The organism is Ralstonia soli, from assembly GCF_023955655.1.
Taxonomy (GTDB): Bacteria; Pseudomonadota; Gammaproteobacteria; order Burkholderiales; family Burkholderiaceae; genus Ralstonia; species Ralstonia soli.
On the sequence record NZ_JAMXHT010000006.1, the window covers coordinates 1 to 57,671 of the forward strand.

51 protein-coding genes and 3 pseudogenes (1 of these 54 running past the window's edge) are annotated in these 57,671 nt (G+C 59.7%); 12 read left to right on the top strand and 42 right to left on the bottom strand.

Going from position 1 to position 57,671, the window contains the following annotated elements; translation table 11 throughout:
* The first annotated feature begins 208 nt into the window (after positions 1-208).
* Positions 209-1,093 carry a hypothetical protein gene (locus NG900_RS15925; RefSeq protein WP_252682200.1) on the top strand — a complete coding sequence of 295 codons (885 nt, stop codon included), beginning with the start codon at positions 209-211 and terminating at the stop codon, positions 1,091-1,093.
* Here NG900_RS15925 and NG900_RS15930 read toward each other — a convergent pair.
* Positions 1,090-1,803: a hypothetical protein gene (locus NG900_RS15930; protein WP_252682202.1), complete on the bottom strand. Its 714-nt coding sequence runs from the start codon at positions 1,801-1,803 to the stop codon at positions 1,090-1,092. The two genes, NG900_RS15925 and NG900_RS15930, sit on opposite strands and share 4 nt — an antisense overlap.
* Positions 1,804-2,356: 553 nt before the next feature.
* Between NG900_RS15930 and NG900_RS15935 the strand changes: the two genes are divergently transcribed.
* On the top strand, positions 2,357-3,547 hold the full coding sequence (locus NG900_RS15935; protein ID WP_252682205.1) for a tyrosine-type recombinase/integrase: 1,191 nt from the start codon (positions 2,357-2,359) through the stop codon (positions 3,545-3,547).
* A gap of 99 nt (positions 3,548-3,646) precedes the next feature.
* On the opposite strand, the gene NG900_RS15940 is transcribed toward NG900_RS15935, so the two are convergent.
* The 8 genes from NG900_RS15940 to NG900_RS15975 form a co-directional block, all read right to left on the bottom strand.
* On the bottom strand, positions 3,647-4,636 hold the full coding sequence (locus NG900_RS15940) for an ABC transporter permease (protein WP_252682207.1): 990 nt from the start codon (positions 4,634-4,636) through the stop codon (positions 3,647-3,649).
* A 2-nt stretch (positions 4,637-4,638) separates the two neighbouring features.
* Complete coding sequence (locus NG900_RS15945; protein ID WP_252682209.1) at positions 4,639-5,556, bottom strand: ABC transporter permease; 918 nt, start codon at positions 5,554-5,556, stop codon at positions 4,639-4,641.
* Positions 5,540-7,117, bottom strand: coding sequence for a sugar ABC transporter ATP-binding protein (locus tag NG900_RS15950; protein ID WP_252682211.1), 1,578 nt, complete (start codon positions 7,115-7,117; stop codon positions 5,540-5,542). Before NG900_RS15950 ends, NG900_RS15945 begins: the two co-directional genes overlap by 17 nt.
* An 8-nt stretch (positions 7,118-7,125) precedes the next feature.
* Positions 7,126-8,199 carry an ABC transporter substrate-binding protein gene (locus NG900_RS15955; RefSeq protein WP_252682212.1) on the bottom strand — a complete coding sequence of 358 codons (1,074 nt, stop codon included), beginning with the start codon at positions 8,197-8,199 and terminating at the stop codon, positions 7,126-7,128.
* 59 nt (positions 8,200-8,258) lie between these two features.
* Positions 8,259-9,326: a porin gene (locus NG900_RS15960; RefSeq protein ID WP_252682214.1), complete on the bottom strand. Its 1,068-nt coding sequence runs from the start codon at positions 9,324-9,326 to the stop codon at positions 8,259-8,261.
* A 205-nt stretch (positions 9,327-9,531) separates the two neighbouring features.
* Positions 9,532-10,398, bottom strand: coding sequence for an alpha/beta fold hydrolase (locus NG900_RS15965; protein ID WP_252682216.1), 867 nt, complete (start codon positions 10,396-10,398; stop codon positions 9,532-9,534).
* Between the two features lie 66 nt (positions 10,399-10,464).
* Entirely contained in the window at positions 10,465-11,328 is an 864-nt protein-coding gene (locus NG900_RS15970) for an SDR family oxidoreductase (protein ID WP_252682218.1), read from the bottom strand.
* Positions 11,325-12,983: a long-chain-fatty-acid--CoA ligase gene (locus tag NG900_RS15975; RefSeq protein WP_252682220.1), complete on the bottom strand. Its 1,659-nt coding sequence runs from the start codon at positions 12,981-12,983 to the stop codon at positions 11,325-11,327. Before NG900_RS15975 ends, NG900_RS15970 begins: the two co-directional genes overlap by 4 nt.
* Before the next feature lie 269 nt (positions 12,984-13,252).
* On the opposite strand from NG900_RS15975, the gene NG900_RS15980 reads away from it, so the two are divergent.
* Entirely contained in the window at positions 13,253-13,909 is a 657-nt protein-coding gene (locus NG900_RS15980; protein WP_252682222.1) for a TetR/AcrR family transcriptional regulator, read from the top strand.
* 38 nt (positions 13,910-13,947) lie between these two features.
* Here the strand turns inward: NG900_RS15980 and NG900_RS15985 are convergent, their stop codons facing one another.
* The 7 genes from NG900_RS15985 to NG900_RS16015 form a co-directional block, all read right to left on the bottom strand.
* The gene (locus tag NG900_RS15985; RefSeq protein ID WP_252682224.1) at positions 13,948-14,883 is read right to left on the bottom strand and encodes a VOC family protein; all 936 of its coding nucleotides are present in this window, start codon (positions 14,881-14,883) and stop codon (positions 13,948-13,950) included.
* Positions 14,884-14,942: 59 nt separating this feature from the next.
* Positions 14,943-15,791: a fumarylacetoacetate hydrolase family protein gene (locus NG900_RS15990; protein ID WP_252682226.1), complete on the bottom strand. Its 849-nt coding sequence runs from the start codon at positions 15,789-15,791 to the stop codon at positions 14,943-14,945.
* A 50-nt stretch (positions 15,792-15,841) separates the two neighbouring features.
* Positions 15,842-16,831 (bottom strand): alpha/beta hydrolase, encoded by a 990-nt coding sequence (locus NG900_RS15995; protein WP_252682228.1) that lies wholly within the window; start codon positions 16,829-16,831, stop codon positions 15,842-15,844.
* A 5-nt stretch (positions 16,832-16,836) separates the two neighbouring features.
* Positions 16,837-18,174: an amidohydrolase family protein gene (locus NG900_RS16000; protein ID WP_289813851.1), complete on the bottom strand. Its 1,338-nt coding sequence runs from the start codon at positions 18,172-18,174 to the stop codon at positions 16,837-16,839.
* Positions 18,175-18,178: 4 nt separating this feature from the next.
* Entirely contained in the window at positions 18,179-19,678 is a 1,500-nt protein-coding gene (locus tag NG900_RS16005; protein WP_252682232.1) for an FAD-dependent monooxygenase, read from the bottom strand.
* Positions 19,679-19,735: 57 nt separating this feature from the next.
* Positions 19,736-20,806 (bottom strand): porin, encoded by a 1,071-nt coding sequence (locus tag NG900_RS16010; RefSeq protein ID WP_315862375.1) that lies wholly within the window; start codon positions 20,804-20,806, stop codon positions 19,736-19,738.
* Between the two features lie 64 nt (positions 20,807-20,870).
* Positions 20,871-22,220, bottom strand: coding sequence for an MFS transporter (locus tag NG900_RS16015; RefSeq protein WP_252682236.1), 1,350 nt, complete (start codon positions 22,218-22,220; stop codon positions 20,871-20,873).
* 136 nt (positions 22,221-22,356) lie between these two features.
* Between NG900_RS16015 and NG900_RS16020 the strand changes: the two genes are divergently transcribed.
* On the top strand, positions 22,357-23,349 hold the full coding sequence (locus tag NG900_RS16020; RefSeq protein WP_252682238.1) for a LysR family transcriptional regulator: 993 nt from the start codon (positions 22,357-22,359) through the stop codon (positions 23,347-23,349).
* Between the two features lie 163 nt (positions 23,350-23,512).
* On the opposite strand, the pseudogene NG900_RS16025 reads toward NG900_RS16020, so the two are convergent.
* A pseudogene (locus tag NG900_RS16025) lies at positions 23,513-23,959 on the bottom strand (integrase core domain-containing protein); the annotation flags it as partial.
* Between NG900_RS16025 and NG900_RS16030 the strand changes: the two are divergent.
* A pseudogene (locus NG900_RS16030) lies at positions 23,953-24,195 on the top strand (integrase core domain-containing protein); the annotation flags it as partial. The pseudogenes NG900_RS16025 and NG900_RS16030 sit on opposite strands and share 7 nt — an antisense overlap.
* A gap of 335 nt (positions 24,196-24,530) precedes the next feature.
* On the opposite strand, the gene NG900_RS16035 reads toward NG900_RS16030, so the two are convergent.
* The 3 genes from NG900_RS16035 to NG900_RS16045 are packed head-to-tail and all read right to left on the bottom strand — an operon-like array spanning position 24,531 to position 27,979.
* On the bottom strand, positions 24,531-25,688 hold the full coding sequence (locus tag NG900_RS16035) for an NAD(P)H-dependent flavin oxidoreductase (protein WP_252682240.1): 1,158 nt from the start codon (positions 25,686-25,688) through the stop codon (positions 24,531-24,533).
* Between the two features lie 16 nt (positions 25,689-25,704).
* Complete coding sequence (locus NG900_RS16040; protein ID WP_252682242.1) at positions 25,705-26,742, bottom strand: 2,5-dihydroxypyridine 5,6-dioxygenase NicX family protein; 1,038 nt, start codon at positions 26,740-26,742, stop codon at positions 25,705-25,707.
* Positions 26,743-26,788: 46 nt separating this feature from the next.
* Positions 26,789-27,979 (bottom strand): FAD-dependent monooxygenase, encoded by a 1,191-nt coding sequence (locus NG900_RS16045; protein ID WP_252682244.1) that lies wholly within the window; start codon positions 27,977-27,979, stop codon positions 26,789-26,791.
* Between the two features lie 283 nt (positions 27,980-28,262).
* Between NG900_RS16045 and NG900_RS16050 the strand changes: the two genes are divergently transcribed.
* From NG900_RS16050 to NG900_RS16060, 3 genes are all read left to right on the top strand, one after another.
* Positions 28,263-29,900, top strand: coding sequence for an AMP-binding protein (locus NG900_RS16050; protein WP_252682246.1), 1,638 nt, complete (start codon positions 28,263-28,265; stop codon positions 29,898-29,900).
* Between the two features lie 249 nt (positions 29,901-30,149).
* Positions 30,150-30,986: an MBL fold metallo-hydrolase gene (locus NG900_RS16055; RefSeq protein ID WP_252682267.1), complete on the top strand. Its 837-nt coding sequence runs from the start codon at positions 30,150-30,152 to the stop codon at positions 30,984-30,986.
* A 95-nt stretch (positions 30,987-31,081) separates the two neighbouring features.
* On the top strand, positions 31,082-32,131 hold the full coding sequence (locus NG900_RS16060) for a porin (RefSeq protein WP_315862376.1): 1,050 nt from the start codon (positions 31,082-31,084) through the stop codon (positions 32,129-32,131).
* Between the two features lie 74 nt (positions 32,132-32,205).
* Here the strand turns inward: NG900_RS16060 and NG900_RS16065 are convergent, their stop codons facing one another.
* From NG900_RS16065 to NG900_RS16085, 5 genes are all read right to left on the bottom strand, one after another.
* Positions 32,206-33,171 carry a LysR family transcriptional regulator gene (locus NG900_RS16065; protein WP_252682271.1) on the bottom strand — a complete coding sequence of 322 codons (966 nt, stop codon included), beginning with the start codon at positions 33,169-33,171 and terminating at the stop codon, positions 32,206-32,208.
* A gap of 131 nt (positions 33,172-33,302) precedes the next feature.
* The gene (locus NG900_RS16070; RefSeq protein ID WP_252682272.1) at positions 33,303-34,328 is read right to left on the bottom strand and encodes a Bug family tripartite tricarboxylate transporter substrate binding protein; all 1,026 of its coding nucleotides are present in this window, start codon (positions 34,326-34,328) and stop codon (positions 33,303-33,305) included.
* Positions 34,329-34,374: 46 nt separating this feature from the next.
* On the bottom strand, positions 34,375-36,450 hold the full coding sequence (locus NG900_RS16075; RefSeq protein WP_252682274.1) for a tripartite tricarboxylate transporter permease: 2,076 nt from the start codon (positions 36,448-36,450) through the stop codon (positions 34,375-34,377).
* A gap of 22 nt (positions 36,451-36,472) precedes the next feature.
* Entirely contained in the window at positions 36,473-37,357 is an 885-nt protein-coding gene (locus NG900_RS16080; protein WP_252682276.1) for an alpha/beta fold hydrolase, read from the bottom strand.
* Between the two features lie 92 nt (positions 37,358-37,449).
* A complete protein-coding gene (locus NG900_RS16085; protein WP_252682278.1) occupies positions 37,450-38,250 on the bottom strand; it encodes an alpha/beta fold hydrolase in 801 nt (266 codons plus the stop codon).
* Positions 38,251-39,461: 1,211 nt separating this feature from the next.
* Between NG900_RS16085 and NG900_RS16090 the strand changes: the two genes are divergently transcribed.
* Together NG900_RS16090 and NG900_RS16095 are read left to right on the top strand one after the other, a co-directional pair.
* Complete coding sequence (locus tag NG900_RS16090; protein ID WP_252682280.1) at positions 39,462-40,082, top strand: ROK family protein; 621 nt, start codon at positions 39,462-39,464, stop codon at positions 40,080-40,082.
* Between the two features lies 1 nt (position 40,083).
* Complete coding sequence (locus NG900_RS16095) at positions 40,084-40,464, top strand: hypothetical protein (RefSeq protein ID WP_252682281.1); 381 nt, start codon at positions 40,084-40,086, stop codon at positions 40,462-40,464.
* A 46-nt stretch (positions 40,465-40,510) separates the two neighbouring features.
* On the opposite strand, the gene NG900_RS16100 is transcribed toward NG900_RS16095, so the two are convergent.
* The 11 genes from NG900_RS16100 to NG900_RS16150 form a co-directional block, all read right to left on the bottom strand.
* Complete coding sequence (locus tag NG900_RS16100) at positions 40,511-42,325, bottom strand: methyl-accepting chemotaxis protein (RefSeq protein WP_252682283.1); 1,815 nt, start codon at positions 42,323-42,325, stop codon at positions 40,511-40,513.
* A 120-nt stretch (positions 42,326-42,445) separates the two neighbouring features.
* Complete coding sequence (locus tag NG900_RS16105) at positions 42,446-43,408, bottom strand: amidohydrolase family protein (RefSeq protein ID WP_252682284.1); 963 nt, start codon at positions 43,406-43,408, stop codon at positions 42,446-42,448.
* 79 nt (positions 43,409-43,487) lie between these two features.
* Positions 43,488-44,387 carry an alpha/beta fold hydrolase gene (locus NG900_RS16110; protein WP_252682286.1) on the bottom strand — a complete coding sequence of 300 codons (900 nt, stop codon included), beginning with the start codon at positions 44,385-44,387 and terminating at the stop codon, positions 43,488-43,490.
* Between the two features lie 70 nt (positions 44,388-44,457).
* Positions 44,458-45,339 carry an alpha/beta fold hydrolase gene (locus tag NG900_RS16115; protein WP_252682288.1) on the bottom strand — a complete coding sequence of 294 codons (882 nt, stop codon included), beginning with the start codon at positions 45,337-45,339 and terminating at the stop codon, positions 44,458-44,460.
* Positions 45,340-45,452: 113 nt separating this feature from the next.
* The gene (locus NG900_RS16120; RefSeq protein ID WP_252682290.1) at positions 45,453-46,250 is read right to left on the bottom strand and encodes a substrate-binding domain-containing protein; all 798 of its coding nucleotides are present in this window, start codon (positions 46,248-46,250) and stop codon (positions 45,453-45,455) included.
* Positions 46,251-46,300: 50 nt separating this feature from the next.
* Entirely contained in the window at positions 46,301-47,239 is a 939-nt protein-coding gene (locus tag NG900_RS16125; RefSeq protein WP_252682292.1) for an SMP-30/gluconolactonase/LRE family protein, read from the bottom strand.
* Positions 47,236-48,537, bottom strand: coding sequence for an MFS transporter (locus NG900_RS16130; protein ID WP_252682294.1), 1,302 nt, complete (start codon positions 48,535-48,537; stop codon positions 47,236-47,238). The genes NG900_RS16125 and NG900_RS16130 overlap by 4 nt, the downstream gene beginning before the upstream one ends.
* A 9-nt stretch (positions 48,538-48,546) precedes the next feature.
* Positions 48,547-49,368, bottom strand: coding sequence for an amidohydrolase family protein (locus tag NG900_RS16135; RefSeq protein WP_252682296.1), 822 nt, complete (start codon positions 49,366-49,368; stop codon positions 48,547-48,549).
* 2 nt (positions 49,369-49,370) lie between these two features.
* Entirely contained in the window at positions 49,371-50,204 is an 834-nt protein-coding gene (locus NG900_RS16140; protein WP_252682298.1) for an SDR family NAD(P)-dependent oxidoreductase, read from the bottom strand.
* An 18-nt stretch (positions 50,205-50,222) separates the two neighbouring features.
* The gene (locus tag NG900_RS16145) at positions 50,223-50,783 is read right to left on the bottom strand and encodes a carboxymuconolactone decarboxylase family protein (protein WP_252682300.1); all 561 of its coding nucleotides are present in this window, start codon (positions 50,781-50,783) and stop codon (positions 50,223-50,225) included.
* Between the two features lie 11 nt (positions 50,784-50,794).
* The gene (locus NG900_RS16150; RefSeq protein ID WP_252682302.1) at positions 50,795-52,111 is read right to left on the bottom strand and encodes a cation:dicarboxylate symporter family transporter; all 1,317 of its coding nucleotides are present in this window, start codon (positions 52,109-52,111) and stop codon (positions 50,795-50,797) included.
* Positions 52,112-52,373: 262 nt separating this feature from the next.
* Here NG900_RS16150 and NG900_RS16155 point away from each other — a divergent pair, with 262 nt between their 5' ends.
* Positions 52,374-53,315 (top strand): LysR family transcriptional regulator, encoded by a 942-nt coding sequence (locus NG900_RS16155; protein ID WP_252682304.1) that lies wholly within the window; start codon positions 52,374-52,376, stop codon positions 53,313-53,315.
* A 120-nt stretch (positions 53,316-53,435) separates the two neighbouring features.
* On the opposite strand, the pseudogene NG900_RS26755 reads toward NG900_RS16155, so the two are convergent.
* The 6 genes and pseudogenes from NG900_RS26755 to NG900_RS16185 all read right to left on the bottom strand — a co-directional run.
* A pseudogene (locus NG900_RS26755) lies at positions 53,436-53,834 on the bottom strand (EAL domain-containing protein); the annotation flags it as partial.
* A 20-nt stretch (positions 53,835-53,854) separates the two neighbouring features.
* Positions 53,855-54,235, bottom strand: coding sequence for a PHA-granule associated protein 4 (locus NG900_RS16165; RefSeq protein ID WP_252682828.1), 381 nt, complete (start codon positions 54,233-54,235; stop codon positions 53,855-53,857).
* An 81-nt stretch (positions 54,236-54,316) separates the two neighbouring features.
* Positions 54,317-54,931 carry a hypothetical protein gene (locus tag NG900_RS16170; protein WP_252682308.1) on the bottom strand — a complete coding sequence of 205 codons (615 nt, stop codon included), beginning with the start codon at positions 54,929-54,931 and terminating at the stop codon, positions 54,317-54,319.
* Positions 54,932-54,953: 22 nt separating this feature from the next.
* Positions 54,954-55,205: a hypothetical protein gene (locus tag NG900_RS16175; RefSeq protein ID WP_252682309.1), complete on the bottom strand. Its 252-nt coding sequence runs from the start codon at positions 55,203-55,205 to the stop codon at positions 54,954-54,956.
* Positions 55,206-55,354: 149 nt separating this feature from the next.
* The gene (locus NG900_RS16180; protein ID WP_252682310.1) at positions 55,355-56,992 is read right to left on the bottom strand and encodes a hypothetical protein; all 1,638 of its coding nucleotides are present in this window, start codon (positions 56,990-56,992) and stop codon (positions 55,355-55,357) included.
* A gap of 157 nt (positions 56,993-57,149) precedes the next feature.
* Positions 57,150-57,527 (bottom strand): hypothetical protein, encoded by a 378-nt coding sequence (locus tag NG900_RS16185; protein WP_252682312.1) that lies wholly within the window; start codon positions 57,525-57,527, stop codon positions 57,150-57,152.
* Between the two features lie 67 nt (positions 57,528-57,594).
* Between NG900_RS16185 and NG900_RS16190 the strand changes: the two genes are divergently transcribed.
* Positions 57,595-57,671: the start of a helix-turn-helix domain-containing protein gene (locus NG900_RS16190; protein ID WP_029240340.1), read on the top strand. It continues 181 nt past the right edge of the window; the window shows 77 of its 258 coding nt (coding positions 1-77); the start codon lies at positions 57,595-57,597; its stop codon lies beyond the right edge, outside the window.

The following is a 57,671-nucleotide window of genomic DNA, read 5'->3' on the forward strand; positions in this document are numbered from 1 at the left end:
CAGCACCACCCAGCCCAAGAAGGAGAAACGCACCGCCAAACAACCCGCACAAAGCGACACCTAACAGCCTTTGGGGTGGGTCAGTTTTCGATGCAAATCCTGGGTCAGAATTCGGTGCAAATCAACATACCTGGGCAAGATCCAGCACAAGGACCAAGTGCATGCAGGCCAGCATCCGGCACTCATCGAACGAGAGGTTTGGGAGGCGGTGCAAACCAAGCTCCTGGAGAACCGACAAGGTCATCGCCAACGGCAAACAAGTGCATCTACCAGTCTGCTTACCGGACGACTGGTCGATCATCAAGGTCGGAGACTGATTCCTTCGCACAGCCAGAAGAAGACCAAGCGCTATCGGTATTACGTGTCGGAGCCGCTGGTCACCCGGGATCGAAATCACGCGCCTGATGGCTTGCGCCTACCGGCACAGGAACTCGAAACCGTTGTGGTCGATGCGTTGCGCAATTGGCTCGTTGATGCTGATGCCGTACTGCAGGCGCTCGCTGGAATCGGTCCCGAGCAGGTACAAAACGTTCTGGCGCAGAGCCAGCAATTGGCCAAAGACCTTGATGAGGCAGCGAAGCAGTATTCGGCGATTCAAAGATTGGTGCAGCAAGTCAACGTGGAGCTGCAGTCGGTACAGATCATCGTCCAACCAATGGCCCTGCTCACCCACGACTCAACAGATCACGCATCTGCGCACCGACCGACCGTAACGCTGACCATGCCCATACAGATACGGCGTTGCGGACTGGCGATGCGACTGCTGGTTACCGGCGCGCAATTGCAGCGTCGGGAGCCCGATGCCCGCTTGATCGCGTTACAGGCAAAGGCGCAACGCTGGCTGGAGCAACTCACCTCGGGACGAACCAAGAGCATTGCCGACATTGCGGACGCGGAAGGCGTCACTTGCTCTTTCGCGACGCGAGTCATTTACAGGGCCTTCCTGGCGCCAGCAATTGTGCGAGCCATGTTGGATGGCGCCCAACCGCCAAGCCTGACCTCGGATAAGCTCAAACAATGCGTACCGTTGCCCATCGATTGGGCCACCCAGCACGCGCTGCTGGGGTTCACCCCTCAACCATCGTCACATTAGCAGTGCAGTTGGTTCATGCGAATACGGACGTCGTTCATCTGTTCGCGCCACGGGCTGCTTTGTTGATACGGTAGCGGCATGCGTTGAATGCTGTCGCGCTGTGCTCGCAGTTGATTGCATTGCGCATTGATCGCGTTGGCTTGGCTTTGCATCACCACCTGCTCAGTTGCGATGTCCCGGTCGCGTTGTGCCATGCGCGCGTCCCACTGCCGCGCGAGTTGTTCGTCAGCGCGTCGTGCGGCGGCAGCAGAATCTTCCACCTGTGGTTGCGTCATGTTAGACGGTGCTGCCGATTGCGGCGTCATTTGACCGACAATGGCATTAACGGTCTGCTGGCAAGGCTCTTCCGTATAGATCGTGTGGCCGCGTACATCACACTTGTAAATTGCGCGTGCCTGAGGAGTCGTTTTGGACTGCGATTGCACTGCTGCCTGTTGTTGCGGGGCATGTGTCGCGATGGGCGATGGAGCCGACGTCGGTGGTGTTGCTATAGGTGTGGTTCCGGCTGGCTTTAGCTGTCGCGCGCAGATGTAGACGACTAGGAATACTGCAGCCCAACACATCAGTCGCAACGTCCAGTGCATTCCGCGCTGACCAGGTGTCGGTGTGTTCGGGCGACCGTACCAGCGGTTGTATTCCTTCTGCCAGTTTGGGTTTTGTATCTTTGGCTCGCGTCGATTTTTGTACCAATCGCGATCTTGGACCCCCATACCCCTCTCCTGTTACGCTGCTTCTAGCAAGCTTGTGTTGTTCTTGTTAACGCTTACCCGTGCAGCGCTGACCTTAACTCTTCGATCGTGAGCCATTTTCGCCGCGAATGTCCCATGCAATGGGACAATGGGCAATCTTGCCTCATGCGGCTTGAACAGTCGATGCCGAAGCGTGGCACGCGCTGCTGGGGCTTGCCCGGGCTTGATGGCCTCGATTGGGCGCTCAAACGACCTAACGGTACCGTCGCACTGTCGCGCTGAGAATGTCGACCTCAAACCCCTAAAAACTTAGGCGAACGGTACCGCCAAGAACGCGTAAACGACAAAGCCCCGCCAATGGCGGGGCTTTGTTCGAACCAGGCTCCGTTTGACCGGGGCGCTGGACTTGCTGGCGGAGAGGGTGTCTGCCATCTCCATATCCAGTGGACACCAAGCGAATCCAAATATTGTCCAATAATTCAATAAGTTGCGTCATCCAAGCATCCAATCTACGCTAGCAACTTCCAACACCATCCAGCACCCGCTGATGGGCTGAATGATGGGCTAAAAATCGATGCTGACCGACAAACAAGCAAGAGCACTCAAGCCGGACGATAAGCCGGTCTTCGATGGAAAAGTCACCGGGCTGCTGCTGTCGCCGACCAAGTCCGGCTGCAAATGGACGCTGCGCTTCACCAGCCCAACGACAGGCAAGCGCCGAGACGCCGGCCTAGGTACATATCCCGAAACATCGATCGCAGAGGCGCGCGAGAAGGCGCTCGCCATGCGTAAGCTCATCGACAACGGTGAGGATCCTATTGATCAGCGCAACCGGGACCGGGAAGCCGCCGCCATCGCCGCGGCGGCCCTCACGTTCGAAAAAGCTGCCCGACAAGTCCACGAAGACCTCAAACCAGGTTGGAGGAATGAGAAGCACGCCGCCCAGTGGATCAGCACGCTCGAGACCTACGTCTTTCCAAAACTGGGGAACCGCAAGCTGGATGCCATCAGCCCTGCCGATTGCGCCGACGTCCTCCGCCCGATCTGGTTAACGAAGACCGAAACCGCAAGCCGCACGCGACAGCGAATGCATGCCGTCATGCAGTGGGCATGGGCTCATGGTCACATCACGGCGAATCCGGTGGGCGTTGTCGACCATATTCTTCCGAAGCAATCTGCCAAACCTGAGCACCAGCCTGCCATGCCATGGCAGCAAGTGCCGAAGTTCGTCGCTACACATCTTGTAAAACACGAACTAGGCGACAGCACACGTGCCGCCCTACTATTTCTGATCCTGACTGCGACGCGTAGCGGCGAGGTCCGCGGTGCAACGTGGGATGAGTTTGACCTGCAAGCTCACGTATGGAGCATCCCCGCTGCCCGCATGAAAGCCAACGAACCGCATCGAGTACCACTTTCAAACAAGGCTCTGGCGCTTATTGCAACCTTGCAGCAGAGTCAGTTGCACGACACCTTAGTGTTTCCGTCGCCACGGGAGAAGGTACTCAGTGACATGGCACTCACAGCTCTTCTTCGCCGAGTCGGTGCTGAAAGTGACTCACCCGGCCGAGTGGCAACTGCCCATGGTTTCCGTTCCAGCTTCCGCGATTGGGCAAGCGAGAATGGTTATGCGCGAGACCTTGCTGAACGCGCACTCGCGCACACCATTGCAAACAAGGTAGAGGCTGCCTACCACCGAACGGATCTGCTTGAACAACGACGGCCACTGATGGAAGCTTGGGCTGACCACGTGTATTTAGGCTGACGTCGCAGATCAAGCATCAAGGAAGACCGTTTTCCAAGCCATTTGCCGAGTAATAAGCAATGCCAGCCGACTGCTCGCCGAGCAGCCGTGGCTAACCACTCAAATCCGCTGCTCCGCACCGTTACGCAGCGAATAAGTGAGAGCTGCCCCCCCGAGAATCGCCCCTTGCAAAATCAGGTGACCCGCCTCGCCTAGCCCAAAGCTCGTCAGGAAGTTGAATAGGAACACCACCATGAACGAGGCAACGGCTGGCCCAGCCACTCCACCGCGACCGTTGCCGAAAGTCACGCCGCCCAGCACTGTGGCTGCGAGCGAATTCAGCGCCAGGTCATTTCCGAGCGTCACACTGCCCACGCCGACAAAGCTGAGCAGAAGCAAGGCCCCACACGCGGACGTGATACCAGAGACGACGTGAGCGATAAACAGCACGCGCAGGTGCGGCAGGCCGGAAAGCTCCGCTGCCTTTGGATTCGCACCGATGGCGTCCATTAGGCGCCCAAACACGCTCAACCTCAGAAACGCAGCAAATGGGATCAGTATCGCCAGCCAGACCATGGGCGCAAGCGGAACGCCCGCAAATCGCACACTTCCGAAAACCGTCAGCAGTGCTGGAGCGTCACCAGACGCGCGAAATTGGCTGAGTGCAATGACAGCACCGGTAAGGATCATCGACATCGCCAGCGTCACGATCACCGCTGACGCCCGTAAGCGCACGATCAGCATTCCGTTGATCGCCCCGACACCAGCACCAAAGAGCACGCTCAATAGCACTGCGATCGGCGCGGATACGGTCGCCAGCACACCGCTGGTCAGCAAATATGCGACGACAGCGACGACACCGCCCACGGATAGATCCAGCGAGCGACAACGGATCGTGAGTGATTGGCCCATCGTTACCACGCCCAGCGGGACGGCCTGGCGCAGAATGAGCAATAACAACATCGGCGCCACCAGATTGGTGCGAGCCAATGCTGCGCAGCCGAGCAGGAGGGCAGTCCCCGCATAGGCGGGTGGCAAGCCCAAACACCACGATGCGCCACGCTGAATATTGGTCACCATCCAACCATTGTGCAAAGCAAGTGTTTTCATCACTAGAGTCCTACGATGCTCCGCCGCTGCATGCAAACCGCCACGAGCAGCAGAACGCCGATCGCAACGCTGCCAAGGAACGGCGAGATGCCGAAGAGATTCAATCCGTTCGTGAGCAGGCCAAGCGTCAATGCGCCAATCAGCACGCCCATGACGCTGCCGATTCCGCCGGTCAGCTGTACCCCACCCAACGCGACGACGGCGACTGATTCGAGAGCGAATTCCGCTCCCAACCCAGGATCACCGGCAGACACCCGCGCGGCGAGATAGATGCCAGCCGTCGCAGCCATCAGACCACAGAGGATGTAGGCGCCGATCTGCGTCGCTTTGACCTTCACGCCGTTCAGATAGGCGCTCTGTGGGTTGCTGCCAGCTGCGAACAGATGCAAGCCAAAACGGCTTCGAGAAACAACAAACCACGTCAGACCGATCGAAGCGATACACCAGCCCAGGGACAGAGGCCAGCCAGCAAGATTGCCGGTCGCGAGCCAAGTCAAGATCGGCGCAACGCTGCCCCCGGGGATCGGAAGGACCACGTAGCACAAGCCTTGCAAGACAGTCGCCGTACTCAGTGTTGTCACAAACGGGTGCACATTGCCGATCGCCACACCCGCACCATTGACGAGCCCCACCGCCGCGCCGGCAGCCAAAGCAAGCACAATGCCGATAGCAGGATCTGGCTGCGTTGCGACGATACAGCTCGCGAGGCTCACGACAGAGCCGACCGACAAATCGATGCCAGCAATCAGGGCAACAAACATCTGCCCAAGCGAGACCATGAGGAGCGCCGCAATCTGCCCACTGAAGTTGACCACGTTCTCAACTCGGTGGAAGTCTGGCGTCGTTACCAGCAAGATCACGCCGAGTAGAAACGGCAACCCCACCGCATAGCGGGACAGCCCGTTACGAGCCAGTCTCATCACACCCTCCAGCAAGTTCGTGTTGACCGAGTTCTGCCGGATCCCGCAGCGCCAATCCAAGCAAACGCTCTTCTGTCGCTGTTTCAGCAGGCACATCTGCGACAAGCGCACCATTGCGGACCACCAGAATACGGTTGCACAAGCCCATCAGTTCGGGAAGATCTCCGGACACAACTAGCACAGCACCGCCTTGGTCCACAAACTGCTGCAGCAGCTTGTAAATTTCCGCCTTGGCGCCAACATCCACGCCACGCGTCGGCTGCTCAACCAGCAAAATTCGAACGCCTGATAGCAGCCACCGTCCAAGCATGACTTTCTGTTGGTTTCCGCCCGACAACGATCGAACCGGATCGGCAGGTCGACCACGCAGTCTAAGCTTCTCCGCCCATTGCCGAACGAGCGACGGATCCCGATCCGCGCGGTGCCACAACGCCGCGCCGCGCATAGTTCCGAGCCAGAGGTTGTCTTGCACAGGAAGATCGAGATAAAGCCCCTCGGACTTGCGATCCTCCGGCATCAATGCCACACCATGAGCGACAGCTACTTCAGCACCTAACGACGGATCAAACCGCCGCAGGACGCGGCCGGCATCGGCAACCCGCATATCGCTCTTCAAGGGTGGCTCTACGCCAGCGATAGCGCGCAAAATCTCTCGCTGCCCATGCCCCTCCAAGCCTGCGAGGCCAACGATCTCACCCTGCCTGAGGGAAAGCGACACCTGCGCGCGCGAGCCTCTTGGCGACAGCGCTGCAACGTCAAGCAGTGGCGCCGTATCGGCAGGCGCACCTCGGGTTGGAAACAAGGCTGCGATTTCCCGCCCGACCATCAACTGCACCAGGCGCCCCTCCGACAACGCCGCTGCAGGTTGAGTCGTGACGTGCTGGCCGTCCTTCAATACGGATACGGTGTCGCAGAAGCGAAAAATTTCCTCAAGACGATGGCTGATATAGAACACCAGCTTGCCCGTCCTTTTCAGCTCTGCGAGGACAGCCCCAAGCTTATCGATCTCCGCGCGATTCAGTGGCGCGGTTGGTTCATCGAAAATGAAGACGCGTGCATCGCCCATCAGCCCCTTTGCAATCTCAAGCATTTGCTGCTCTGCGATGGAGAGATCAGCGCACAGGCGCTGCGGCTGCAGCGTCATTCCCGTACGTTCCAGAACATCGATTGCAGCGCGCTCCATGCTGCGACGACTTAGGCAACCGCTCCTTGCGGGCTCACGCCCAAGACTCAGGTTCTCGGCCACGGTCAAGTTGGGCAGCACTGTTAGTTCTTGGAATACCGTGGATATGCCCGCACGCTTCGCCTCTGCCGGCGCAGAGAAACAAACGTGCTCGCCATCAAGACGTAACTCGCCAGCATCCGGCGCATGCACACCGGCCAATAACTTCATCAGCGTGGATTTGCCAGCGCCGTTCTCTCCAGTAATCGCATGAATGGAGCCAGCGCGACCCGTGAGCGTGACATCTCTTAGCGCCTGAGTACGACCAAACGCCTTTGATACTCCCGTCAAGATGACGCGCTCCGGCTCAAGAGTAGGTTCTCGAGTGGTGTTCATCATCCTGAGTCTCAACGATGAAACATCTTCATCAGCGTTGCCTCAGGCAGCGTTGTGGGGAACCAGTACGCGTCATTTAGATCCGGACGAAAATACTGATCGAGTGTCGCCCCCGTAATCGGCTCCGGCGCGGAGAAATACGATCGATGGACAGACTGCCCCCGCAGCAGTGCGACAGCGGCTCTCACTGTTGCCGCACCCAAGCCGGGCGTGAAGATGGGGGCAACGCTCTTGACACCCGAACTCTTCCACACCCGCAGGAAGCCATTGTTAGCTTCACCAGTCATCGGAACAAGCGCCTTGCCGGTCTCCTTGAACACATCAATGCAGGCACGCGTCATTTCTGCGCCGGAAAACCAGATACCGTCAACCGGCTGGCCCGACAAAACGAGGTTTTCGCAGAGCTGCTTGCCTTTCACATAGCTCCAGTCGCCAAACACCTCATTGGTGACTTTCAATCCGCAAGCGTCAACGGCTTTGCGAAACCCGTCGTAACGCAATTGCTCTTCATCAACGCCGGCCATACCGCGAAACGCCCAGATGCGACCCTTGCCTTTAAGCTCGCTGCACAGGAACTGCCCGCCCTGTCGGCCGAAAACCTTGCCCCCACCCATAATTTCCGTCGTCGACTGCGTGCCGTTGCCGTAAGCGCCAAACGTCACGACCGGAATGCCCCGTTTTGCCGCATCGGCAATCAAAGGCGCCCCAACCGCTTCGGAGATCGGCCCGATGATCAGCAGGTCAATCTTCTTGGTCAGCAGATCCTGGACATCCGACACCTGCTTGGCTGGCTTCCAGTTGGCCTCGGTAAACAGGAACTCACCGATCTCCTTATGGAGTGAGGCTTCGTAGCGCATTTCCTGGATCATCTGGACGATCCAACTGTTGCCGACGCCGGCAAACGACACACCGACACGCCACGGCGGTGCCTTCTTATACGCATCAGGGCGGGTCTCTTGGACCGATGTCGGCGACAGCAGGTTTCCCGGCAACAGTTGGCTTTCGGCTGCCCACGTACATGTCGCGGCACACACCAGCAGCACGCCCATCAGAGGGCGGGCCAGTTTCTTCAGCACGGCTTTCATATTCATCTCCTCGTCAGCAATGGTGGTCGTGGCGGGCACCCACCCGCGACGACACGGCGTTAGAACGTATGGCGAATCCCCACGGTGGCGCCCACGGTCGACCCTTCACTCGCGAACAGCGCACCATTCAAGGAGAGCCCCGTATTCATCTTCCCGTGGTTTTTCACATACGCGACCTGGCCATACAGCAGGGTCCGCTTCGAGAGGGAGTAGTCGACGCCTGCCGCGGTCATGATCGAATGATTGGCCGTGTCATTGCCATCGCTCGTGTACCAAGCGCCCGCATTGGCATTCAATGCGGGCGTCAAGGCGTAGTCGAAGCCACCACCGAACACGCGGTTGTCAAACGAGCCCGCCACCTTGTAGTTGACGAACACGGCCTTGGCCGTCAGATTGCCGATCGTGTAACCAGCACCGATCGTTCGCCCTGTAAACTCAACGGCGCTCGGCACGGGTGTCATTGCAGTCGTACCGCCGGCGTTTCCGCTGTAAACAGCCGCGTCCAACGTGAATCCGCCCATGTCATATTTCAGCCTGGCGCTGTACTGGCGCCCTGCCTGGAAGTCACCAGGCTTCCCGCCGAGCGCGAGCATTGCGCTTCCTTGCAAGCCGCCGATGACCGGGCTCGTATAAGAAATGGCGTTGGGATTGAACAAGCCGGTATCGAGAACGTTGCCGACATAGAGCGGTGCGCCGCTGCCGAAATAGGACACATTCCGCGGCTCGGTACCGATCAAGGACAACACGAACGGCGAATACTGCAAGCCGGTCAGTACCGTGCCAAATCCGCCGGTGAGGCCAACCCAGGCCTGGCGGCCAAAGAGATTGCCGTTGGAGTTTGCAAATCCTCCGTTGGCCATACTGATGCCGCTCTCGAGCGTCATGATTGCCTTGAGGCCGCCCCCCAGATCCTCAGCGCCTTTCAAGCCAAAATGGGATCCCGACATACCTCCATCGATCATGGACAGTTGATGTGCTCCGCCACCCGCTGTCCGGCTCGTGTAGAGCAACCCCGCGTCTGCCACGCCATACAGCGTGACACTGCTTTGCGCGTGCGCCAAGGCTGCAACAACGATCCCCGCGACACCAACCCCAAACTTGATCGTCAAATGGCTGCGATCGTTCATACCTTGTCTCCTAGATCTGTTCATTTTTTTATCGATTCAAACTTCACGGACAAACGGGGCCCCTCCCTCCAAACAGGGCTTTGAATAAAACGAAGAAGAAGTGCCACGCGCGAGCGTCACCACGCTCCGCTGTTGCGAAAGGCAACGCGGCCGAGCGGTAGTACGGCTTCGGTGGATGTGGTGGGGGAATTGCTCCCCCCGCAGATCAGCCTGTCACGCGCCGTATCCAGGCGGTCAGATTCGTGATGACCTCGTCTCGATTTGTCTCGTTCAACACCTCGTGGCGGGCGCCCCCGTACACGTGTGTAGACAAATCAAGGCAGCCGAATTGCCGCAGCCGGTGGACCAATGGATCGAACCAGGCTAGATAGCCGTTGACGGAATCCTGGTCACCCGTGAACAAGTAGAGTGGCAAATCTTTCCGGACGGAGACGAATTGCGCTGGATCTGCCGTGCGCAAGCCATGGTCAAAAATCGAGAACAGGGAGGCCTCGGTCAACGGAAAGCCGCAGAGAGGATCAGCGATGTACGCAGCCGGCACGACGGGGTCGCGGCTCAACCAGTCCACGACCGTATTCGGGTTCGCAATCGTGGCGTTGGCGGTTTCGAGTGTCCACCCAGAGTGGCGCGGGTCAAGCAACTCGAGTGCACTCGTCCCCGACAAGGCCAAGCCATCGAGCAGTGTCGCGTGATCAAGCATGTAAATCTGCGCCGCGAATGAACCCATGCTGTGCGCAAGCATCACGAGTGGCTGACCAGGATGGCGCTCCCGCAAATTGCGGCTAACGGTAGCCATGTCATCGACGAGCGCATTGAACCCTCGCGGCCCGAAATCGCCAAGTGTGCCAGCGTCGAGTGCAGATTGGCCGTGACCGCGATGTTCGGTGGCGTAGACAATATAGCCAGCCTGGACCAGCGCATGCGCAACATGACGATATCGGCGCGAGTGCTCAGCCATCCCGTGAACGATCTGGACCACCCCGCGGCCGCTATGTTCGCCGCGCCATTGGTACGCCTCGATACGATGCCCGTCTCGCCCGTCGATTCGAAATTCTGTTTCGGTGATTACCATGGTGTCTCCAATATGTTATTTGCGTGAACGCCGCGATGGCGCTCCCGCTTGTTATGTGTCGAGCCGTTAGCTCGATATCCGTGTCGCGCCCTCTTGTGAGGCCCTGCTCGATGTGGTCTGCAAGGATTCGATCAACATGTCGCCGAAAGGAAGGGACCCAAGATTGGATTGACCTCCGTCGATCGTGATCACCGTTCCATTGATATAGCTCGCCGCTCCACAGCACAGGAACAGCGCCAGATCCGCGATCTCATCTCGATCGGCCGCGCGGCCCATTGGAATGCCTGCCAGCAAGCGCGCCCAGCTTGCATCCCCGTCCGGAGCGAGTCGCTTCATTCCTTCGGTATCTGCGACGGGACCGGGCGCGATGGCATTGCATCGCACACCGCGGGTGGCCCATTCAATCGACAACGTTCTGACCAACATATCAATGCCCGCCTTTGCTGCGCAGACGTGCGCTTGCGCGGCCGTAGGCATAACGGACTGCACGGCGGAGATCGCCAGCAGGTTGGCCGCATCGGCCTGCAAGAACGGCAGGACCGTGCGGAACGTGTTGAAGGTACCGATCAAGTCAATGTCAATGACGGTGCGGAAACCTTTACTTGACATCGTCCCCGCCTCTGCAACGAAATTGCCTGCAGCACCTGCAATACAGATATCAACGGATCCAAACACACCCTGCGCGGTCTGCAGAACTGTGCGAAGACTGTCCTCGTCACGCACATCCGCTGAATAGCCCCGTGCCTCACCACCCAGGGCCTGAATGCCATCCGCCGCTGCGGCGGACTTTTCGGCATTACGCCCAATAATCGTGATGCGGGCGCCCTGCTTTGCAAAGCGCTCGGCAATACGCTTGTTGATACCGCTGCCTGCGCCCGTAATGACAGCATGCCTGCCGGCCAGCAGGTTGGGCGTGAATACGGAACTCACGAGCAATTCTCCTCGCGTCGTTGTTCGGCAGGGGCATAGTTCGCGTATTGTTCGCGCAGGCGGTTCTTGAGCAACTTTCCAGTTGCGCCATGCGGAAGCTCGTCAACAAACACGATTGCGTCGGGCAACCACCAGCGAGCCACTCGCTCGCCAAGCCAGCCGAGTAGCGCCGCGCTTGAGAGCGTTCTGCCTGGTCGTAGTACACAGACCATCAGCGGGCGCTCGATCCACTTTGCGTGCGGGACGGCGATCACTGCCACCTCTTGGAGTGCCGGGTGCCCCATGGCCGCGTTCTCCAGTTCGATGGAGCTGATCCATTCGCCTCCGGACTTGATGACGTCCTTGCTGCGATCGACAATGGCCATGTAACCCTCGTCATCGATCGTCGCAACGTCGCCGGTATCAAACCAGCCATCGGCGCGCGCGGCAGGCACACCCCCTTCATATGCACCAACCACCCACGGCCCTCTCACCAGCAAGCGGCCAAATGCAGCTCCGTCGCGAGGCACAGGTTCGCCGTTCTCAGCTTCGATACGCATCTCAATACCGAACGGCTCTCGCCCCTGCTTAGTCTGGAGCTTGTAGCGAGCATCAGCATCCAGCGTGTCGTGGATGGGCTTGAACTGATTGACGGCACCGATGGGGCTCACCTCCGTCATGCCCCATGCGTGAATAACACGAACGTTGTGAGTCTCTTCAAACTCACGGATCATGGCCTCGCTGGCTGCCGACCCACCGATCACAGTCCGATTCAGCGAACTGAACGATTGTCCAGTCGTCCGCAGGTGATCAAGCACACCAAGCCAGATCGTTGGAACGCCGGCAACGATCGTCACATGCTCCGCTTCACACAGGGAATACAGGCTCTTCCCGTCCAGGGCGGGCCCGGGGAGTACGAGCTTTGCGCCAACCATCGGCGCTGCATAGGGCAAGCCCCATGCGTTTACATGAAACATCGGCACAACAGGCAACACAACGTCTCGCACCGACAGGTTGAGCGAGTCAGGCAATGCAGCCGCATATGCGTGCAAGACGCTCGAGCGATTCGAATAGCAGACACCCTTGGGATCACCCGTCGTTCCCGACGTGTAACACAGACCGCAAGCCTGATTCTCATCGAAGCTTGGCCAATCGACTTCAGTGGCGATTTCGCCTGCGATCAGCGTCTCGTAGTAGAGCAGACCAGGTATCGTTTCAGCGGCGTCTGCACTCATCGAGCTGTCGGGCCCGCCCAGTAATACCACATGCTTCAGACGGGGCAAATGCGCCCGGATACTCGCAACGAGCGGCGCAAAGGTGGCATCGAAGAACAGGATCTCGTCGTTTGCATGCTGCGCGATCCAAGCAATTTGCTGCGGTGCCAAACGAGGATTCAAGGTGTGGCAGATGGCACCCAACCCCGCACATGCGTAGTACAGCTCGAGGTGCCGATAGCCATTCCATGCCAGCGTGCCGACCCGAGCATTCTGCGAGATGCCCAGGCGGTCCAGCGCACGCGCAAGCTGACAAACGCGCCGGTAGGCATCGGCATAGGTGTAGCGGTGCGTGTCGCCTTCAACCCGGCGGCTGACGATCTCCACGAGCGGATGGTTTCGGTTTGCGTGCCGCAACAGGTCGATCACTCGCAGCGGGACCCGCATCATTTGACTGGACATGTCTCCTCATCGATCAGTTTTTCGTTGTGAGTGATCTTAGATGCAGGGTTGCTCGTACCGCCATTCGGATTCGGAGCAGGGCCGCCAAGCGCGTGAAAGCACAGCATTAGGCCAAACCGCCCGCAACCGCTTTCGATCATTCGGATATGAAAAGAGCCCCACCGACGGGTGCCTGTTTACGCCCGGCACAACTACAATCTGATTCGTGTAGTAACAGCCATAAAACAAGGGCGCCGCAGGCACTGTCTTTCAGGGAGGAAACACGAACTGTGACTTTCACCAAGAAGGCGCGAGAGCCCGTGCAAATTGCAGTGCGACGTAAGCCTCGGCAAGCTCGGTCGTTCATGACCGTCGAGGCCATTCTTGAGGCTGCTCGCATCTTGTTCGCACGCGACGGATTCGAAGCAACCAGTACCACACGCATTGCCGAGGTTGCTGGCGTCAGCGTCGGCTCGCTGTATGAATATTTCACCAGTAAGGAAGCGCTGGTAGCCAAGCTGATCAAGTGTCATTGCGACTACTTGATGGCGCTTTACGGGAATGCCTTCAAGGCCGTTGAGGGCCAAGGGCTCGAGGCATTGGTCGATGCATGGATCGACACAACGGCTGATGCGTATGCGGAGAATGTTGCGCTGCAACGCGTATTACTTGAGCAGATGGGCCGAGTCAGCAAGCTCCGGCATCTGCAACGGGTATCGATGGCATTCACCGACCTACTCGAGCAGGCGCTGCGAGTTTGCGGAGAACCCATTGGCCGCCCCGACCTGCACCTCGCCGCCTTCGTAATGGAATCCGCTGGCGAAGCGCTGATACATCGGTCGATCATCTATACGGCCGATCTCTTTGGCTACGAATTGCGCCGCGAGTTGAAGGTCATGCTGATTCTGTATCTTCGCGCAGGCGTTTCGGGGGGAACCGATAATTGACGTAACTTGTGGCCAGCCCCTCCACAGCACACCACACGTCAAACCTCGGTGTTGTGAATGAAGTTCTCCGGCACCGATGGGCCCCACAAGTAGAGCGAATCCTCCGGCGGAAAATCCCCCGCTGGCCATGGGTGACCGGCCGAAACAAAATCGATATCGGCAGAGTATTCACAGAACGAGCCCCACGGATCTTCAACGTAGTGGAAGTAGTTCGAACCCAGAACGTGCCGGCCCGTGCCCCAGCCTTTTGTGTAACCCGCCGCAGCCATCTGGGACGCGCCCTCGCCCACCAGATTGACGTTGTCTACGTCCCACGCAGAGTGGTGCCAACCCCTTGCACTGCTTTTTGCGAAAGCGACCAAATGGTGGTCGCAGCCGTGCGGTGCATGGGTAAACGCAATGATGTCGAGCGAGCGATCGGACAGCCGCAAGCCCAACGCCCTGCCGTAGAAATCTACTGCGCGCGGCACATCGGGCGAGAAAAGCAGGACGTGCGAGAGACGACGTGGCCGCACGGCTTTGGATTCCGAACGGGTATGCGAGCCACGCTCGTCCGCCGCGCTGCCGCTTAGTACGCACCGAGTCTTGGCAGATGGACTGGTCTTGGGGCCCACTTTGACCTGGATCAGGTTGCCGTCAGGATCGCGAAACCAGAAACCAGTCGAGTCGAGAGCGCGACTCGCCTCGATCGCGACACCCGCCGCCTGCACCTGCGCTCGCAGTGCGCAGAGGTCAGCCTCGAAGCAATTGAAACTCAGCCACGCAAGACACTTGGACGACGCAGGGAGAATGCGGGCCCAGCGGTGGCCATCACCTGCCCGGAGCTCCAACTCCTGCCCATGCGCACCCGCCGTCGTAACTTCGAGCCCGAAGGCGCGAAAGAAACGAGCCGCGTCGTCGATTGAAGGAGCGTTGAGCGCGAAGTGGTCAATCGAATGCACACTCGCGCCTGCGGCAGTGACCAGGTCAGACATGGCCGTATCATCCTTGAGTTGATGTGCCGGCTCTCGGCCGGCTCGCGTGGGTGTACCGCTCAATCCGCAGCTTCGTCAGCAATGACGTTCCGCAGTGTGCCGATCCCCTCGACCGTCACCTCGCACACGTCGCCCGCCTTCATCAGCAGCTTAGGGTTGCGCGCCCAGCCGATGCCCGAGGGAGTGCCCGACACGATCACATCGCCCGCTTCCAACGTGATCGCTTCACTGATGATGCTGATCAGGGTGGCAACGTCGAAGACCATCTGGTCGGTGCTGGCGGACTGCACGACCTGACCGTTCAGGCGTGTTTCAAGACGCAAGCCCTTCACTCCGGGGGGCAGCTCATCGGCCGTGACGAGCTCGGGCCCGAATGCACCGGTGCCGTCGAAATTCTTGCCGACGGTCCATTGCGGCGTTTTGAACTGGTACTCGCGCACCGAGCCGTCATTGAACACGGAGTAGCCGGCCACATGCGATAGCGCGTCCACCTTGTTGATATGGCGCCCGCCCTTGCCCAACACCACCGCGATCTCACCCTCAAAATCGAGACCCTCGGAATCGCTCACGCGCGGCCGGATCATCGGCGCCCCATGCGCGATCAGGCTGGTGGCTACACGGAAAAACAACGTCGGATAGTCCGGTTGCTGGTAGTTGCTCTCTGCCGTGTGATCGGCAAAGTTCAGACCAACACAAATGATCTTCGGCGGACGGGCCAATGGAGGAAGGAGCGTGAGGCCATCCAAGCTCACCTCCTCTTGCCCAGGCTGTGCTTTCCCGTATGCCTGCAGGTCTGCTCCACGCCCCAGCAAGGACTCCAGTGACTCATCGCCAAGAATGCGAACTCTGTTGCCCTCGCGTACGCCCAGGCTGGATTTTTCGCTCCTGGAAAAGGACACAAAACGCATGACTGCTACCTCCGGTAAACATTGGAAATGGCGCTCTTCGCTACCTGCTATCAGGTCGTCAGAAGAACGTGTTGATTGAGCCAGGACACGAACGCCTGACAAAGCATGTCGTTTGCACGGCGAGCGGACGCTGACGCTTCGAACATGCCAAAGAATGTGTGAAACATGTCGCCAAAGCGGTAGACCTCCACAGGCACACCCGCAGCTTTGAGCCGTGCGGCGTACGTCAGTCCCTCTTCGCACAGCGGGTCGTGCCCAGCCACAGCGATCAGCGCCGGCGGCATCCCACGCAGATCGTGCGCACGCAACGGTGAAGGGGGACAGTCCGCAGCATGGACAACTGCCTCGCCCATATACAGCCGCACGATGTCGCGCAGATCGTTCGGCGAGAGCATCGGAAAATCGCGCCGCCTGGCTTCGATGGCAGCCACATCTCGCGCCATGTCGACACCCGGCACAACCAGCAGTTGCCCGGCCAGACGGGGCTTGCACCCGCGCAGCGCAAGTGCGGTTGACGTGGCCAGATTGGCACCAGCGCTTTCACCCGCTACAGCAATGCGAGAAGCATCCCCGCCCAACTGGTCGACACAGCGAATCGCCCAGCGCGTTGCCGCCAATGCATCCTCGTGCGCCGCTGGGAACGGATGCTCGGGGGCGAGCCGATAGTCCACTGACACGACCACGGCGCCCATATCTCGGCAGAGCTTGCGTGCAATGTCGTCCATCAGCTCGACGCTACCCAGGACGAAGCCTCCACCGTGGAAAAACACCACTGTCGGCATCGACGTTGGCCGGCCGATGGGGCGGTATACCCGGACAGGGACGCGGACGAGCGCGCCGCTGGTGTCGTCCACCGCAATCGCATCTTCGACAGCGCCCACGATCGGCAGTGGTGCGCGTTCACGCGCCGCCACTACGGCGCGCCGCATGCGTTCCCGCGCCTCATCGGGCGAGCCGGAAAACGGCGGGGGAACGCCTGCCGCGGCCCGCAGCGCCACAATGGCTGCGAGCTCCGGATCGAGCACTTGCTCAACATTCATATCGTTCACGAGAGACCAAGAACGTATTGCTGGGAAGTCAACGCACGACTACGCAACGCACCCAAATCGACACCGACCATGCGGCCATGTCGCTTGACCGCGCTCCCGGCCACAAAAACCGAGTCGACATTGCCCGGGTGCGCAGCGAGAACCACGGCGCCGACAGCATCCGAAACCGGTGTGAGATTGATGTCGTCGCCACGGATCATCACGATATCGGCCTGCTTGCCGGGTGTCAGCGAACCGATCTTGCGATCGAGCCCGGTGGCGCGCGCGCCAGCGACGGTCGCAAACTCGAGCACATCTCTGAGCGTCAGCGTTTCAGGCGCGTTCGGCACGCGCGAATGTCCGCCACCCATCCACGACCGGTAGTAGGAGAACGCGTGGCGCATCTGGGTAAACATGTCGCCAGAACACTTGGTCTCGGTGTCGCCGCTCAGGCTCGGTCGGATACCGACAGCCAACAGGCGATCCAATGGGATATCGCCAATGCCCTGGGCATTCATCTCGCAGTGCACGCCAAGCGATGCGCTCACGCCTGCATCGGCCATCATCGCGATCTCGTCGGCGTCGGAGAAGCAGCAGTGCACGAATGTCAGGTCGTCGTTCAATACGCCGGCCTCATGCATCTGGGCGATTGCGCGGACGGAGCCGTTGCGAACGTAAGCGCCCATGTGGATACTCGAACGGATGCAAAGCTCGCGAGCCAGTCTCAGGTCCGCCAGCCACACGTCGCGCTGCGCCATTTCTGGGCCGCGCCCGGCCATCGCGAGCGTCAGCAGCTGATCGTCTGAAGAAAAGAAATGCTTTCTCAGTCGGCGGATATCTTCGGGATGTCCGCGCTGGCTGTTGAACATCCAGGATGCGCCATCGACCAATGGCCAGCCATGCGCAAACACGCCGCGAATGCCTGCGTCGCGCAACGCCGCGATCGCGGCATCGGTGTGCTCGGGCGTGTTCTGCACGTGAGACCAGTCGAGCATCGTCGTCGTACCGCTTTCCAGCGCGGAGAGCGCGCCCAGCAGCGTGCCCACGTACACGTCTTCCGGACGGAACGCGGCACCCTTGGCGCCTAACATCTCCGCAAAGTAGATTTGTGGATCGATGTCGGCGTAGCGATGCCGTACGCAGCTTTGCCACGTGTGGCGATGGGTGTCGACAAATCCAGGCAGCACAATCATGCCGCGCGCGTCGATCCGCTCTGCGTCAGGTGCGTCGATGTGTGCTGCAATCGCAGCAATCCGATTGCCTTCCACCAGCATGTCACCCTGATGCAGATCGCCGATGGCTGGATCCATGCTCAAGATCCACCCGCCTTTGAACAACTTGGGTTGCGCGTCCATGTTCTTACCTCTTGAACCATTTCTCGAGCTGTGCCTCGACTTCGCCGGGGCCGGCGAGCATCTCGCTCGCCCAGGCGACGTAGCCGTCGGGGCGCACCAACAGGCCTTTCACACCAACGAGAGCATCAGGTATGCGCGCGGCCCTGGCTTGCATCACCGTGACGGGCAGCTTCGAGACATCCAACGACGCGAATTGCCGACCAAACCCCTCCAGATCGAGCAGAACGAACTTGCGCTCGCGCAGCGTCTCGGTCACCGAAACCGAACGCCCGTCGAGGCAAAGCAGGTCGACATCCGGGCAGCGCTGGCCCGTCAACGGATGACTCCCTGCTTCGCTCGGATACGGCGCTTCCAGGCCGCAAAGCTCCAGAACCAGCTTGCGCTGCACGTCGGGCAACGGAATCAGGTGGACCTGCATCCGGCGTTTAAGCGCGACGGCCTCTTCCGAGAAATTGAACTGCAACGCGCACTGGGCCTTCACACTCTCAAGCAGACGAAGCATGACCGGCAAGCGCTCTGCGTTGTAGGTCTCCAGCGTGCGTTCGTCGGCGACGCCGTTGACAACATTGGCGAGTTTCCAACCAAGGTTGAACGCATCCTGAAGGCAAAAGTTCATGCCAACGCCACTGGCCGGATAGTGGATACGCGCCGACTCGCCGACCAGGAATACGCGCCCCTGGCGCAAGGTGGGAACCGCTCGCATCTGGTCATCGAACCGCGATGCCCATCGATAGCCGGTAATGCCGTAATCGGTTCCGTGGACATCCTTCAGACATTGCAGCACTTCGTCCAGCGTGACCGGCTCGTCTTTGGTGGCATGACGTCGATCACGGTGAACGATGTTGAAACGCGTGACCCCTTGGCCGAAGGTGTAGCCCCGGACCCATCCCATCTCGTTATCGACATTGATACGCCCGCCAGGCCAAGGCGCTTCAAGATCGGCATCGACAACGATGCCCCGAAACGTGCCCGAGTGCCCCTCGAACGGCAACCCGAGTTGGCTACGCACCTTGCTGCGCCCACCGTCTGCGCCGACCAGATACTTCGCCCGAACCGTCGTAGTCGCTCCATCTTGCCGCGCAAGATCGACTTCAACACCCTCGTTGTCTTGCCGGACGTCATGGAAGTCAACGCCACGTTCGATGACGGCACCGCATTCCGTAGCCCAATCCCAAAGGACTTCCTCGGTATGGTTCTGCGGGAGACCCAACGTAAAGCCGAACCGGGTTTCCAGATACTTCCATTCGATCGGATGAAATCCCGCCCAGATATGGGAAGGCCGGAACGGGTATGGTGCAATGGCGCGCGTCTTCTCAATAAAGCGATCCGCGATACCACGTGCATCGAACAGTTCGAGCACGCGAGGGAGGATTGTCCCGGCTCGGGACGTCACGCCCGAAGTACGTCGCTCGACAACAAGCGTCTTCACACCCGAGCTGGCAAGTTCCGCCGCCATTGTCAGGCCCGACGGACCGGCGCCGACCACAATTACGTCCCACTGCATTACCGCTTCCTCCGTTGAATGACCCGTTCCATTGCACTGCCGAGCTGCACGCACACCTCAGAAGAGATGCGTGATTCCGGTCTCCAGAACGGCTTGCCGAGGCCCTGCCGCAACCGGCTGATTGCGCATCACAGCACGCTGGCCCGATCCTGCGATTTGCAGCACGCCAAGTACGTAGAGACTGGTGCGCTTCGAAAGCGCGTAGTCGGCATGCGCGTGAAGCTGATTCCATTTGTAGGATTCAAGCTTCGTGTATGAGTACCCCCCGCCCAGACGCAATGCCGAGGTGACGTACTTATATGCACCCACGTCGATCGACTGGGCGGTGGCCGAGTCACCAAGCGCTTGCAGGCGCGTGTAACTGTAGTTGCTCATCACGCGCCAGCCGTGATTGACGTAGGCCACCCCAACGCTGCCGGTGTTCTGGTTTTGGAATACCGCCGCGTTGGGTGTCTGCGTGAGATTGATGCCATAGAGCTGCGATACGCCCAGCTTGGTGCCCGGCGTATAGGGAACGCCATTCACCGACTCCCATACCGCCACCGCCTGCCACGGGTTGGCGGTGTAGCTAACCTCGGCGCCGATCACTCGCCCGATATTGGTTGTTGAGGCGGCCGACCCGATGCCGTACATCGCGCCAAACTGAAAGCCGCCATAGGTGGGTGACTTGTATTTGATGGTGCTGTTCAGTGCGTTGCCAACGGTGCGGTCCAGATTGCCCGGGTGTGTCGCCAGCAACGAGGTATAGCGCTCGGACGTGAATGGCACCAGGTCCGCCATCAGGTCATACATGGATCCCAGCGTGAGCGTTCCGACGCGCGCAGAACTCAAGCCGACGTAGCTCTCGAACGGGGTGCTGGTTCCACTGTCGAGAAACACATACTTGCTCACCCGAAAGATTGCGGCCGTGTCGGCATCGATCACCTCACGCCCCGACATCGCAATGAATGGAACGGCGTGCGTTCCGCCCTCCTGGACCAAGCCCTTTCCCACCGACCCGGCATTGCTCGTGTATGACACGCCCACGCCGAGCAAACCTGACAGGGTGACGTTCGACTGTGCATGGGCCATACCCGAAACCAGGATGCAAACCGCGGTACCAACTAACCTACGATGATTCCCTTTCACTTCTGTCTCCTCCGTAATTTTTTTTGTTTGCTGCTTTCTTGCACGTTCCTGCCAATTCCGCTGATCACACGCTCACCGAAATCTGCGCAGCCGTCGACAGGTTTCCGTTGCGCCTCAGCTCACGGCGCAACGCCGTTGCGGCCACACATGCCAGAAGACCCGCCACCGCAAACACCACCGCCATCGCGTTAGGAAGCGCCTGTGCGGCTCCATTGAAGAGGTGGCGGCCAACGAGTGCGATGAGGGTAGGAGAGAAGCCCTGTCCAATCAGCCCGTTCAGAACCAGCACGATTGCCATGACCAAGCCGACGGACTGCGTAGGAGCGGTGCGCGCCACGATGACCGACGTCACCGACATGAACGTCCAGGAGCACAACACGACCATCGCGTCAGCAATCCAGAACGCGCGCAGCGAAGTGGCCAGCACGAGAGACACAGTCAGGACGGCCACAGCAAAGCTGGCGAACAGACCGATCCATGCCACGCGAGGCAAAGGTGCCGGCACCTTCTTGCGCTGCATGGCAATGCCCGCCAGCCAGAGGCCCAACGGCCCCGCGGTCAACATCAATGCGCCCTGCGTGAGCCCGAACACTTTCATGTCCAGAGCGAATCTGCGCGCAGCCACCGTGGGCATCCAGGCAGCAAGGCCGTAGGTGATGACAGCGTTGGCGATGACAAACAGAAGGAGGGGTCCGAACAGGCTCCGTTGCTTCCAAAGAAGATGGGCAATATCACGCAGGCCCTCACCTCGGTGCGCCGCATCGGCGGACGCATCGCTGCCAGAGCGACCCGGATCCACGTTGAGAAAGATCAACAGACCGATCGGGAAGCCCAACATGCCGATGAGGAACAAGGTCATCTGCCATGGGGCGACGTGACCGATCACAGGCAACGCATGCCAGTTCGCTGCTTGAATTGCCCCCATCATCGGTCCACCCAGAACGAGGGATAGCCCCGTTCCCAGGATCAACGCCATGGTGTAGACGGACAATGCACGCGCACGACGCGTGTCATCGATGCCGTCACGGATCAGGGAATATGACGACGGCGGGATGAGCGCCTCGGCGCCACCAACGATGATGCGTGCCGCCACCAGCCCGATAAATGACGCCATGGCCGCGTTCGCCGCAACCGCAACCGACCAGATGAGGACGCCGCTCGCGATGATCACGCGCCGGTCAAAGCGGTCTGCGAGCCAGCCCGCCGGCATCCCGACAACGATGTTCGCCACGGCAAACGCCGCACCAATCAAGAAGCTGACTTGCACATCGCCGACGCCGAATTCCCGCTGAATGGGCCCAACCATCAGCACCAAGATGTTCTTGTCGATCTGCGCGAGCATCGTAATGACGGTCAGGGTGACGACTAAGCCCCACTGAGTCCATACCGATCTCGCCGCGCGACTTTCCTGCATGGCCTTGTCTCCTTGATGTTTTCTGTCCACCTTGTGCGGCTCGTCATGCCGTCTTGGGCAAATTGTCGAGGCCTCCGTGACATTTACAAAATTTATTGTTTAAATACGGAACATCCACTGTGTAAATGTCACATGCATGCGTCTGAACAAACTGGATCTGAATCAACTGGTCGTCCTCGACGCCCTCCTCTCCAGCCGCAGCGTGGGGAAAGCCGCCGAGCGGCTCTTCCTGAGCCAACCGGCGACAAGCTGTTCGCTGGCGCGCCTGCGCGACTATTTCGAAGACGAGTTGCTCGTGCCTGTCGGCAAGACGCAAGTGCTGACGCCGCTGGCGATGGAGCTCAGCAAGCCGGTACGGGATGTACTGCTGCAGATTCAGGCGATTACCCGCGCGAGGCCTTCGTTTGACCCAGCCACGTCGACCCGACGATTCACGATCGAATCGTCTGATTACGTCATCAGTGTATTTTTGTCGGAGGTGGTCCGACGGGCGGAAAAGCTGGCGCCGCTGATGCAGTTCGACCTGCGTGCGATCAGCCCGCAGACGCCCGAGCACCTCGAAAGCGGCGAAGCGGAGTTACTCATTTCGCCCGAGTTCGCGATGGTGCCCGGGCACCCAAACGAACCGCTCTTCGAAGACTCGTTCTCTTGTGTCGTGTGTGCTGCGGATTCCACTTATGGTGGAACCCTGACGGAGGAACAGTATTTCGCAGCGACCCACGTGAGCATCGAATGGGGCGGCGGGCGGCGCGTCACGTTCGATGCACGCATGATTTCAACGGGCAAGCGGACCCGGCAACAAAGCGTGATCGCGCCGAATTTCACGCTGGTGCCTGAGTTGATCGTCGGGACATCCAGAATTGCCACGCTGCCATCGCGCCTTGCACGCCAGATGGCGGCCCGTTTCCCACTGCGGGTCATGGCATGTCCGATTGCCATTCCGACCTTCTCGGAAAACCTGCAATGGCACAAATACCAGGAGCGCGATCCCGCAATCGCATGGCTCCGAACGTTGCTCAAAGAGACTGCGGCCAGCCTCAGTTCTACCGCTGAACCTGAGAGAGCGGTCAAGCAGGAGCGCCGTATGTCGACACGCAAGCGGAGACCAGTACCAGCAAGCGCGAAGTAAGCCTGCTGGCAACACGGTGATCGTTCAGCGCTAGCACTATGCCAAGTCGGGCTTTACCAGACTGCTGCGTCACTTGAGAGACTCCGAGCTGCCGAGGATCGTGAAGTCGAACCCGTGACCTGCCCCCAGTAACAAGACCAAAGGGCATCTAGTAGAGCCCCGTTCAAGTTTGCTCCTGGACGGCAGGGGCCACCGCTGTTGCTCGATACCGCGCTGCGAATTCTGCAGGCGGTTGGCAATTCAATACGCTGTGTGGCCGCGCCTCGTTGTAATCCTGGCGCCAGGCTGCGATGAGAGCGCGTGCATGGCAAGGCTCGTGAACCAGTGCTCGTTCAGGCACTCATCGCGGAACCGCCCGTTGAAGCTCTCGATGTAGGCGTTTCTCCACTGGCTTGCCGGGCCGGATGAACGACAGCGTGACGCCCGCTTCGTAGGCCCATGCGTCCAGCACCTTACCAGCGAACTCCGGACCGTTGTCCACCGTGATGGACGCGGGCAAGCCTCGCATCTCCTTCAGCCGTTCAAGCACTTGCTTCACCCGCAAGCCCGGCAACGAGGTATCAACCTCGATGACCACGCACTCGCGCGTGTAATCGTCGACCACGTTCAGGCAAGCCAACGGATAACGCATTCGTGGAGTCCTTCAATGGCACGCTTCGCGACGAATGTCTGAACGCACACTGGTTCACGTCGCTGACGGACGCCAAAGAGCAAATTGAGCAGTGGCGGGTGGAATACAACGAGAATCGGCCTCACAGGGCCCTAGGCGAAGTGTCCCCTGCCGAATACGTCCGTCAGTTGGGCCTGCAGGCCCAACTGACGGACCAACAAGAAGCCGAAGACTAACGTTGCTGTTGGCACTGAAAACCGAGGCCGCTCACTTCGGACCGGACTCTACATCGTCAGCGTACTAATCTCCGGGGGCAGGTCATCACGACAGCAATGCCGCGCGCATTTTTCGGTACCCAACTGAGCGATAGCATGAGGGTAACTCGGTTGTCAGTCTTGCAGTTGGCCGGCTGCACCACCACAGTCCGCGTAGTACCGAGGCGCTCCTGCATACGTCGATAATCATCGACCGTCGCATTCAACGGCAGCGACGTCTGCTGCGGGAATGTCCTTGGACAGTTTCCCTTGCCCTTTGCCTACATACTTGTACCCGGCGGGCGCTCCAGGATGCATCAAAGGCTGCCAGCGAGTCGAGAAATTGCTTCCGCCGCATCTTTTACGAGGTCCTCGACAATTTGTTGTGCTGGCCTGGCTTTTGTCAGTAGCCCTCCGCCGATACCGCTGGGATTGCTGTGTAGGTCCCATCGTCCGGCAGCTGCCGCTGCCGCATTGAAATCATCCATCAACACCTTTTGATACGGATTTGCGAGCGGTTCCAAGCCGGAGTCTTCCCATGCTTTGATCGTCGCGTTTCGGAAACCACGCATCGGACTACCAGAGTAAATTCGGTCGCTGCGAAAATCTTCCAGGCGGCCTTTCAGAATCTGCGATTTGTGCTCGGCCGGAATATTGCACTCCTCGGCAACCAGGAAGGCTGTCCCTATCCAGACGCCGACCGCGCCGAAAGCTAACGATGCCGCAATACCGCGCCCGTCGCTAATGCCGCCGGCCGCGATGACGGGCACGGGAACCGAGTCGACGACATCAGGCAGCAGTGCGAAATTCGGGATTCGACCTACATGACCACCCGCCTCCAGACCTTGTGCGATGACAAGGTCAGCACCCGCTGCTGCGTAACTTCTTGCTTGCTTAGTGCTCGTAGCCAGGCCCATCACAAGCATTCGCTTCTCGTGTGCTGGTCCCGCAATCAGCTTCAGGTCGCCAACAGCACCGGCGAATACCTGCACGTCCTCCTCGAGGACCACGTCGATTAGGCTACGAGTAAGCTCGGCGCGTGAGCCCCGGAGTCCCGCATCCGTACCATCCGCTGTAGCAGCGCCTGACACGGCAATTCGGCTGTCCAACTCAACCAGTTCAATGCCGAATCCCTTTGCGAGGTCGCGTACAAAGGCCACATGCTCTGGAAACTCTTTCAGGATCTCTTGTCGAATCCGGCTTCTGTCCAACTCCGCTTTCGCTGTGGCTTGTGGCAGAACGAGATTGACGCCAATCGGCTTGGTGGTCAATGCTCTAACCTCTCGGATAACAGTGCGTAGCCGTGCAGCGGAAAGGCCCGCCCCTCCGATAACGCCCAAACCGCCCGCTTCCGAGACTGCCGCAACGAGGGCCGGAGGTGTTGCTCTCCCTTGAGACCCCATTCCAGCGAGGCATATTGGATAGTTGATATCAAGCAGTTCGCACAGTCGCGTCCTGAGATGAATGTTTGTCATGTAAATCTCCTAGATGTCACGACCGCGCCAGGATCTCGTCCGCTTCGCTCAACTCGTCGGGAACAATGAGAACTCCATGATCAATCACGAGGACCTCATCGACATACACGCTGTGCTCAATGCATACGGCGTCCGGGTGATTTTCTCCCCCTCCCTCCTCCCACCATGGGGTGCCAAACCCGATCGCATCGCTACCGCGCACGCGAATGTCTTCGTTGAACGATTTCCCTGTGAAGCGCGCCCTCGGATGAAACCCGTGGGAAAAGTGGATGATTGAACCAAGCCCACCAGCGCTCGCCCTTCGCAGCGCCGCTTCGAAGACTTTTCGGTGACTACCTCCACCAGCAACGCTACGGATAGGGCCATCCACATCAATGGTAAGCGGCTCATCTAAGCGCGCATACCACTCATGGAAGACAGCATTCACCACCACCTTACCCTTTACAGATGCGGGGTCTGGAATCATGACCGTTGAGCCAGGAGGCGACGTGGTGCCTGGCACGGACTGGCGTCGCAACTTTCCCGCCTTGGGCTTTCCAAGAACAAAAGTCACATCAGTCCCTTGATCATTCACTACCCGGCAGCGCTTTCCTTCCGCCGCGGCAATGAAGCTGTCCAATCGCGTCTGGACTGAGAACAGCCGATCAAAATCGAGATCTCCGAACAATCGAATGAGCCCGTCCGCCCCAAGGTCGAGGATGTTCACGGACCTCATGCGCCCCTGAGACAATGCCTCTGCGTGAGCCGCGGACCCACTGATGTATGGGAAGGTGAAATCAACCCACACGTCACAACTCTTTAGTCCTGCGGATACCGCTTCCGTAAGGTGCGGATCCGCCAGCTTCCCCTGATATGGCAACTGAGGAATTGTCAGAATGCACACCTTTGCACCATGAACGCGTGCTGCCTGCGCGACGGCGAGGACGGCAGTCATGTCGGTGCATAGGTCAGCGGTAAGCAGCACCTCCTCGTTTGGAGATAGGCGCAAATAGTCACTGAGCAGAAAATCTGCGGCTTGGGCAAGCGACGTTGAATCAAATTCTCTCTTCATCATTTTGGACTTGGGTGGTTCTTCATATCAGATGGATATGCGGCCGCCGTCAGACATGGACTGCATTCGCGTCGTACTCGTAAATCCAGTCATACCAGTCGCCAACTTTGCTCGGAGCCCAGTGCTGCGAGATGTAGTCGACTGCCGTATTAGGGTTCGCAAGCGCCTCGTTGTGCCGACGCTTGGATTGGGCCCAAGATTGATCAACGACCTTCTTCGTGCGTGGCTGGCGAAGGCTTTCGTACCAACCCAACGCGAGCTCCCAATCGGGAGCATATTTCTCGACGCATCTGGCGAAGACAACCGCATCTTCGATGGCCATGTTTGCACCCTGGCCCAACGATGGCGGCATCGCGTGACAAGAATCGCCCAAGAGCGTAATCCGCCCCTTCGACCATGACTTCTCTGTCTCGTAGAGGTATGACCCCCATTTGTATGGGGTTTCGATATGAGAGATGATGCTACGAATGTTCGGGTGCCAGCCCTCGAAATCCGCCAGGCACTCCTCGATGGAGCCACTCTCCGTCCACGAGTTGGTATGCCAGTTCGGCTTCTTGACGGTCCCCACAAAGTTGAATAGCTCGCCCTTGTGAACGGGGTACATCGTCACATTGCCTTGTGGCGAGATCCAACTGCTGGCGACGCCACGCTCTCGCTCCGGCACCTTCTCAATCGGAATCATTCCGCGCCAGAAGATGTTTCCAACGTACTGGGGCTTTGGAGTTCCATGGAGTTGTTCGCGAACCGCTGAGTGGATGCCATCTGCACCGACCAGCATCTGACCCGTTGCCGTCATGCCGTTCTCGAACTTGGCCACCACCCCACTGGACGAGTTGAACACGTCAACGCACCGATACCCTGTCCGCACGGCGTCCGCTTTCCTTTCCTTCACGGCGTCGAGCAGCATGGTGTGCAGGTCGCCGCGATGCATCGTTAGATATGGGGCACCGTAACGCAGCTCTGATGTGCTGCCCTGGTTCTGCAGCGGCCACGCCTGTCCAGTGTTCCAGAGGCGCAACTCACGGTCGCGAGATAGAACACCTAGTTCGCGAATCTGAGACTCCAAGCCGAGTGAGAAGAGAAGCCGCGTACCGTTCGGGCTGAGCGTGAGACCAGCCCCAATCTCCTGCAGATCGGGAACGCGCTCATACACCTCAACGTCGTGACCGCGGTGGAGAAGGGCCAGTGCCGTGGCAAGTCCTCCAATGCCACCTCCAATCACCAAGGTTTTGCTGTCCATACACTCATCCTTTTTTGTTCGGTGCTCGAATAGCGTCCGACGACTGGAATGAGTCTAGCGATGCCGCAAGTGGAGGAGAACGTACGCTACCTCGCTAGCAGCTATACAAAAATTGCGAGGTCCATCCACGACAGCTATAGCTGGTATCGAATAGAGCCTGTAGTCAGCAGATTCAGAATCCATAGAATCCGTAACACCACTCGGATTAATGCTTATACCTCCGGACTGGCATCTGAGCTCCGCAGCCGCGGCACACACCCCGCCCCCACTCACAGGACATCACATGGCGTTGTCAAACTCCCTCTTTCTCGACTATGACATCCGAAAATTGACGATCGGAGAGATTCTTGAGAAGCGCGCAGCAGAAATCGGTGACAAGGTCTATCTGACCTACCTGGAAACCGGGCGCCAGTACACGTATGCGGAAATCAACAGCATCACGAACCGCTGGGCCAATAGCCTGATTTCCATGGGTATTGGGCGCGGCACTCATGTGGCCGTCATGATGGATAACTGCGCAGAGCAGCTTCTTCTGTACTTTGCCCTTGGGAAAATTGGTGCGGTGACAGTCCCGATCAATACCGCATCTCGTGGGGACCTGCTTAAGTATTACTTGGAACTGGCGGATGTCGAGGCTGTATTTGTCGACCTGACATTGCTCGATCGCATCACCGAAGTGCGCGCCGAACTTCCGAAGCTGACGAGGGTGATTGGGACCCCTACCACGGCTGCCGACGCCGAAGCAGAGAAACCGGACGGGTCATACATCCGATTCTGTGCTCTCGATGATGGCGCTGATGCTCCACCGACGGAGCGCGCTGTTTACTCCGACCCTGCGTTCATTGCCTTTACATCCGGAACGACCGGTCCATCCAAGGCCGTGATCTTCGGCCAAGCGGCAATGCTTCTGACAGGGCTCAACTATGCGCGAAGCTACGGCTACGCCAATACTGACGTCTACTACATCTGCCTCCCCTTGTTTCACGCTAGCGCCCTGCGAGGAGCAGCATATCTGTCTCTGATGTCGGAGGGCTCAATCGCTCTTACACGACGATTTTCGGTATCTCGCTTCTGGAGCGACGTCAGGAAAGCGGGGGCAACCACGTTTAATCTGCTTGGCTCCATGGCGAACTTCATCTGGAGTACACCGCCGTCTCCGGAGGACAAAAACCACAACGTTCGATTCTGCCGCGTCGCCCCTGTGCCGAAATTCGCTCGGGAGTTTGAGGAGCGCTTCAACGTGCGCTTCGTGTCGACCTATGGCTTGACGGACGTCGGTGCACCAGTTTCTTACACACTCAATGACCCACGAGAGAAGCTCGGCTCGTGCGGACGTGCACGTGACGGCTGGGAAATCATGATTGTCGACAGCGAGGATTTCGAAGTCCCACGGGGTGAAGTGGGAGAAATTGTGATTCGCTGCAATGTACCCTGGCACACGTCGTCGGGGTACTACAAGATGCCTCTGCAGACGCTGGCAATGATCCGGAACGGCTGGTATCACACGGGCGATCTGGGTTACATGGACGAGGACGGCTATTTGTATTTCAAGGACCGCGCCAAGGATTCCATTCGTCGCCGAGGAGAAAACATTTCTGCCTGGGAAGTCGAGCAGACCATCCAAAATCATCCCGCAGTGCAGGAGGTAGCCGCCTACGCTGTGAAGTCGGAGCTGAGCGAAGACGAAGTGGCCGTCAGCATTGTTTTGCGCACCGACCAACAACTCAGCGAAGTCGCTCTCATCGAATACTGCGCGTCGAAGATGGCCTACTTCATGGTTCCTCGCTTCGTGCAGTACGTCAACGAACTTCCCGTCAATGCGAGCCAGAAGGTTCTCAAGGTCAAGCTGCGTGAAGCAGCACAGGAAAATCCGGAGCTACTTTGGGACCGGGAGAAGGCAGGCATCGAAGTACGCAGATAACTTCTCTGCCCCGTCGATACGAGGTGGTTATACGGCCCAGATTGGGCCGTTTTTTTTTGGGGGGAGACTATCGTCTTCAATCTGCTCTAAAAACGTCCTCCAGAAAGTCGGAGATTGATGTGCCAGAGCAGCTTCGCATATCAGCAATCCAGTTCCATGCCTATCTCACCATTGAGCCCTCTGGCAATCTAGTTTCCACAGCCACAGCACCCTGCGCCGGCAGTTGCGCGGGAAACAGCGCAAACCAAGATGACCATTTCCTACTCGACAGAACCAGAGCCAACCCGCGCTCGGGCAGAGCTTTTGCTGCCGGGCATCCGCCGCATCGTGGCGAACAATCCTGGTCCGCTCACATACCACGGCACGAACACGTATCTATTGGACCACGCAGAAGGCACGGTAGTGATCGACCCTGGGCCGGCAGAAGATTCAGCGCATATCGATGCCATTCTTGCGGCAACCCCGGCTCAGATCACGAAGATTCTGCTGACTCATGCACATCGGGACCACATCGGGGCGCTGGATGCCTTGGTGGCAAAAACGGGGGCCACAACATATGCCTTCCGATATCCAGTCGAACAGGGATTCCAACCCGATGTGTCGCTTGCCGATGGCGACATAGTCGCTGGCCTAGACGTGCTCTATACCCCGGGACATTGTTCGGACCATCTATGCTTCGCCCGGCGCGATGGCATCGTCTTCACTGGAGACCATGTCATGGGCTGGTCTAGCTCGTTCGTGGCCGCACCGGACGGAAGCATGGCCCAGTATCTAAGCAGCTTGGCGCGCCTTTTGGCCAGAGATGACAACTGCTATTTAGCAGCGCACGGCCCTGCTCTCTACGACCCGAGAGCCTACGTCTCCGAGCTGGTTGAGCTGAGGCGACGAAAAGAAGCAAGCATCCTGGACGCGCTTCGCAGCTTCCCCCCTATTTCGATCGAGGATCTTCTGCGGATCTCGTATCCCAAAGCGGTCGATCCCCGTATACGACGAGCCGCGCAGCGCACCCTTCTCGCCCATCTCATCAAGCTGAAAGACGACGGCACCGCTCAACTGATTGATGACCTCTGGTCGATCAGGAGATAAGCCAACGGGCCTCGCGTCGCTCTGACGCAGCTTTCGCAAGACATTGATTTCAACGTAGCACCACAACCACAACGTACTTAAGGGAGCGTCCTGTCGTGAAATCACATCGAAAACCCCTAGCACTCCTGCTGTTGACGGGGTCGATATCTTGCGCAAGTTCGGCAATGGCCCAGAGCTCGGTCACGCTCTACGGAGTCGCTGGTACCAACATCGCTTACACCAGCAACAATAGTGGAAAGACTGGCACCGGCAACCTTGTTTCGTTAAACAGCGGAGGGCTTTCATCGCCGAGGTGGGGAATTCGGGGTTCGGAAGCGCTATCAAGTGACCTCAAGGCGATTTTCCTTCTTGAGAATGGCTTTTCCAATGATACGGGCGCGTTGGGAGACTCTACACGGCTGTTCAACCGCCACGCGTATGTTGGCCTCTCCACCAGTGCCTATGGAACGGTCATCGCTGGTCGCACATCCTCCACGATGTACGACTTTATTCTGGACTTCGCCCCCCAAGCATATTCAACGACCTTCGAGCCGTACAACAGCCTCGCGTCGCAGCGAGTCGACAACGCCGTGAAGTACACCGGCGACTTCGGCCCAGTTCGCGTTGGAGCCTACCGGTCGTTTGGTGAACAACCCGGCGGCATGCAAGCGAATAGCGCGTGGGGTGCGGCAATTGAAGCATCGGCTGCAAACCTTTCCGGCACCGTCGCTTTCGACACGCTCTTTGGAGCGCCAACCGCCCAGGGATATACGGCCTCAAAGAGGCTTGGGGCCGCCGTTTCGTATGAATTCTCGAAGACATCGATCATGGCCGGCTATCGCTGGGGACAGGACACCAGCGCAACGCGTGCAGTGACGTTCCGAGACAACCTCTGGTGGTTCGGCGTCAGGCAACAAGTCTATGGCCCGTTGACCTTGATCGCAGCCTACTACTACGATGACGTACGCGTCCAAAACGGTACCAATCCCCCCAATCCCTGGCAGGCAGCGGTGTCAGCCATTTACTCGCTTTCAAAGCGGACCGACTTGTACGGGTCGGTGGCCTACGCAAAGAACGCTGGCCTTAACTTCACCAGCGTGGCGAATCTAGACAACCCGAACATTGGCCAAACGGGCGTGGCGCTTGGTATCCGACATAAGTTCTAGCAGGTAAAGAGCCACCGGTCCGCGATAAGAAGTAGCGGACCGGTAGCGTCCCCCAATGAGGTTGCGCATAGGCACTACTCGGTTTCAATACCACTAAGATCGTCCTGAATGCGGTTGAGGTTGCAGTCAACAGTCCCCCTGAGCACACCGGATTCCACAAACCTCAACGCCTCTGCATGAATGACCCGAAGGAGCGAGCGCGCTGCAGGGGAAATTGGCTGGTTGAGCGGTGTTGCAGCGACCAAAAGGGCTCGCATATCAGGTGATGCTATCTTCCTTGCGACCAGCCTGCCCATGCGAATCTCGCGATGCACGGCTCCAAAAGGCAAGATGGTGGCTCCCATGCCGGCACCCGCCAACTGCCGAAGTGCTGGAATCGAGTCGACTTCCATCACGATATTGAGCTTGATGCCAGCCTGCTCGGTTGCTCGCTCGATTACACGCCGTAGTCCATTCTCCGGACCAGTTAGAACCAGCGGCATGCCCTCCAGCTCGTGCAGTTCTACATCTCGATCTGCTGGCATCTCGCGATTCTGTATCAGAAATAAGTCTTCTAAGATCAGCGGTGCCGCGTTCAGATTGCGATTTCGCGCGGCATCGTAGAGTACCGCGACATCAAGAAGCCCCTCCTCTATCCATTCGCCCAACGAGCTACTGAACCCTTCCTTTACGCGAAGACCTGCGCCCGGACAGACCTGCCGGAAGTGCATAGCAATGGGTGATACCAGAGTGGCCCCAATCGATGGGGGGACACCGAGAGTTACGCGCCCTTGCGGTGTTCCGCCGCTTTCCACTAGCTCCCGTTTCACGTCTTCCAATAGGCACAGGATCGTGTTGGCTGTGTTCTGGAGCTGCACGCCGGCATCCGTCAAGACGACGCCTCGGCCGTGGCGGTAGAACAGCTCATGCTTAAGTTCTTCCTCGAGCTTCCGAATATGGCGGCTCAAGGATGGCTGCGCCATCCCGATGGTTACCGAAGCCCGAGAGAAGCTTCCTGCCTTGGCTACTTCAACAAAGTAGCGTAGTCCTGTGATGTCCACCTTGCCTCTCCTCTATTTCGGAATATGCACATCTTAGCCACAGCTGGGCAAAATGAAACGAGCTGCCGATACACCAAAAAATCGGTGCGTGCGGCAGCTCGCGATTGAGGCTTCTCGCGTTACAGCATGTCCTACTTGCTCACCCGGATCGCTTTTGCCCGCGCAATCACGTCCGGACTGAACTGATCGGTTCGCGTGAGCTTCTGCAGCTCCGCCCCGCTCATCGGATCAAACCAAGTGTGCGATGTCTTGATCTCGGCAAGTAACGCGGGATCTTTCAGCATTTCATCGAAGGCATCTCGGAGGATCTTGATGCGTTCAGCGGGAACACCCGGGGGCGCGGTGATGTGTTGACCGAGCGTAACCGCCGTGAGGAAAATATTCAGGACCTCACGGTCTTTGGGTGAGCTAACGAATTCGGTTACAGCAGGAACATCAGGAAGTTGGCTGCTTCGCGTCGGCGTGTACTGGACGAGAAACCTCACTGCTCCGTCCTTCAGCCAGCTCGGTCGGAGCGAATACAGCGAATTGATACCGATCGTCGCACCATCCGCCTCGCCACGCTCTGCGGCGAGAATAGTGGACGCCGAGTCCCGGTATCCCGAAACGAATTTGAATTTCGTGCCGACCAGGTGATTCATGACGTTGGGAAAGACTTGAACCAACGAGGCCGGTGCCGTCGTTCCCAGCACCGTCTCTGTGCTCTTCGCATCGGCGATCGACTTGATCTTGCTATCGCTCGACCGGACGAACGTCAGATTAATCCCACTAGCAACGCGGCCGATCATGTTGAACTCAGCCGCCTTGAAGGAAACCCCAGGGCTTCCCAGCAAGTCCTCTACGATAATGTTTGCCGGCAGCTGCCCCAGCATTGTGCCGTCTTTCCTACCCTTTCGGTAAAGGTAGTTCGCGGCGGCGAGGCCGCCGGCACCAGGCATGTTTTGGGCAACCACGTTGGGGTTACCGGGAATGTGCTTCCCTAGGTGACGTGCAACGAGGCGACCAATGTAGTCAAAACCCCCGGGGCCGGATGCAATAACAATTTCGATGGTTTTCCCTTGGTAGAAGTTGGCATCGGCAGCGATGGCTGGTGCGGCTGCAGCACAAGCAGCAATCAAGCAAGCCCGGCCAGCAAGGGCGGTGAACAAAATCTTCATGGCAGTCTCCTTTCGCAGGTGTAATACCTGTCTATATGTCTGCAAGTTACATCGATGGAATGACACCTTTTAGGACAGGAATCCAGTCTCCGACGAAAGACCCTGGCCATGGGATAAGAAGAAGCCTGTCAAACACCAGGTAGACAAATAGTGTCGTGCCAATCGACAGCATTGCGGTCGTCCTCCAGCTCTCCCTGCCCTCCAGCCGCATGTAAGCCACAATGAACAGCGGTACCGTCGGAATCAAACCTATGAGTGCCATGGACGTCATAAACAGCAGAATCCAACCGAAGAAGATGGCGGAGCGAAGCAGCACCGTACGCTGGCTGAGATTCTCGAAGTTGCCGCCGACGTCCATATGGATCTTGTCGGGATTGCCCGTCGTCACGGTCGATCTGAATACCTCGTTCAACAACGCGATCGAGCAGAAGGAAATGGCAGCTATGCCAACGATCATCGGAATAATCTTTGCTGCAAAATTCCATTCTATTGTTTGGCTCACAAGAAAGGCGAACGCGCAGAGCATCACCACATGGAGCCAGTTGGTGGCCCGCCAGTGGGGCTTGGAGAAGCCAGACAGCATTCCACGGATACCACCATGTGCACGTACGTCCTGATACAGCGGACCCAGGATCGCGAACGCCGCCAGCAAGAACAACGCCGCCACAACAGGTCGCGTGATCCAATCCATTCCGTAGCGCTCGATTGAAATAAACATATACCGTTCAACGATCGAACCCAGAATGAATCCGAGTACAAGCGGAGGACGTGGCCACTTGGCATGCTTCAAAATCGAACCCAACACACCGAACACGAACAGCGAAACGAGATCCCCCCAACTGCGCTGCCCTTCGAATGCGCCAACGAAAACGAAGCAGAGGACCACTGGCAGAATCAAGGTGTAGCGCAGCGTTGCAAGCTTTGCAAAGTGGCCCGAGAACAGGAAGCAAAGGCCGGACCCCAGAATGTTGGCTAACGCAACGCTCCAGATCATCGCGTAAGTGAGATCCAGGTGTTTCGTCAGCATTTCCGGACCGGGAACCAATCCGTGCATAAGAAAAGCGCCTTGCAGCAGCGCCATACCTGCCGAGCCCGGTACACCGAACACGATGGCCGGTACCAGGGCTCCACCTTCGCGCGAATTGGCCGCGCTCTCCGCGGCGATAACACCACGGACATCCCCTTTGCCAAATGTCTTGGAGGCATCCTTCTCAGTCTTCAGTGCGTGGCCATAGGAAATCCACTCGATGACTGAAACGCTAATTCCCGGCACGGCTCCAACTACGGCACCAATCCAGGAGCACCGCAAAATAAGGAACCAATGACGGAAGCAATCTCGCAGACCATCCAAAAGCCCCGGCTGGAGCACTCGCCGCCATCCGCGACGCTGAGCCAAATCAGAGCTAGACGTTGGAACCGCGTCACCCACGAGGCAGGTACGGCTGACTGCCAAGTCACAGAGCTCCGGCAGCGCAAACAGACCCAATGTCAGCGGGACAAGTGGCAGGCCATCCAGAAGATAATCTAGGTCCCATGTCCAACGATCCGTAGCAGTCTGCGTATCAGGTCCAATCATCGCCAGCATTACGCCAAAGCAGGCAACCGTGAGACCGCGCAGAGGCGTCCGACCCGAAAGAACTGCGACGAGAGACAGTCCCAGTACTGCCATCGCCAGTAGCTCTGGCGAACCGACATAGAGGATGGCGGGCTTGATAACGGGGATGGCAACCCCCATCAACAATGCGCCAAACAGCCCTCCCAGCATTGCGGAGAAATATGCCGCCCCCAAGGCTCTTCCGGCTTCCCCTCGCTTTGTCATTGGGAAGCCGTCTAGCGTGGTTGCCGCCGAAGCAGCCGAACCGGGCGCTCCAAGCACGATGGCGGAGATTGGATCTCCAATGGTAACCGCTGAAAGTAGTCCCAGCAAAAGAGCGATAGCGGTTGCGGGGTCCATGGCGAACGTGAATGGCAGCAGAATCGCCACCCCCGCAACTCCTCCAATCCCCGGAATTATCCCCACCGCCAAACCAATCGTCACGCCACCAAACAAGAACAACAACCGATGCGGCTCAAGCAGCGTAACCAACGCCGCCCCTACCGCTCCAAGCACATTCGCATCCACGCCATCTCTCCTGAATGATTGACTAGCCGGGCAAGCTGCTACCGTGGCGCCGGCGGATCAACGAGGCTTCAACACCAATAAACGAGCGAATCAACCCGTTGAACTCTGCTGCGCGCTCCCGGAATACCAGGTTGCCAGCCCGGTTAACGATTCGAAGATGCGCGGATGGCTGCTTCTCTAAGAGAAGCCCATACAAGGAGAACGCATGCTCGATCGGGATAATCTGGTCTTGGAGACCCCAGATAAGTTGTATAGGCGCAGGGAACCCTTCGTCCCGAAATTTTGCGAAACATACCGACTTCGCTCGAGATATCGACGCCTTCATCGTAACCACCGCCTCAGGCGCCAAGTCTTTTGTGGCACTCACGGAAGCTACGTCTTCTAGGAAGGCCCCCTCTCCAATATGAGTCTCTGAGAAGGACATCCTTTCCATAAGCCATGCCTGTCCATGGCGATCAGCACTAGGAGAGGGACATCCCGCGAGCGCGAGACTGGCGATCCCATCCCCCGTCGGAGCGGCCCGGGAACCGACCAACGTCACGGAGGAAACGCGCGCCGGCGATGCATACGCAAGATTCAAGGCAATGATGCCGCCTTCATCGTGCCCAACGAGGTGCACCGGTCCAGGGCATACGACGTCGGCAAACTTACTAGCATGCTTTGTCATCTGCTCGATGGTTACTACCGCATCAGGCGCAACCCGCGTATGACCCATACCAAGAAGATCCGGAGCAAGAACGCGAAACTCCTCACCAAGCGCGTCTAGATTCCGCTCCCAGATGAAGGCGTTTTGCCTCAACAGGCTCGCAGGTGTTCCTCCGTGAAGAAAGATCACCGTTTCACCAGTTTTACCTGCACTGACGTAGCGCGTTGAGACTCCGTCCAAATCAACCGTACAAATTTCCAAGACGCTCACCCATTGAAGTATGCGAAAGACTGCTCGACTACCGCGGACTGCTCAGAGCAAAGACACAAGGCCCTGATGGCCGTACATTCCCGCTAGTGCGCATTTCTTTTTGCAAATCGCATCAACAGGTCGTTGAAGTGTTCGGGATGCTCACGAAATGGGTGGTGCCCGGCCTCGTTGATGACTGACATGGAGCTCTGACGTTCGTGAGCAGCAATCATCCTGAAGAGCTCCAGCCCGCGGCTGACAGACGCCGTCCGGTCGTTCGCTCCCCAAATCACTTGGGTGGGCCGGCCTAGTCCACCATCGCCTAGCCATTGCAAGAGTTCCCTTTTCAGCTGCGCCAGCCGCGGAAGGAAGATGCCCTCCTTGACGCCACCCTGCATGATGCGAACGCCCTCTTTGTATTTAGGTAAGTTCAAGACTTCAAAACCCGCTTCGACGTACTCGGGTGTGACTGAGGCCGATGAGAATGCAGACCGCTCCATCACCCACCGCTGGCTCTCTCGCGTGTACGGCGGGTAGGGGCAGCCGGCCAGATTGACGTCTGTCATGCCCACACCAGGGGACAGCGTGCTGGTATTGATTAGCGTGCAGGTACCGACCAGATCTGGTCGAAATTTGGCGATCGCCACAACCGGAAGTGCACCGGCGGACTGACCGACAAGATGAACGTTCTTCAACCCGAGCTTGTCGAGAAAAGCGATCAGGTGTTCAACGACCGCTTGCATCGTGAAGTCATCGTGAAGCGGATTTGCTGTATGGCCCTGGCCCAGCTTCTCTACAGCGATTACATGGAATGCGGTCGAAAGCGCATCGAAATTCCGATCCCAAGTCTGCACAACCGAGGTGGCTGTCGGATTCCCGAAGTGGCCTCCGGTGATCAACAGCATGGGCGGGCCCTCGCCCTTCGCAAAGTAGCGAGTCTGAACCCCGCCTACGTCGACCCAGCCCGGCTCTACACCCATTGACATGTCACACTCCAAAAAGGATTCCCCGCACTAGGAAGGCAACTTTCTGCACCAAACCAGGCCATCTATGGGGTGCCAAGCGAAGAAGCTGCGTTTGTGCTTTTAATCACTCTACTGGAGGCAACGCTCTCGAATAAGGCGGATGGAAACCATAGCCGCTATACAGCAATTGCATAGGTGCAGGCCAAGGGGCACCCGGGGATGCCGCAAATCACGTCGCAGGAGACGTGATTTGGACCCGCCCGCGCCGCGAGAGGAGCGGCCATTTCAGGGTTTACTCGGTCCGGCCGCTCATCTCCCAGACAGACAATGTGTGATGTCTCTGGTAGAAACTAGGGCGCTCCGCTTTGCGACATGCCTCGACCTCGTCCAGCGCCATTACCTCCTGCATGTGTACTTGGGGATACCGAAGACTTGGCACACGCAACTTGGGGGGGCCATCCTGACTGCGGCTGGCGCCCAGGGTAGACAGAGCGCGCCGCCGTACCGACGAGGCAGAAATCGCTCGCGCAATACGACGTGTCGCGCGAACTGTGGTGTGGCCCTTACCAAGGACTAATTAGGCTGCCTGGGCTACGCAAGTGGACGGGATACTTCGACCATGCGCTCATCAAGCAGTTGTTCGTAACGTTCCACCAGCAGGGAATGCCACGCCACAAGATGCTTGATTACTTTGAGCAGTACCCCGAACTGCCTCGCCCTTCCTCAGGCTCGCTCCGAAAAAACGGGCCGCTGCCATACCAAGTTTCTCAAGATGATCCAAGCAGATTTTCAGGAGGGATGGGCGCCTGAATATAAGCCATGCGAGCCTGGATAGCCCGGACGCTTCGCCAAGAGCAACGCATGGCCACCCCAACTCGCAAGGGACTACCCTCCGGCACCCCAAAACCTCGTCCTCTCGACGTCAACTATCGGCCCACCGAAGTCCTGCACCCTGACCCGCGAACCGCACGGTTGCACAGTCCGCGCCAGCTCCGGCACCTGACCGGGAGCATCCAGTCCTTCGGCTTCAACGTACCGATCCTGATCGACGCCCATAATCGCGTTTTTGGCCGGCCACGCCCCCTGCTAGCTTCCCAAGAACTAGGGCTACGGCAGGTTCCCAGCATTCGATTGGAGCACCTGTCAGCCGCTTGACGCAATTTGCGCGCGGCAAGCTCACGCGCTTGGTCATCATGCCGCCGCCGTGTAGCCTAAAGACCCAGTGCGCGAGCGTGAGCCTTGTCGTATGGCTGCTCGGTCAGCCCAGCCAGCAGATTGAGCTGGTACGCGACGCGGCCTATACGACTGGCGTGTCGATCAATACCGACTCCATAGCGCTGTGCCTTGCCGACCTGGGCGCCAACATCCTTGAAGAGAGCCTGGTCCCCAAGCCGCCCACACAGCGCGATGCGTCGCTCACCAAGCTGAACGATGAAGTCGGGCAACTCCTGAAGCGCAACAAAGTCCAGCGTGAACATGTGATCGGGATCGGCTTCGCCATGACCGGCTTCTTTGTCGGCGGCGGCAAGCAAGTGATCGCGCCAAAGCCACCACGGGATTGGTCGCTGATCGATCTGGCACCGATCTTTGAAGCCCAGTTCAAGCTGCCGGTCTGGATCGAGAACAAGCGACCACCACAACCATTGGCGAAAGCCTGCTGGACACCGGCCTGTGGGCGCGCAACTTCCTCTACCTGTTGTTCAACCACGGATTCGGCAGCGGCTCTATCATCGATGGCAGGCCGTACTTCGGCTCGCACGGCAACGCGGTGAGATGACCATCTTCACTGACGCGGAGGTCGAGCGACGGCCCACGCTGCAGTTCCCGATCCATGAGTTGCGCGCGAATGGCGTCGACGTCGCTTCGGTGGAAGATTTGCGCTGCCGCTTCGATCCGGCATCGCCGAGTGTGCAAAGCTGGATCGCTCGGACACTGCCCGCGCTGGACCGTGTCATCAATTTAGTGAGCGGCCTGATCGTTCCAGAAGTCATCGCCTTTGGCGGCCAGCGGCCACCCGAACTCGGAAGCATGTTGATCCAGCGCCCTCGATTCTGGGAGAAGTACCGCTACGGCGTTGTCCCTCCAAGGCCCAAACTCGTGCTAGGGAGGCAAGCGGCAACGCAGCCGTCATCGGCGCTGCCCTCATGCCCTTGAAAGCGCGCTTCTTTGAGTGAGCAGCGTTGCCGACCGGGTAAAGAAACTACGAGCGGATTTCTCCCAAGCTACGAATCGCCACGTTCAGGTTGTGGGCCTGTTTTTCAAGCGATTCCGCAGCGGCGGCAGCTTGTTCGACCAATGCGGCGTTCTGCTGGGTGACCTGGTCCATCTGGTTGACGGCCCGGTTGACCTGTTCGATGCCGCTGCTCTGCTCTTCCGACGCGGCCGAAATCTCGCCCATGATGTCGGTCACGCGCTTCACCGCGTCAACGATCTCAGCCATCGTCACGCCGGCCTGATCGACCAGCGTCGTGCCGTTGGACACGCGGTCCACCGAGTCGCTGATGAGCGACTTGATCTCCTTGGCCGCACCGGCCGAACGCTGCGCGAGGTTGCGCACTTCGCTCGCCACCACGGCAAAGCCTCGGCCCTGCTCGCCCGCGCGCGCGGCTTCCACCGCGGCGTTCAGCGCCAGGATGTTGGTCTGGAAGGCAATGCTCTCGATCACGCCGATGATGTCGGCGATTTTCTTGCTGCTCTCGTTGATGCCGCCCATGGTCTGCACGACCTGGCCGACCACGTCGCCGCCGCGCGTGGCCACGTCCGATGCCGTCACGGCCAGTTGGCTGGCCTGACGCGCATTGTCGGCGTTCTGCTTCACGATGCTCGTCAGTTCTTCCATGCTGGAGGCGGTTTCCTCTAGCGAGCTGGCCTGCTCTTCCGTGCGCTGCGAAAGGTCTGCATTGCCGGCAGCGATCTCCTGCGCAGCCGAACGCACCGAATCGCTGCCCAGGCGGATCTGCTGCATCACCGCCGTGAGCTTGTCGGCGAAGGCGTTGAACGAGCGGGCGATCTGCGCGACTTCGTCCTCGCCGTCAGCGGGCAAGCGCTTGGTAAGGTCGCCGCTGCCCGAGCCGATATCGTCCATCGCATCGCGGATCATCGACAGGCGGCGAAACGCGCGTGCCGTCATCGCGCCCACGATGAGTGCGGCCACCACGGCCACGCCCACCAGCGCGCCAGCGGAGGTCATCACCAGCGAGCGCATGCCGGCGGTGGCATCGGCCTTGTCCAGCGCCACCACGAGGCCCCAGTCGGTGCCCTTCACGCCCTGGCGATACAGCAGCTTGGTGGCGCCATCGATATCGACCGCTACCGGCTTGTTGGTCTCCGTGCCCTGGGCCAGCGATGTCAGCGTGGCTTCGTTCAGGCCGGCCGACAGATCGGTCGCGGGCTTGAGCGTGAGCTTGTCGTTCGGGTGCGCGACGATCTTGCCCGCCGCGTTGACGAGAAAGCCGAAGCTGGCGGGCGTTGGGTGGATGGCCTTCACGTTGGCAATGACCGTATCCATCGAAACCGTACCGACAACGACACCCTTCAAACTGCTATCGCGCAGGATAGGGACCGCGAAAGAAACAACCAGCTTGCCGTTGAGCGCGCTGATATAAGGTGAAACCACGATAGGTTTCGCGGCAGCCACAACCTCCCTGTACCAAGCACGTGCTGTGGGGTCGTAGTTGGCAGGCACCCCCTCTGGATTGGAGAACTTGTAGGATTTATCCGGGTAAACAACGAATACGTTGATGAACCCACCTGCGTCGGCGACGGCCTTAAAGATGCCGAGTGGATCAGCAGAGAGCGCCACGTCCTGAAGAGCGAGCACCATCTGCATCTTGGACGTAATCCAGTCGTCGATTCCCACGATGTGACCGCGTCCAACGGATTGCACTTCTTGCCGAATTGATTCGTCGTTGTAGGAGCGGGTAACAAAATAGTTGAGGATGCCGGTAAAGGCCAACGCGCCGACTACGATGCCAAGGCAAGTCAGCAGAATGCGGGGACGGAGAGAGGTAAGCACAGCCGGTGTTTCCTGAAGATGCTATATCCGCGGTCGTGCCGTAGTGCGCAGGCTCGATACGCACTCAGCGTGGTCTAGGAGGCGATGCCGAGACGTACTGCGGTGATCAGTCGAAATCCGCTACGAAGGCGAGAAACCATAAAGGTGGGAAGGGTTGACCACAAGAATCCGATGGCGAATCCTTTCGTCCGGAGCCCATGTCTGCAGCAAGTCGAACAACGCAGCGTCGTCCGGCTTGCGTGCCTTCTCGGTAGGATGGGGCCAGTCACTTCCCCAAACCATGCGCTCTGGAGCAGCCTCGATAAATGATCGCGCAAGAGAAACAGTGTCCTCGTAGCCGTCATCGCGTGATCCAGCGGTATTCAGATAAGCACCCGACACCTTGACCCATGTCCTGCCCTTATCTAACAGCCGCATCAAGACTTGGTGCGCCGCACTGCCGAGCACTGGGTGGGGTAAGCGAGCCATGTGGTCGAAAACGGTGGAGCACGGCAGGCTGTGTAGCAATGCTGCATTCTCGACGATGAGATCCGCACGCATCTGAAGTTGAATATGCCAGCCGAGCGCATGCACTCGCTGCGCCAGCGGCGCGATCATGTCGACTCGAGTTGACGCATGTTCCGGCTGAAACAATGAGAAACGGATTCCGCGAATTCCGCCCTCGTGCATGCGTTGCAGCTCTCGATCTGTCACTTCCGGGGTCACGACTGCAATACCACGCGCATTTTCTATCCCCAACTGAGCGATAGCGTCGAGTGTGACCCGGTTGTCAGTCTTGTAGTTGGCCGGCTGCACCACCACAGTCCGCGTGGTACCGAGGCGCTGCTGCACACGTCGGTAGTCGTCGACGGTCGCATTTAATGGCAGCGAGGCATCCTCATTCAAAATGGGAAAGCGGCGGCTGTAGATATGGATGTGTGAATCGCAAGCCAACGCCGGCGCGATGAGCGAGGGGCGATCAATGCCAGAGGAGTTTGGAAACGCGTCTGGCAAGCCCGCCTTGGCGCCTCTAGCCACTGCCAAACTGCCAACGCCAAGAGCCGAGATGCCCCGGAGGATGGTGCGACGTATCTGATCCGCCATGTTGCCCCCATGTAATGGCGTTGCCGGGAACCGTGGAGGCAAATCACACGACCTTCCTCCACATGCCAGGCAATCCCGATTACTGCTTGGTGGGTTCTGCGTACACGCGCTTCGCAAACGTGGCGATCGCATCCGCCATCGCCTTGGGCTGTTCCGGGGCAAAGGCATGGCCGGCGTTCGGCACGACAACGACGGTCACGCGATCGCCCAGCATCGATTTGAGAACCTGCGAGAAGCGGCGCGGCGCCACGGCATCATGTTCTGCCTGCAAGTCCAGGATCGGCGCGGTGCCGGCCGCAAAGTACGCATCCACAGGTGTCACGTTGCGAGCGTGGGACTCAGCCTCATGCGTCTCTTCGTGCCAGCCACCGAGCCACACGCGCGGGTCATTGCCGGGCGCGAAGAATGCCTTACGCAAGTATTCCAGGCGCTGCTCTTCCGAAAGATGCATATCACCCGCACCGTCGATGGCTTGGCGCATCTCGGCATTGATCGGCTTTTCGGTCGAGCCCGGCGGCACCTTGCCGGCGGAAGCGGCAACCAAGACAACACCTCGCACCAGCTCGGGGCGATCCACGGCCACCATGCGTGCCGGGAAGTTGCCCCAGGCATGCCCGACCACAACTGCCGGCCCTTGCTTCTCATGCTCGATCACCGCAGCCACGTCTGCGGCAAAGGCGTGCATGTCCAGATTGGTCATGGGCCCCTTGCTCTGACCGATACCGCGCGGCTCAGGGCGCAACACGCGGAAGCCATCGGCGACGAGCCGATCTGCGACCTGGTCGTAGTCGCGCCCCGAACGGCCCAGCGACGGCAGGATAACGATCAACGGCCCTTTGCCCTGCCGCATCACCTCGATCTGCACGTTGCTGTACTTGACCAGCTCACGATCAATCTGACCGGCATCCGTGGCTGCCAGTGCAGAAAAGGAAAGCATGACCGCAGCCAGTGCGGTACAGCCGTACTTGATCAATTTCATGATGTTCTCCTTGGTGTGGATAGGCATGCCGCGCGGATGCGTCGACCTGCGTGTTGTTGTGTTGACTGAATCAGGACGCGCCCGCGTAGACACGTCGGGCGAAGCCCGCGATGGCGCGGCTCATCGCTGCGGGTTGCTCGGGCGCCATGGCGTGCCCGGCATTGGGAATCACCTCCACCGTCACGCGGTTGCCCAGCATGGGCTTGAACACGTTGGGCACGACCACGGCGTCGTACTGCGCCTGGAGATCGAGTATGGGCACCGTGCCGCCGGCAAAGTACGCATCCACAGATGTGACGTTGCGGGCGTGGGCCTGTGCATGGTGCGCATCGGGATACCAACCACCCAGCCAAGGCTTGGGGTCGTGGCCCGGAGCGAAGAACGCTTGACGCAGATATTCCAACCGCTTCGCCTCGGGCAGCGCGAGATTGCCGGAACCATCAATCGCCTCGCGCAGCCGGCCATAAGGCTTCTCGTTGGAACCGGCCGGCAGCTTGCCGGCCGAGGCTGCAGCCATGACGAGGCCGCGCACCAAGTCAGGCCGATCCACCGCCAGCATGCGCGCGGGCTGGCTGCCCCAGGCGTGCCCAACCACGACAACGGGGCCCGTCTTTTCCTGGTCGAGCACGGCAGCAACGTCGGCCGCAAACGCATGCATGTCGAGATTCGCCATCGGGCCCTTGCTCTGGCCAATGCCGCGCGGTTGCGGCCGCAGCACACGCAGCCCTTCAGCGGCCAGCAGACGCGCCACCTCGTCGTAGTCTTCAGCGCCGCGCCCAAGCGACGGCAGGATGACAACCGTCGGGCCACGCCCTTGGCTCAGGGTTTCGATCTGCACATCGCCGTGGCGCACGAGCGTCCGCTGTACTTCTGGACCGGTTTGCGTCGACGTGGCGCACGCGGACATCATCAGAATCAATGCGGCGCCAAGAACGTACTTCTGCAACGTCATGGTGTCTCCTTTTTTCTCTCGGGACATGGCCCGGTTGTTATTGTTTCGGGCAACAGTGGCCCCTCGCGGCTGGCAACCAACCGCGATGCATCAGACAACGGCAGTGGATCGGGTTATTTAGCGGGAATCGGATCGAGCCCCGTCTGAACGAGCTTGGCAGCGACTCCCGGCGATTGCAGATACGTGATGAGACCTTCAGCGGCCTGGCGCTCCTTGGCATCCTTTGCCACGGCAACGGCGATCACGCTGGTTTTCTGCACCTCGGCGGGCAATGGGCCCACATACTGGATGCCGTCGAATGCGCGCAGCTCGCTGATCTGCTGCAAGCCCAGATCCGCCTCGCCCCGCTCAAGCGCCGAGCCGACCAGTTCCTTGCCCCGGATCAGCACGCTCTTGGCTTTCATTTGCTCGGCAATCCCGAGACGCGCGAACAGCGTGCCGGTGATGTAGGTACCGCTCGCCCCTTCGGAAAATGCCACCGACTTGGCCGCCAGCAACGTTTGGCGCAGATCGCCGACGGTCTGGATATTCGGCTTGGGCAAGCCCTTGCGCACTGCAACGCCCACGCCTGATGCCACCAGGTCAACGCGCGACTCCGGAATGAAGCGCCCTTGCTTCACTTGGTCCGTCAATGCGGCGCCGATCATGAAGCAGACGTCCATCGGCTCGCCGTTCTTGATGCGCATCGGCAAGGCGTCTGGCGAGGTGCCATAGGACGGCCCCCACCCGATGATCAGATGGTTGCCCGACTGCTGCTCGTACGCCGGGATGACCTTCTCAAAGGCTGCATGTAACGCGCCGGTCGCCAGCACGTGGATATCAGCGGCCCAGGCGCCACTGGTGGCGGCAATAAGCGGTATTGCACAGAGGCTGCGCACTGCAAAGCGGCGCATGGTGGAATGGAATGGCATGTGTTGTCTCCTCGTTCGTTATTGGTGTGTGCGGGTGTGGGGTTGCAGGGCTAGACCGCCCCGCGTGTGTTCACGTACAGGGCATAGAGTGATGTGGTTGACGCCATGAACAAGCGATTGAGGTGTCGCCCGCCGAAGCACAGGTTCGCGCAGCGCTCCGGCAGTGCGATGTGACCGATGGCGGCGCCGTCGGAGGCGAACACGCGCACGCCATCAAGCTCCGCCGACCCTGTGCCCCAACCGCACCAGAGGTTGCCGTGCACATCGACGCGAAAGCCGTCTGGAGCACCGTCCGCCGCATCAATCAGCACACGGCGCTCGCCAAGCGCATTGCCGCCGACCACGTCGAATGCCAGGATCTCGCGCGGCCGCGCACGCGATGCCACCACATACAACGTGCGCTCATCCGGCGAGAACGCCAATCCGTTGGGGCCGAGCACATCGTCGGCAACACAGTCTAATCGTCCGCATGGGTCGATCCGGTAGATGCTGGCCGGCAACAGCGGCTCGGCAATCTGGCCCATGTAGTCGCTCACCAGGCCGAACGGCGGATCGGTAAACCACACTGCGCCGTCGCTGGCGACCACCACATCGTTGGGCGAATTCAGCGGCTTGCCTTCAAACTCGCTGGCCAGCACGGTGATGCTGCCGTCGTATTCCGTGCGCGTAACGCGGCGCTTGCCGTGCTCGCAGGCAATCAGGCGGCCTTGCCGGTCGCGCGTCAGGCCGTTGGCCTTGTCTGAGGGCGCGCGGTATGTCGCCACTACGCCGGAGGCCTCGTCCCAACGCAGGATGCGATCGTTGGGCAAGTCGGTCCAGTAGAGTGCCCCTGCGTCGCCAAACCAGACGGGGCCTTCGGCCCACCGGCAGCCGGTCCACAGGCGCTCGACCTTGGCGTGCGGCAAACGGTAGTGCTCAAAGCGTGAGTCCAGGATGCGCACGGCAGGGTCAGGCGTGCGCAGGCTGGGTTGCCACCCATCGTTGCTCATCGCTGGCCCTCCTTGACGCGGCTCAGCAGCACCAGAGAAAGCAACGTTGCGAGAACCAGCATGGTGCCCATGCCGATCAGCCCCGCCTTGAACGAACCCGTTGCGTCTTTCAGCCAGCCCACCATGTACGGGCCAAACAACCCGCCGAGGCTGCCAACCGAGTTGATGAATGCGAGTCCGCCCGCAGCGGCCTGCTTATCCAGAAACGTAGCTGGAATGCTGTAGAAGCACGTGCGCACGGACGACAGCCCCACCACCGCCACCGTCAACCCGAGCATCGCCGGCACCAGCGCATCGGACGCCACTGATGCAAAGAAGCCCAACGCCGCCACCGCACACGTGATCACCAGATGCAGAACATAGCGCTGCGTGCGCGCCACCACGCGTGCCCAGCCAAGCATCACCAGCGCGCCAACGACATAGGGCAGCGCCGTGGCGAAGCCCACCTGCGTGTTCGACAAGTGATGCGTCTTGAGAATGGTCGGCATCCACACGCCAATGCCCAAAATGCCGATGATGTAGCTGAACAGGATGGCCGTCAGTAGCCAGACGCGTGCGTCCTTAAGCGCGGGCCCGAGGCGATGCTCGACAGCGGCGCTGCGCTCCCGCTCGATGGCCGACACCAGGGCGGCGCGCTCCTCCTCTGTCAGCCAAGTCGCGTTGTCGGGACGATCGGTCAGCATGCGCAGGCACAGCACGCCCAGCACGCAGGCCGGCAGCCCCTGCAGGATGAACAGCCATTGCCAGCCATGCAGCCCGAGCCAACCGTCCAGCTCCAGCATCGATACCGATAACGGCCCGCTGAACACCGACGACAACGGAATCGCAGCGAGGAACCAGCCCATCATGCGCGTGCGATAGCGCGACGGAAACCACAGCGTCAGATAGAAGATGACGCCCGGAAAGAACCCCGCCTCCCCAATGCCGGCGAGCAGGCGGATCGCCGCATAGCTGTTGGGGCCAACGGCCAAGCTTGTGCCCGCAGCAAACAGGCCCCACGTGATCATGATCCGCGCCAGCCAGCGACGCGCGCCGTAGCGATACAGCGCCAGGTTGCTCGGCACCTCGAACAGGCAATAGCCCACGTAGAAGATGCCTGCCGCCAGGCCAAACTGGGCGGCGCTCAAGCCCAGGTCGCGGTTCATGGTCAGTGCCGCGAAGCCGACGTTGGTCCGATCGAGGTAGTTGACGAAGTACGCGATTGCCAGCAGTGGCACGAGGCGCCACGCGGCCTTGCGACAGGCGCTTTGTTCAGCAGAGTGCCCTGCCTGGGCGGCATCGATAAACGTGGCTTGCATGGCGATGCCTCAGAAATAGAGCCGTTGCGGGTTATGGACCAACACAGCTTCAGCTGCTTCGGCGCCGCAGGCTTCCTCCACGAACGCGAGCAGGCTGCTGTCGTCGGGCACGTCGCCCTTGATGTTGGGGTGCGGCCAGTCCGTGCCCCAGATGGCTCGCTCGGGCGCCGCTTGCATCAGGCGCCTGACCAGCGGCAGCGCGGCAGTCCACGGCGGCGCTGCGCCTTGCATCAGCCGGTCGACACCCGACAACTTGATCCACCGATTGTCTTGACGCAGATGACGCTCCAGCTCGCGCATGGCAGCTTCGTCCAGCGGGCGCGTCGCATCCTGACGGGCCATGTGGTCGATCACCAGCGGCACGTCGAGGTCTTCCCACGCATCGAGCACCGGCAGAAGCTGATCCAGTTGCCCATGCAGCAACACATGCCAGTCCATCGGCCCGACGCGCTCGGCAAGCTCACGCAAGCGGCCCAGATCACGATCGCCAGGCAGGTGGCCCATGAAGTTGAACCGGATGCCGCGCACACCGCCTTCGTCCAGCTCGCGCAGAGCGTCGTCACTTGTGTTGTGGTCAACCAGCGCGACGCCGCGATAACGCCCTTGCGTCATGGCCAGCGCGGCCAGCAGCGCACGGTGATCGGACTGGTAGCACGCCGCCTGCACCAGCACGCCATGCTTGACACCCAGCTGCTCATGCAGTGCAAGCAGTTGCGTCATCGGCGCTTCCGCTGGGCGATACGAGGCGTCGGCCGGCAGCGGAAATGCATCCCATGGCCCGTAGATGTGCGTGTGGCAATCCCAGACGCCGCCGTTCAGGTTGCGTTGCATGATCAGTCGCACCGAGCCGTCATGCCACCATCGACCACGACTTCAGTGCCGGTGACAAAGCGCGCTTCATCGGAAGCGAGGAACAACGCGGCATGCGCGGTATCACGCCCGTCACCCATGAAGCCAAGCGGAATGCGCGCGAGGCGGCTTTCCAGCAGTTTGTCGACATCACCACCCGAACGCTGGCCAGCCAGGCGCACTTCCACCATGGGCGTATGCAACTGGCCCGGCACCACGGTGTTCACGCGAATGCCCTTCTTTGCGTACTCGACTGCCACCACCTTGGAGAGCTGAATCACACCGGCCTTGCAAGCGGCGTAGGCCACCTGCGCCGAGCCCGTCCAGCGGATGCCGGACGTGGACGCTGTATTGACGATGGCACCGCTGCCCTGCGCTTCCATCACGGGCAGCACGTGCTTGCAGGTGAGGTACACGCTCTTGAGGTTGAATGCGACCTGCGCATCCCACTTGTCTTCCGGCAACGCCACGGGGCCGCCGGCAGCGGAGCCGCCAACGTTGTTCACCAGGATATCGACGCGACCGTATTGCTCAACGCAGGCATCGACCATGCCCTTGACGGCCGTGGTGTCAGTCACGTCGCAGGTGTACGGGGTGACCTCACCACCGGCCTCGCGCACGCGGCGCAGCGTTTCTTCCATGGCATCAAGGCTCTTGTCGACGGCGAATACGCGCGCCCCCGCCATCGCAAACAGCACAGCCACAGCGCGGCCGTTACCCCAGCCCGGGCCAACGCAGCCCGCGCCGGTCACAATGGCCACCTTGCCTGCCAGACGGCCCGCGGCCGTGGCTTGTTCAAATTCAGTCGTTGCTTCCACAGTGAATTCCCTGTTGCTTTATTGCAGTTGCGTCGGCAGTTCCGGCGTCGCACCGGCCGGCGCGGGCACGTTGAATGCCTTGATGGTCATGGAGATGAGCGTGTAGTAGCCGGCAATGCCGACCAGATCGACCACGCCGTCCTGCCCGATGGTGTCAACGAGTTCGGCGTACAGATCGTCGTCCACCTCGCGCTTTGCATGCAGTTGCGTGAGGAAAGCGAAGACGAGCGCCTCGTCGCGCTGCTCGAACGCTGGGTTCATGCCATCACGAATGGCGTCGATCACACTGGGCGACACTCCGGCTTCCAGAGCGAAAGGCTTGTGCGCGGCCCACTCGTATTCCGCCAGCCAGTAGCGGCCCATGAAGAGGATGGCCAGCTCGGACAGACGCGGCGGCAGGCTGCTGTCGTAGCGGCAGTAGCGTCCGAGCGCCTGTGCGCGGTCAGCCAGCAATGGGCGGTGGAGCCAGACAGCGAGCGGGCCTCGCACACCCTTGCGGGGGCCATTGGCAATGGCGTCGTAGACGGCGCGCTGATCTGCGTCCAGCGCATCAGGATTGAGGGCGGGAATGCGTTGCATGTTGGTGTTGCTCAATGAGTGAGTGCGTCTTGCGCGACCGCAGCCTGTGCAGCCGGTTTTTGCAGCTTGAGGAGAGAAGAACGGGCGTGGCCACCGGTCTCGCGATGGAAGGCTTCGGCGTCGAACGCACCTTCCCAGCGCGCGATGGCGAACACCGCCACGGTGTTGCCCACCACGTTGACGAGCGCTGTGGCGATGGCCATCACGCGGTCGATGCCGAATAGCAGGCCCAGCCCAGCCACCGGCAGCGAACGCACCGATTGCAGCGTAGCCGCCAGCTTGACGAACGCGCCACCGGCAACAGTGGTGCCGCCCTTGGAGGTCAAGCTGAGGATCGCCAGCAACCCCAATTGCTGCCACAGCGAGAACGGCGTGTCCGTCGCCTGCGCGATGAAGCCCACGGCAATGGCCATGTAGATCGAGGTGCCATCCAGGTTGAAGCTGTAGCCGGCGGGCAGCACGAAACCGACCACGGCTTCATCGCAACCTGCGCGTTGCAGCTTCTCCACCAGACGCGGGAAGGCCACCTCGCTTGATGCTGTGCCGAAGATCAGCAGCATCTCGTCGCGAATCAGCTTGAGTACGCTGAAGTACGGCAGGCCGATCATCCAGCTGATCGAGCTGAGGATGCCGAATACGAACAGCAGCGACGCGGCGTAATACAGCACGATGACCTTGAGCAGATACAGCAGCGTCACGCCGCCATAACTGCCCACGGCCGCTGCCATGGCGCCAAACGCACCCAGCGGAGCGAGCTTCATGATGAAGCCGAGCATGCGGAACAGCACCTTCTGCGCTTCATCCATGCCGCGCAGCAGGACGGAGTCCGGCCCCACCGACAGGTTCAGTGCCAGGCCCGCCAGGATCGAGATGATCAGCACCTGCACGATGTCGCCCTTGGCAAACGCATCGACCAGCGTGTGCGGAATCAGGCTGAGCAGGTAATTGACGGCAGAGATGCCGCCGGCATTGCTCGTGGCCTTCACCGCATCGGCGCTTTCCGCGAGGTTGGTGGCGTGCAGCCCCACCCCAGGCTCGAACACGTTGACGAGCACAAAGCCCAGCACCATGGCCACCGTGCTGACTACTTCGAAGTACACCAACGACTTCACGCCCATGCGGCCCAGCATTCGCAGGTCACGCACATGGGCCAGCCCCTGCACCAGCGTGCAGAAGATGATGGGCGCCAGCATCATCTTGAGCAGCGCAATGAACGCTTGCCCGATGGGCTTCATGGCGACGGCCCACTGCGGCGCAGCGATGCCAAGGACAACCGCACACGCCAGGCCGATCAAGACCTGCACATGCAGCTTCTTCAGATGTTTCATGGTGTCTCCTGCGTCCAATCGTTCAGGGCTCTGCCGTTACCACCGGGCACCTGCTTGCTGGACTTGTATTGCTTGAATTGCTTGAAAAGTCGGTCGTCACTGGGGCGTGAACGCCATTGGCAGATGATGCCTACGGGCGGGCCGTCTCCTGTACGAGTTCGGTGATTTATTATTTATGGAAAGCATAGATTGACGGTCTTTTCTTGACAAAGACCATGTGAACATACAAATCTATGCCGACATGGCATATCTCAATACAAGCATGGACATCCGAGAACTCAAGAGCTTCATCCGCGTGGCGCGTGCCGGGAGTTTCAACCGGGCCGCTGCCGAGCTGTACATCGCGCAACCGGCGCTGAGTCGGCAGATTGCAAAGCTGGAGGCCGAGATTGGTGTGCCGTTGCTGGTTCGGCATGGCCGTGGCGTTCGGCTCACCTCGGCCGGGTCGCGTCTGCTGGAGCGCGCTGAAATGATCACGCACCTCCTCAGCGAAACCGGTGAGGACGTACGCGCCAGCGCGGACGAAGAGCGCGGCCATCTGGCCGTTGGCCTGCCGCCGACCATGGGCGCGCTGATCGGCGCCGATCTCGTCCAGAACTTCCGGGCGCAGTGGCCCCGGGTATCACTGCATGTGCGTGAAGGCCTGAGCAGCTCGCTGCAGGAGTGGGTGCTGGATCGGCGCGTTGACCTTGCCGTTGTCTACAACCAGCCTCCACTGGATGCCTTCCATGTGCGCCCACTGTTCAGCGAGCCCATGATCCTCGTGGGGCCGCCCGGCTCAGAGGCCGATAAGCACGAATACCAGATCCGAGACCTGGCCAGCATTCCGCTGATCTTGCCCGGGCTACCGCACAGCAATCGGCGTCTGGTTGAACAGGCGGCGATTCAGCACGGCGTGCGCCTGCGCATCGCCCTGGAAGTCGACAGCGTGTCGCTGACCAAGCAACTGGTGAAGTCCGGCGCTGGCTACTCGATCCTGACCTACATCGCGATCAAGGAGGAGATCGCGCGCGGTGAACTTGTGGCGCATCGCATTGGGCGCCCCGGCATCCGTTCGAGCGTGGCGATCACGACCTTGCGCGAGAACCCCCCCTCTCGCTTCGCCGCTGCCTGGACCGCCCTGCTGCAAGACAAACTCAAGCAATTCATTGCGTCGGAATCGTGGAAGGCAGATGTGGTCTGGCCAAGCGACGGGGCTCGCTAGACGCCGGAAATCTCCACTTCTGGACGGTACTGATTCCGGTGTAGGGTCAGCCCTGCCCTCTGTGCACGCCAAGCTCGACAAGCATGTTTTTTGATCTTCCGTTTCGATGCTCTCGGCAGCAAGGTCGCATCGAATTTCATTGGCAAACGTCGCCATGGCCTTCACGAGCGCTTGCCTGATTACATCATGGTCAAAATTGATCGTCAGACTGGCGTCCAGCTTGATCACGTCCGGCTTGAGTTCGATGATATGGCGCATGGTTGAATAACCCGAACCCGCATCATCAATCGCGATACGAATCGCTCGATCTCGCAAAGGATGCAGCGCCTGTTTGAGCGCCGAGGAGTCCTCGACAAGCGCATGCTCCGTGATCTCCAACACAAGGCAATGGCGAGGGACATTTCGCACTAGCTCGAGAAGTCTGCCACAGAGAATGGTCGCCGGAGACGCATTCACTGCCAAGTACGCGCCTTCGCCAATAGATGGAAAGGCGCGGAGGCTTTTTCGGATGTCCAGCATTTCGAACTCGACGCCGAGGCCTACTTCGTGCGCCTCGGAGAACTACCCACATCGCGCTGCAGATGACCGGCGAAGCTGTAGTCCCCCAGAGCAGTAGCCTTGGCTTCCAGTTTCGCCAACTTACCTGCAGGCAACGCGTCCAGATCGAACTGGCAGTACAGATTGCGCTGACGAAACGTCTGCTTGGGGTGTGAGAGCCTAGCCATCAAAGCGATCAGCGACTGGACGGCAATGTTCTGCTGGCCACGAAACTCCACGCGGATTCCGGCCTTCTGCCTCATTCGACCGAGTTCGACAGCATCCTGCCAGCCGGTCTCATAGTCCAGTTCGACAACCGCAATCTCGCCCGCGTGCAGCAGCCGCAGCGCTTCTTCTCTCGTACCTGCACGCGCTGTTACCATTCCTTCCTCGCTCAATTCGTGAACGTCTGCCGGGCGCATGTTGTACCTGCCCTATGTCGGTACATGAACGAGCAATGACGCCTAGCGACGAGCCGGGGCCTTGGGGCCGAGATACCGCTTGTAGGCCGCGATCCAGTCGTGGGCCATCTCCCGCTGGGCTTGCACCAAGGGAATCTCGCGGCGACACACCAGCGAGTGCAGTCGGTTCTCCAACTTGTCCTTGGCAAGGCTGCCCCAGTTGCCGATCACATGCCGCGGCTGCGGCCAGAGGTTCCTTGCACTATCCGGTGAGCCACCGATCTCCAGCGCTACGAGATGATCCTCTTCATAGTCCCGCAGTCGTTTGTCGTCATAGCCGTACAGCCGGACCTGTCGCACCTTGAGTCCATTGGTAAATTGCTGCGGCGGACGCACAGTTTTGGTGTAGCCGCGGGTGCAAATCGTCTCGCGGATGTTGGCCTGCGTGACACGTGGATCAACAGCGCCTGGGGTGAGCCTAGGATTGGGCCGTGCGCGCTCGATAGGTGCAACTGCGGCATACGCACCGCCTGCATTCTCAACACCGCCCTTGCTTGTTCGCGCATATGCCGGATGCGGACTCAAAACCGCCACGCAAAGCGTGACGAACAGCCATGGATACCGCATTTGCACATCTTCCCCGTGAAGAACTTCGAACGAGCATTGTACTTTTCGCACGTGCCGCACGGGGCAACTGCGCCTAGCAGACGGGTCGTGGACCGAGCATGTAGTAGACGATCAGGTGCCCCACAACGATGCTGACGCAGGCCAGCGAGACCCAGCCCAGCATTAACCGGTTGTTCCGTTTGAGATCGGATTGTTCTGAGGCCAGAAGACTCTCTGCGGGGCTTGGCAACACCTTCACGCAGAGCGTGGTAGCAAAGACGGCGCAGCCAATCAAACACGCCGCAACCATCAGACCTTGGGATTGGATACTGTTCATGGCAAGCATGCAGGCTCAGCCCATTGGCTGCGGTCGGTCGGTAAAAAAAATTCTGACGGAGAAAAGCGAGAGTGGTGCCGGCCGGCACCACTCTCGCTATGACGGCTCGTTGCTGACGCCGGTCCTAGATGGCGTTTCGTTGCTGCTTCCAGCCGGCATCAGGGAAGGCTCACCAGCTTGCTGAGTTCAGCGAACAGTTGATCGAAGATCGACTGCGCGAATAGCAAGGCCTTCTTCGACTGGTTGGCCGGACTCAGGTCACCACGTTTCAGGTGACCGTTATGCAGCGCGATGACGATCCGGCTCCCCTCCTTCACTGTGTCGCCGAACAGGAAGGTCAAGTTGGCGATGTCCGATGCCGCAACGCTGATCACGATGACGTTGGCGTTCGTCGGATACTTCGACCACGTGATCTTGCTGCTGTCGAGCGCCACCGAGCCGTCCGGGTTCAGCAGTTCGGCCAAGCCATTCGACAGCAGGTGCAGATTCACACCGCCCGCCGGAATGACCATGCCGATCGCCTGGTCGACCGACGTGTACTGCCGCGCCGGATCGCCAAGGTAGTTGCAATGGCTCACGCCATCCTCGCTGATCAGTGGTGCGTTGCTGCTGCAGGCCGAGAACGACGCCAGCGTGATCTCGTCGCTCGCATGCGTGGCTTCCACGACATAGGCCGAAGCGCCCGCACCGAAGGCGCCGGTCAGCTTGCCGAGCGTGGCATCATCGATCCACCCTTTCAGGATTTGCGCGAACGAGACGTTGCTCACGTCCGCTTGGCGCATTTCCAGCGTGGTCGTGATCCCCGTCAGGTTGTTGACGGTGGTGATGATGTTGCCTTCCACCTTCTGGACGGTATCCGGCGTTTGCTGAGCAGCCTGGGAGAAGAACGCAGACCAAGTGCCGTCTGATTTCAGGACGTACTCGCCATAGTTCTGGTCGAACTCCCCCGGTGCCGCGGCAATCCAGGACGAGCCGTTCCACTTTTCCTGCAGCGAAGCCAGGCCACCGTTGGCATACGACCAGCGATTGCGCACGAACGAGGCAGCTTGGGTGCTGCTGTTGTAGCCGATGCCGTCGTACGCATACAGCCCGCTGGTCAGCACACCGGCTGGGTCAGCCACCGCTGCAAACTTCGGCAAGCTCGCCTGCACATCCACATCGGCTTGGGTGACGCCACTCACATTGCCCTTGGCCGCAATGGCATTCAGAACAGCATCAACGGTGCCTTGGTCGACCCGGCCGCTCTTGGCGAACTCGGACAGCTTGTCCACCATGGACGCCGCCAGCGTGGCGGCAGAGCCGTTGCCGTTGGCGATGTAGTCGTCGTTGAGGTTCACCGAGCCGCCCAGCAGGGTGACGACGGCATTGTTCGCATCGGTGCGTCTGCGGCCGGCATCCACCTGGGCCGCCACCAGGGACGTGAGCGGCGTGATGTGCTGGGTCGGCCCGCTGCTGATGATGCTCGACAGCGTGAACTCTGCCGGGAAGGAATAGCCGGGGCGAGACAGGTCCTTGGTGGCCGGCGTAACGACGGCCAAGAGCTTCTTACCTTGCGTGGAGCCATCCAGGGCCAGCGTATAGCTGCCGTCCGATCCGGTGATGGTGCTCGGCTCGCCGGCATCGCAGACGCCATTGTTGTTCAGGTCGACACAGATCTTGGCACCCACCAGATAGCCGTCGATGGCCTTGCCGGCAATGCTCATCTGCGCGGCCGGCGCCGGCGAACTCGTCCCCGGGCTAGTCGTGGCGGTCGTCGATTCACCGCCGCCACCGCAGGCCGTCAAGACGGCGGTCATCAAGATGCTCAGTGCGAGCTTGGAAATTCCCAGGTTTCGAGTGGTGTTCAATTTGTAGACCCCCTTGTTGTGTGGAATACCTGCCCGTCTCGGAAAGAAAGTCGGACGGGCGTTTCTGCGGATGCGTGGTGCTTATGTTGGTCGTGGCGTTGTTCCCCTACATCGAGCGGTTGGCGTCCTCCTCGGCCATCACGTGCAGCGAATCGGTCGCTTCTGCGTCCAGTACAGCCAGGCATGCCCGGAAAATCGGTACGCCCAGCACGCCGGCTTGCTCAAGCGCGATCAGCCGTTCGCGGCGCACATGCGCGGGTTGGTTCGCATCCCCGACGAGTTCCCAGGCCGCGTCGATCAGCGCACGCCGCGCTGGCCGGCGCTGGAGCAGGTACGCCACGCCAGCGACCGGCCCGACGCAGGCGGAGGCGCAGACCCAGGCCGAAGCCGGGAGACCGACGCGGTTGGCACGCAGCCGTCGCATGTCGAGCACGATGCCGAGCGCTGTCGCGGCAGCACCGGACAGCCAAACGAGTTGAAACATAAAATCTCCCCTGAATATATCGTATACGGATAGAGAATATCGCGTATGTGTATCTAGAATGTTTTGCATGGCCCATCCGATCCACGACCCTCGCTATCAGCGGATTGCGACGCTGCTCACCGATCTGCGCAAGCAGCGCGGGTG

Bases quoted from the DNA above. Each gene is read 5' to 3' on its own strand.
- NG900_RS16085 (WP_252682278.1), bottom strand. From the start codon at position 38,250: ATGCTGTTGATCACCGGAGGCCACTTCGGGAATCCGACAGCCACCTCG.
- NG900_RS15965 (WP_252682216.1), bottom strand. From the start codon at position 10,398: ATGGTAATCACCGAAACAGAATTTCGAATCGACGGGCGAGACGGGCAT.
- NG900_RS16005 (WP_252682232.1), bottom strand. From the start codon at position 19,678: ATGCAGTGGGACGTAATTGTGGTCGGCGCCGGTCCGTCGGGCCTGACA.
- NG900_RS16135 (WP_252682296.1), bottom strand. From the start codon at position 49,368: ATGCAACGCAACCTGAACGGCGGCGTCTGGGATTGCCACACGCACATC.
- NG900_RS16095 (WP_252682281.1), top strand. From the start codon at position 40,084: ATGACCATCTTCACTGACGCGGAGGTCGAGCGACGGCCCACGCTGCAG.
- NG900_RS16020 (WP_252682238.1), top strand. From the start codon at position 22,357: ATGCGTCTGAACAAACTGGATCTGAATCAACTGGTCGTCCTCGACGCC.
- NG900_RS16000 (WP_289813851.1), bottom strand. From the start codon at position 18,174: ATGGACGCGCAACCCAAGTTGTTCAAAGGCGGGTGGATCTTGAGCATG.
- NG900_RS16045 (WP_252682244.1), bottom strand. From the start codon at position 27,979: ATGGACAGCAAAACCTTGGTGATTGGAGGTGGCATTGGAGGACTTGCC.
- NG900_RS16015 (WP_252682236.1), bottom strand. From the start codon at position 22,220: ATGCAGGAAAGTCGCGCGGCGAGATCGGTATGGACTCAGTGGGGCTTA.
- NG900_RS16130 (WP_252682294.1), bottom strand. From the start codon at position 48,537: ATGCAAGCCACGTTTATCGATGCCGCCCAGGCAGGGCACTCTGCTGAA.
- NG900_RS15935 (WP_252682205.1), top strand. From the start codon at position 2,357: ATGCTGACCGACAAACAAGCAAGAGCACTCAAGCCGGACGATAAGCCG.
- NG900_RS15955 (WP_252682212.1), bottom strand. From the start codon at position 8,199: ATGAAAGCCGTGCTGAAGAAACTGGCCCGCCCTCTGATGGGCGTGCTG.
- NG900_RS16185 (WP_252682312.1), bottom strand. From the start codon at position 57,527: ATGTTTCAACTCGTTTGGCTGTCCGGTGCTGCCGCGACAGCGCTCGGC.
- NG900_RS16055 (WP_252682267.1), top strand. From the start codon at position 30,150: ATGACCATTTCCTACTCGACAGAACCAGAGCCAACCCGCGCTCGGGCA.
- NG900_RS16115 (WP_252682288.1), bottom strand. From the start codon at position 45,339: ATGACGTTGCAGAAGTACGTTCTTGGCGCCGCATTGATTCTGATGATG.
- NG900_RS16110 (WP_252682286.1), bottom strand. From the start codon at position 44,387: ATGAAATTGATCAAGTACGGCTGTACCGCACTGGCTGCGGTCATGCTT.
- NG900_RS15950 (WP_252682211.1), bottom strand. From the start codon at position 7,117: ATGATGAACACCACTCGAGAACCTACTCTTGAGCCGGAGCGCGTCATC.
- NG900_RS15995 (WP_252682228.1), bottom strand. From the start codon at position 16,831: ATGAATGTTGAGCAAGTGCTCGATCCGGAGCTCGCAGCCATTGTGGCG.
- NG900_RS16070 (WP_252682272.1), bottom strand. From the start codon at position 34,328: ATGAAGATTTTGTTCACCGCCCTTGCTGGCCGGGCTTGCTTGATTGCT.
- NG900_RS16165 (WP_252682828.1), bottom strand. From the start codon at position 54,235: ATGGTAACAGCGCGTGCAGGTACGAGAGAAGAAGCGCTGCGGCTGCTG.
- NG900_RS16050 (WP_252682246.1), top strand. From the start codon at position 28,263: ATGGCGTTGTCAAACTCCCTCTTTCTCGACTATGACATCCGAAAATTG.
- NG900_RS15960 (WP_252682214.1), bottom strand. From the start codon at position 9,326: ATGAACGATCGCAGCCATTTGACGATCAAGTTTGGGGTTGGTGTCGCG.
- NG900_RS16040 (WP_252682242.1), bottom strand. From the start codon at position 26,742: ATGATGAAGAGAGAATTTGATTCAACGTCGCTTGCCCAAGCCGCAGAT.
- NG900_RS16145 (WP_252682300.1), bottom strand. From the start codon at position 50,783: ATGCAACGCATTCCCGCCCTCAATCCTGATGCGCTGGACGCAGATCAG.
- NG900_RS16105 (WP_252682284.1), bottom strand. From the start codon at position 43,408: ATGGCGGATCAGATACGTCGCACCATCCTCCGGGGCATCTCGGCTCTT.
- NG900_RS16150 (WP_252682302.1), bottom strand. From the start codon at position 52,111: ATGAAACATCTGAAGAAGCTGCATGTGCAGGTCTTGATCGGCCTGGCG.
- NG900_RS16125 (WP_252682292.1), bottom strand. From the start codon at position 47,239: ATGAGCAACGATGGGTGGCAACCCAGCCTGCGCACGCCTGACCCTGCC.
- NG900_RS16120 (WP_252682290.1), bottom strand. From the start codon at position 46,250: ATGCCATTCCATTCCACCATGCGCCGCTTTGCAGTGCGCAGCCTCTGT.
- NG900_RS16035 (WP_252682240.1), bottom strand. From the start codon at position 25,688: ATGACAAACATTCATCTCAGGACGCGACTGTGCGAACTGCTTGATATC.
- NG900_RS16180 (WP_252682310.1), bottom strand. From the start codon at position 56,992: ATGACCGCCGTCTTGACGGCCTGCGGTGGCGGCGGTGAATCGACGACC.
- NG900_RS15990 (WP_252682226.1), bottom strand. From the start codon at position 15,791: ATGCGTTTTGTGTCCTTTTCCAGGAGCGAAAAATCCAGCCTGGGCGTA.
- NG900_RS15945 (WP_252682209.1), bottom strand. From the start codon at position 5,556: ATGAGACTGGCTCGTAACGGGCTGTCCCGCTATGCGGTGGGGTTGCCG.
- NG900_RS16155 (WP_252682304.1), top strand. From the start codon at position 52,374: ATGGACATCCGAGAACTCAAGAGCTTCATCCGCGTGGCGCGTGCCGGG.
- NG900_RS15975 (WP_252682220.1), bottom strand. From the start codon at position 12,983: ATGTCCAGTCAAATGATGCGGGTCCCGCTGCGAGTGATCGACCTGTTG.
- NG900_RS15930 (WP_252682202.1), bottom strand. From the start codon at position 1,803: ATGGGGGTCCAAGATCGCGATTGGTACAAAAATCGACGCGAGCCAAAG.
- NG900_RS15940 (WP_252682207.1), bottom strand. From the start codon at position 4,636: ATGAAAACACTTGCTTTGCACAATGGTTGGATGGTGACCAATATTCAG.
- NG900_RS16175 (WP_252682309.1), bottom strand. From the start codon at position 55,205: ATGCTTGCCATGAACAGTATCCAATCCCAAGGTCTGATGGTTGCGGCG.
- NG900_RS15985 (WP_252682224.1), bottom strand. From the start codon at position 14,883: ATGTCTGACCTGGTCACTGCCGCAGGCGCGAGTGTGCATTCGATTGAC.